51 protein-coding genes and 1 pseudogene (1 of these 52 only partly in view) are annotated in these 56,925 nt (G+C 60.8%); 31 read left to right on the forward strand and 21 right to left on the reverse strand.

Annotated elements, in window-relative coordinates:
• The 9 genes and pseudogenes from FSY59_RS21735 to cydX form a co-directional block, all read left to right on the forward strand.
• A pseudogene (locus tag FSY59_RS21735) lies at positions 1-160 on the forward strand (electron transfer flavoprotein subunit alpha/FixB family protein); the annotation flags it as partial.
• Between the two features lie 139 nt (positions 161-299).
• Positions 300-1,430, forward strand: coding sequence for an ABC transporter substrate-binding protein (locus tag FSY59_RS21740; protein WP_148729672.1), 1,131 nt, complete (start codon positions 300-302; stop codon positions 1,428-1,430).
• 79 nt (positions 1,431-1,509) lie between these two features.
• A complete protein-coding gene (locus FSY59_RS27765; protein WP_255439650.1) occupies positions 1,510-1,638 on the forward strand; it encodes a hypothetical protein in 129 nt (42 codons plus the stop codon).
• 73 nt (positions 1,639-1,711) lie between these two features.
• Positions 1,712-2,668: a nitronate monooxygenase family protein gene (locus FSY59_RS21745; RefSeq protein ID WP_019043877.1), complete on the forward strand. Its 957-nt coding sequence runs from the start codon at positions 1,712-1,714 to the stop codon at positions 2,666-2,668.
• 242 nt (positions 2,669-2,910) lie between these two features.
• Complete coding sequence (cydD, locus tag FSY59_RS21750) at positions 2,911-4,641, forward strand: thiol reductant ABC exporter subunit CydD (protein ID WP_187427959.1); 1,731 nt, start codon at positions 2,911-2,913, stop codon at positions 4,639-4,641.
• Positions 4,638-6,362 (forward strand): amino acid ABC transporter ATP-binding/permease protein, encoded by a 1,725-nt coding sequence (locus FSY59_RS21755; RefSeq protein ID WP_148729673.1) that lies wholly within the window; start codon positions 4,638-4,640, stop codon positions 6,360-6,362. The genes cydD and FSY59_RS21755 overlap by 4 nt, the downstream gene beginning before the upstream one ends.
• A 31-nt stretch (positions 6,363-6,393) precedes the next feature.
• Positions 6,394-7,983 carry a cytochrome ubiquinol oxidase subunit I gene (locus FSY59_RS21760; RefSeq protein ID WP_019043874.1) on the forward strand — a complete coding sequence of 530 codons (1,590 nt, stop codon included), beginning with the start codon at positions 6,394-6,396 and terminating at the stop codon, positions 7,981-7,983.
• A 13-nt stretch (positions 7,984-7,996) separates the two neighbouring features.
• Positions 7,997-9,151, forward strand: coding sequence for a cytochrome d ubiquinol oxidase subunit II (gene cydB, locus FSY59_RS21765; protein WP_019043873.1), 1,155 nt, complete (start codon positions 7,997-7,999; stop codon positions 9,149-9,151).
• 95 nt (positions 9,152-9,246) lie between these two features.
• Positions 9,247-9,387 carry a cytochrome bd-I oxidase subunit CydX gene (gene cydX, locus FSY59_RS21770; protein WP_019043872.1) on the forward strand — a complete coding sequence of 47 codons (141 nt, stop codon included), beginning with the start codon at positions 9,247-9,249 and terminating at the stop codon, positions 9,385-9,387.
• 72 nt (positions 9,388-9,459) lie between these two features.
• Here cydX and eda read toward each other — a convergent pair whose 3' ends face one another.
• The 6 genes from eda to FSY59_RS21800 form a co-directional block, all read right to left on the reverse strand.
• Positions 9,460-10,107, reverse strand: a complete 648-nt coding sequence (eda, locus tag FSY59_RS21775; RefSeq protein ID WP_019043871.1) for a bifunctional 4-hydroxy-2-oxoglutarate aldolase/2-dehydro-3-deoxy-phosphogluconate aldolase — start codon at positions 10,105-10,107, stop codon at positions 9,460-9,462.
• Positions 10,092-11,939, reverse strand: a complete 1,848-nt coding sequence (edd, locus tag FSY59_RS21780; protein ID WP_019043870.1) for a phosphogluconate dehydratase — start codon at positions 11,937-11,939, stop codon at positions 10,092-10,094. Before edd ends, eda begins: the two co-directional genes overlap by 16 nt.
• Positions 11,940-12,040: 101 nt before the next feature.
• Positions 12,041-13,048, reverse strand: coding sequence for a TRAP transporter substrate-binding protein (locus FSY59_RS21785; protein WP_148729674.1), 1,008 nt, complete (start codon positions 13,046-13,048; stop codon positions 12,041-12,043).
• Positions 13,049-13,172: 124 nt separating this feature from the next.
• Complete coding sequence (locus FSY59_RS21790; RefSeq protein WP_019043868.1) at positions 13,173-14,453, reverse strand: TRAP transporter large permease; 1,281 nt, start codon at positions 14,451-14,453, stop codon at positions 13,173-13,175.
• Positions 14,454-14,459: 6 nt separating this feature from the next.
• Complete coding sequence (locus FSY59_RS21795; protein ID WP_050873841.1) at positions 14,460-14,966, reverse strand: TRAP transporter small permease; 507 nt, start codon at positions 14,964-14,966, stop codon at positions 14,460-14,462.
• Positions 14,967-14,985: 19 nt separating this feature from the next.
• Positions 14,986-15,522, reverse strand: coding sequence for a gluconokinase (locus FSY59_RS21800; protein ID WP_003053074.1), 537 nt, complete (start codon positions 15,520-15,522; stop codon positions 14,986-14,988).
• Between the two features lie 182 nt (positions 15,523-15,704).
• Here FSY59_RS21800 and FSY59_RS21805 point away from each other — a divergent pair, with 182 nt between their 5' ends.
• Positions 15,705-16,778 (forward strand): LacI family DNA-binding transcriptional regulator, encoded by a 1,074-nt coding sequence (locus FSY59_RS21805; RefSeq protein WP_043374215.1) that lies wholly within the window; start codon positions 15,705-15,707, stop codon positions 16,776-16,778.
• A 10-nt stretch (positions 16,779-16,788) separates the two neighbouring features.
• Here FSY59_RS21805 and FSY59_RS21810 read toward each other — a convergent pair whose 3' ends face one another.
• On the reverse strand, positions 16,789-17,373 hold the full coding sequence (locus FSY59_RS21810) for a GbsR/MarR family transcriptional regulator (RefSeq protein ID WP_003053080.1): 585 nt from the start codon (positions 17,371-17,373) through the stop codon (positions 16,789-16,791).
• Positions 17,374-17,622: 249 nt separating this feature from the next.
• Between FSY59_RS21810 and FSY59_RS21815 the strand changes: the two genes are divergently transcribed.
• On the forward strand, positions 17,623-18,795 hold the full coding sequence (locus tag FSY59_RS21815) for an acyltransferase (protein ID WP_050873863.1): 1,173 nt from the start codon (positions 17,623-17,625) through the stop codon (positions 18,793-18,795).
• 61 nt (positions 18,796-18,856) lie between these two features.
• Here the strand turns inward: FSY59_RS21815 and rnk are convergent, their stop codons facing one another.
• The 5 genes from rnk to FSY59_RS21840 all read right to left on the reverse strand — a co-directional run bounded on the left by rnk (position 18,857) and on the right by FSY59_RS21840 (position 27,602).
• The gene (gene rnk, locus FSY59_RS21820) at positions 18,857-19,264 is read right to left on the reverse strand and encodes a nucleoside diphosphate kinase regulator (protein ID WP_003053084.1); all 408 of its coding nucleotides are present in this window, start codon (positions 19,262-19,264) and stop codon (positions 18,857-18,859) included.
• Between the two features lie 334 nt (positions 19,265-19,598).
• On the reverse strand, positions 19,599-20,261 hold the full coding sequence (locus FSY59_RS21825) for a response regulator transcription factor (RefSeq protein ID WP_003053086.1): 663 nt from the start codon (positions 20,259-20,261) through the stop codon (positions 19,599-19,601).
• A 32-nt stretch (positions 20,262-20,293) separates the two neighbouring features.
• A complete protein-coding gene (locus tag FSY59_RS21830) occupies positions 20,294-23,551 on the reverse strand; it encodes a response regulator (protein ID WP_148729675.1) in 3,258 nt (1,085 codons plus the stop codon).
• Positions 23,552-23,556: 5 nt separating this feature from the next.
• A complete protein-coding gene (locus FSY59_RS21835; RefSeq protein ID WP_003053090.1) occupies positions 23,557-24,786 on the reverse strand; it encodes an EAL domain-containing protein in 1,230 nt (409 codons plus the stop codon).
• Between the two features lie 5 nt (positions 24,787-24,791).
• The gene (locus tag FSY59_RS21840; protein WP_003053093.1) at positions 24,792-27,602 is read right to left on the reverse strand and encodes an ATP-binding protein; all 2,811 of its coding nucleotides are present in this window, start codon (positions 27,600-27,602) and stop codon (positions 24,792-24,794) included.
• A gap of 249 nt (positions 27,603-27,851) precedes the next feature.
• On the opposite strand from FSY59_RS21840, the gene FSY59_RS21845 reads away from it, so the two are divergent.
• Positions 27,852-28,151, forward strand: coding sequence for a hypothetical protein (locus FSY59_RS21845; RefSeq protein WP_003053095.1), 300 nt, complete (start codon positions 27,852-27,854; stop codon positions 28,149-28,151).
• Between the two features lie 996 nt (positions 28,152-29,147).
• Here the strand turns inward: FSY59_RS21845 and FSY59_RS21850 are convergent.
• Both FSY59_RS21850 and FSY59_RS21855 read right to left on the reverse strand, forming a co-directional pair.
• A complete protein-coding gene (locus tag FSY59_RS21850) occupies positions 29,148-29,414 on the reverse strand; it encodes a hypothetical protein (RefSeq protein ID WP_003053100.1) in 267 nt (88 codons plus the stop codon).
• Between the two features lies 1 nt (position 29,415).
• Positions 29,416-29,670 carry a hypothetical protein gene (locus FSY59_RS21855; RefSeq protein ID WP_141567888.1) on the reverse strand — a complete coding sequence of 85 codons (255 nt, stop codon included), beginning with the start codon at positions 29,668-29,670 and terminating at the stop codon, positions 29,416-29,418.
• A 1,383-nt stretch (positions 29,671-31,053) separates the two neighbouring features.
• Here FSY59_RS21855 and FSY59_RS21860 point away from each other — a divergent pair.
• From FSY59_RS21860 to FSY59_RS21905, 8 genes are all read left to right on the forward strand, one after another.
• Positions 31,054-31,587 (forward strand): fimbrial protein, encoded by a 534-nt coding sequence (locus FSY59_RS21860; RefSeq protein WP_003053102.1) that lies wholly within the window; start codon positions 31,054-31,056, stop codon positions 31,585-31,587.
• Between the two features lie 233 nt (positions 31,588-31,820).
• Entirely contained in the window at positions 31,821-34,319 is a 2,499-nt protein-coding gene (locus tag FSY59_RS21865) for a PapC/FimD family outer membrane usher protein (protein WP_019043864.1), read from the forward strand.
• Positions 34,320-34,362: 43 nt separating this feature from the next.
• Complete coding sequence (locus FSY59_RS21870) at positions 34,363-35,133, forward strand: fimbria/pilus periplasmic chaperone (protein ID WP_148729676.1); 771 nt, start codon at positions 34,363-34,365, stop codon at positions 35,131-35,133.
• Between the two features lie 141 nt (positions 35,134-35,274).
• Positions 35,275-35,856 carry a fimbrial protein gene (locus FSY59_RS21875; RefSeq protein WP_148729677.1) on the forward strand — a complete coding sequence of 194 codons (582 nt, stop codon included), beginning with the start codon at positions 35,275-35,277 and terminating at the stop codon, positions 35,854-35,856.
• Between the two features lie 10 nt (positions 35,857-35,866).
• Positions 35,867-36,376 (forward strand): fimbrial protein, encoded by a 510-nt coding sequence (locus FSY59_RS21880; RefSeq protein ID WP_003053112.1) that lies wholly within the window; start codon positions 35,867-35,869, stop codon positions 36,374-36,376.
• 10 nt (positions 36,377-36,386) lie between these two features.
• Entirely contained in the window at positions 36,387-36,935 is a 549-nt protein-coding gene (locus FSY59_RS21885; RefSeq protein ID WP_255439657.1) for a fimbrial protein, read from the forward strand.
• Positions 36,936-36,981: 46 nt separating this feature from the next.
• Complete coding sequence (locus FSY59_RS21895) at positions 36,982-37,857, forward strand: hypothetical protein (RefSeq protein WP_187427960.1); 876 nt, start codon at positions 36,982-36,984, stop codon at positions 37,855-37,857.
• A gap of 255 nt (positions 37,858-38,112) precedes the next feature.
• A complete protein-coding gene (locus FSY59_RS21905) occupies positions 38,113-39,000 on the forward strand; it encodes a hypothetical protein (protein WP_187427961.1) in 888 nt (295 codons plus the stop codon).
• Positions 39,001-39,330: 330 nt separating this feature from the next.
• On the opposite strand, the gene FSY59_RS21910 is transcribed toward FSY59_RS21905, so the two are convergent.
• The gene (locus FSY59_RS21910) at positions 39,331-40,326 is read right to left on the reverse strand and encodes a tripartite tricarboxylate transporter substrate binding protein (RefSeq protein ID WP_148729683.1); all 996 of its coding nucleotides are present in this window, start codon (positions 40,324-40,326) and stop codon (positions 39,331-39,333) included.
• A gap of 175 nt (positions 40,327-40,501) precedes the next feature.
• Positions 40,502-41,437: a LysR substrate-binding domain-containing protein gene (locus FSY59_RS21915; protein ID WP_003053125.1), complete on the reverse strand. Its 936-nt coding sequence runs from the start codon at positions 41,435-41,437 to the stop codon at positions 40,502-40,504.
• Positions 41,438-41,606: 169 nt separating this feature from the next.
• Between FSY59_RS21915 and phnD the strand changes: the two genes are divergently transcribed.
• From phnD to phnX, 5 genes are all read left to right on the forward strand, one after another.
• Complete coding sequence (phnD, locus tag FSY59_RS21920) at positions 41,607-42,482, forward strand: phosphonate ABC transporter substrate-binding protein (protein ID WP_148729684.1); 876 nt, start codon at positions 41,607-41,609, stop codon at positions 42,480-42,482.
• On the forward strand, positions 42,479-43,324 hold the full coding sequence (phnC, locus tag FSY59_RS21925) for a phosphonate ABC transporter ATP-binding protein (RefSeq protein ID WP_148729685.1): 846 nt from the start codon (positions 42,479-42,481) through the stop codon (positions 43,322-43,324). Before phnD ends, phnC begins: the two co-directional genes overlap by 4 nt.
• A complete protein-coding gene (gene phnE, locus FSY59_RS21930; protein ID WP_003053135.1) occupies positions 43,321-44,157 on the forward strand; it encodes a phosphonate ABC transporter, permease protein PhnE in 837 nt (278 codons plus the stop codon). The genes phnC and phnE overlap by 4 nt, the downstream gene beginning before the upstream one ends.
• 120 nt (positions 44,158-44,277) lie before the next feature.
• On the forward strand, positions 44,278-45,366 hold the full coding sequence (gene psrA, locus FSY59_RS21935; protein WP_148729686.1) for an iron-containing alcohol dehydrogenase PsrA: 1,089 nt from the start codon (positions 44,278-44,280) through the stop codon (positions 45,364-45,366).
• 60 nt (positions 45,367-45,426) lie between these two features.
• Positions 45,427-46,290 (forward strand): phosphonoacetaldehyde hydrolase, encoded by an 864-nt coding sequence (gene phnX / locus FSY59_RS21940; protein ID WP_148729687.1) that lies wholly within the window; start codon positions 45,427-45,429, stop codon positions 46,288-46,290.
• Positions 46,291-46,387: 97 nt separating this feature from the next.
• On the opposite strand, the gene FSY59_RS21945 is transcribed toward phnX, so the two are convergent.
• The gene (locus FSY59_RS21945) at positions 46,388-46,906 is read right to left on the reverse strand and encodes a MarR family winged helix-turn-helix transcriptional regulator (protein ID WP_003053140.1); all 519 of its coding nucleotides are present in this window, start codon (positions 46,904-46,906) and stop codon (positions 46,388-46,390) included.
• Between the two features lie 135 nt (positions 46,907-47,041).
• Between FSY59_RS21945 and FSY59_RS21950 the strand changes: the two genes are divergently transcribed.
• Together FSY59_RS21950 and FSY59_RS21955 are read left to right on the forward strand one after the other, a co-directional pair.
• On the forward strand, positions 47,042-48,961 hold the full coding sequence (locus FSY59_RS21950) for an FAD-binding monooxygenase (protein ID WP_148729688.1): 1,920 nt from the start codon (positions 47,042-47,044) through the stop codon (positions 48,959-48,961).
• A gap of 142 nt (positions 48,962-49,103) precedes the next feature.
• Entirely contained in the window at positions 49,104-49,403 is a 300-nt protein-coding gene (locus tag FSY59_RS21955; RefSeq protein WP_003053143.1) for a putative quinol monooxygenase, read from the forward strand.
• A gap of 53 nt (positions 49,404-49,456) precedes the next feature.
• Here the strand turns inward: FSY59_RS21955 and FSY59_RS21960 are convergent, their stop codons facing one another.
• Positions 49,457-49,813 carry a cupin domain-containing protein gene (locus FSY59_RS21960; RefSeq protein WP_043374168.1) on the reverse strand — a complete coding sequence of 119 codons (357 nt, stop codon included), beginning with the start codon at positions 49,811-49,813 and terminating at the stop codon, positions 49,457-49,459.
• 230 nt (positions 49,814-50,043) lie between these two features.
• Here FSY59_RS21960 and FSY59_RS21965 point away from each other — a divergent pair, with 230 nt between their 5' ends.
• Both FSY59_RS21965 and FSY59_RS21970 read left to right on the forward strand, forming a co-directional pair.
• On the forward strand, positions 50,044-50,319 hold the full coding sequence (locus FSY59_RS21965; protein WP_003053147.1) for a VF530 family DNA-binding protein: 276 nt from the start codon (positions 50,044-50,046) through the stop codon (positions 50,317-50,319).
• 144 nt (positions 50,320-50,463) lie between these two features.
• A complete protein-coding gene (locus tag FSY59_RS21970) occupies positions 50,464-51,411 on the forward strand; it encodes a GGDEF domain-containing protein (protein ID WP_235214182.1) in 948 nt (315 codons plus the stop codon).
• Between the two features lie 51 nt (positions 51,412-51,462).
• On the opposite strand, the gene fghA is transcribed toward FSY59_RS21970, so the two are convergent.
• From fghA to FSY59_RS21985, 3 genes are all read right to left on the reverse strand, one after another.
• A complete protein-coding gene (fghA, locus tag FSY59_RS21975) occupies positions 51,463-52,314 on the reverse strand; it encodes an S-formylglutathione hydrolase (RefSeq protein ID WP_003053151.1) in 852 nt (283 codons plus the stop codon).
• Positions 52,315-52,565: 251 nt separating this feature from the next.
• Positions 52,566-53,678 carry an S-(hydroxymethyl)glutathione dehydrogenase/class III alcohol dehydrogenase gene (locus FSY59_RS21980; RefSeq protein WP_003053153.1) on the reverse strand — a complete coding sequence of 371 codons (1,113 nt, stop codon included), beginning with the start codon at positions 53,676-53,678 and terminating at the stop codon, positions 52,566-52,568.
• Between the two features lie 272 nt (positions 53,679-53,950).
• Positions 53,951-54,874, reverse strand: coding sequence for a LysR family transcriptional regulator (locus FSY59_RS21985; protein ID WP_148729689.1), 924 nt, complete (start codon positions 54,872-54,874; stop codon positions 53,951-53,953).
• 311 nt (positions 54,875-55,185) lie between these two features.
• On the opposite strand from FSY59_RS21985, the gene FSY59_RS21990 reads away from it, so the two are divergent.
• Together FSY59_RS21990 and FSY59_RS21995 are read left to right on the forward strand one after the other, a co-directional pair.
• Positions 55,186-56,172 (forward strand): tripartite tricarboxylate transporter substrate binding protein, encoded by a 987-nt coding sequence (locus FSY59_RS21990; RefSeq protein ID WP_148729690.1) that lies wholly within the window; start codon positions 55,186-55,188, stop codon positions 56,170-56,172.
• Positions 56,169-56,925: the 5' portion of a CaiB/BaiF CoA-transferase family protein gene (locus FSY59_RS21995; protein ID WP_148729691.1), read on the forward strand. Its footprint extends 389 nt past the window's final position; 757 of the gene's 1,146 nt are visible here — the first part of the coding sequence; it begins with the start codon at positions 56,169-56,171; its stop codon lies beyond the right edge, outside the window. Before FSY59_RS21990 ends, FSY59_RS21995 begins: the two co-directional genes overlap by 4 nt.

A 56,925-nucleotide genomic window follows, 5' to 3' on the forward strand; every position in this document is an offset into this window, starting at 1 on the left:
CGGCATCTCGGGAGCGATCCAGCATCTGGCGGGCATGAAGGACTCCAAGGTGATCGTGGCGATCAACAAGGACCCCGAGGCACCGATCTTCTCGGTGGCCGATTACGGGCTGGAAGCCGATCTGTTCACCGCCGTGCCCGAATTGGTCAAGGCACTGTAATTTGGCGCACATCAAAAGAGGGGCTTCAAGCCCCTCTTTTTCCATGAGAGTCTGGCTCGCACAGATCAGGACATCAACAATAATTCGGCAGCTGCATGGGCGTTTCAGACCCACTGCATTGATGGAGAGGGAGACTCTGATGAATCGCAAGCATTGGGTGTTGGCGCGAGCCGGTTTGGTCGCGTTGTGTGCGGGTGCCGTTTTGGCGGCGCAGGCCTGGACGGTGGGGCAGGTGGCTCCGATGTCGGGGGCTGAAGCCAGTCAGGGGCGCGCCTATGCGCAGGGCATGCGTCTGTACTTTGACCAGGTCAACAAGGCTGGTGGTGTGCAGGGCCAGCCTGTGGAGCTGGCTTCGCTGGATGATCTGGGTCATCCCGAAGAGACCGTGGCAAAGACCCGCAAGCTGCTGAGCGAGTCCAAGCCCGTGGTGCTGGCCGGCTATTTCGGCAATCGCAATCTTTCGGCCTTGCTGGAGAGCAAGTCACTGGATGGCTCGCAGATTCCGCTGGTGGGCTATCAGAGCACGGACACCCGTGTGCTGGCGTCGTCGCATATGTTCTCCACGCGGGCAGGATTGGTAGAGCAGGTTGCAAAGATTTCCACCCATCTGGCCACTGTCGGCATCACGCGCCTGGCCCTGGTGTTTGAGGAGCGTCCCGACGCCCAGGAACTGACGGCCCTGGTCACCAAGGCCGTGAATCCCAGTGGAGCCAAGCTGGTGACCTCGGCCATGCTCAAGAGCCGAAGCGGCTCGGACAAAGCCGTGCAGGAACTGCAGGCTTCCAAGGCTTCGCCCCAGGCCATTTTGCTGGTGGCTTCCAGCCCCGCCACTGCGGCCTTTGTCGAGGCTTATCGCATGGAGGGCGGTACGGCCCAGATCTATGCCACGGCCGAGGCGGATATCGAGCAGTTGGCCAAGCGCCTGCCTGTGGAGTACATGAGCGGTCTGTCGATCGCCCAGGTAGTGCCCAGTCCTTACAAGGTCTCGGGCAAGCTCAACAAGGAGTTCCGCGATGCGACGATTGCAGCCGGCAAGTCGCTGGACGTGCCGGTGAGCTTTGCCATGATGGAAGGCTATGTGAATGCCAAGGTCATCGTGGAGGCCATGCGTCGCAGCCAGCCGGTAACGCCTGAAAAGATGAGCGCCGCCCTGCGCGGACTGGAGTCTTTTGACCTGGGCGGCTACTGGGTGAACTTCAAGTCTGGGCAAGTGGGTTCCAAATATGTGGACCTGTCCATCGTCAACGCCGCAGGACGTGTGACGCAGTAAGAAACCAAGGCCTGACACGCTTCGCGTTCAGGCCTTTTTTGCAGCCACTTCCATCACGATGATCCGCCGTGCAAAACAGATGCAGAAGCTGTTGCCCAGGGGACAGGAAGTGGCGCAATGGCAGGCGAAACTGGCCGTTGGCCAGTCGGACGAGGCCGCTGTCGGCACAGGGGTGCAAAAAGTGGATCGTTCATCGAACTGCTTCTGAAATAAGAGCTGTCAACGTATCTGGAACAGGCGCTACAGCCCTTTTACATACAAAACGAAGAAGGAGACAACATATGTCCAAGCTACCACCCGTTCTTAAAAAGCTGGCTTTGCCTGTCATCGGCTCGCCGCTTTTCATCATCAGCAATCCCAAGCTTGTCATCGAGCAGTGCAAGGCCGGCATCGTCGGCTCCATGCCTTCGCTCAACGCCCGTCCAGCCGAGCAGCTGGAGGACTGGCTGGCCGAGATCACCGAGACTTTGGCAGCCTGGGACAAGGCTCATCCCGATCGTCCTTCGGCACCATTCGCCATCAACCAGATCGTGCACAAGAGCAATGACCGTCTTGAGCACGACATGCAGGTCTGTGCCAAGTACAAAGTGCCCATCATCATCACCAGCCTGGGTGCACGTGAGGATGTGAACCAGGCCGTGCATAGCTGGGGTGGCGTGGTGCTGCACGACATCATCAACAACAAGTTTGCGCGCAAGGCCATTGAAAAAGGTGCCGATGGCCTGATTGCCGTGGCAGCCGGCGCAGGCGGCCATGCAGGTGTGAAGAGTCCGTTTGCCCTGGTGCAGGAAATTCGTCAATGGTTTGACGGCCCGCTGGCCTTGTCCGGCTCGATTGCCACGGGGGGAGCGGTTCTCGCGGCCCAGGCGATGGGTGCGGACTTTGCCTATATCGGCTCGGCCTTCATCGCCACCGACGAGGCGCGTGCCGTGGAAGCCTACAAGCAGGCGATTGTCGAGGGCAACTCCGATGATGTGGTCTACAGCAATCTCTTCACCGGCGTGCATGGAAACTATCTGGCACCCTCGATTCGTGCGGCCGGTCTGGATCCGGAGAACCTGCCCGAGTCCGACCCCAGCAAAATGAATTTTGGCGGAGGTGCGCAAAAAGCCTGGAAGGACATCTGGGGTTGTGGCCAGGGCATCGGCGCCGTCGACAAGGTTCAGCCCACGGCCGAGCTGGTGGCCCGCCTCAAGCATGAATATGCCGAAGCCAAGGCCAGCTTGCTGGCAGCCTGAAACAGGTTTGCGACTCTCCTGTGCCAACGGCGTCTTCGGACGCCGTTTTTCATGGGCGACTTGCTCGTTTGATGTTGCTCAAGCACGACTAAAACAAGGGTCAACCCTTAATAAATTGTCGCGAAGTTGATGGACATCAATGTAGGCCTGGTCCTGCAATTGGCTTTTGCATATCAAGTCATGATGATTGTCAAAAGAAGAGTAGTATTCCGTTAATTTCAGTAAATACTGAAAATTAAGAAATGCAGCAAACACCTTCTTCCTCAGCCGACAATCAGACCGATGCGACGCGTACCGCACTGGCGAGCGTCATCCGCCGCCCCAGTGCGGGCGCGGTATGGCAGGTGTTTGCCGGGCTGATCTGGCTGCCGCAGGCTGCCTTGCTGGCCTGGGCTGTGCAGCTCATGGCCAACGGGCAGGGCGTGGCGGCCGTCTGGCCCATGGCGGCGGGTGTGCTCATGCTGGGGCTGTTGCGTGCCTGGGCAGAAGGTCATGGCGGCTTGCTGGCCAACCGTGCCGCGCGCATGCAACTGAGCAGCCTGCGCGCTCTGGTGCTGCAGTCGCTGGCCCAGGCATCCCCGCTGGACAAGAGTCGCCCTGCCTCGGGTCAGGCTGCCAGCGCCATGGTCGAGCAGGCCGAAGCCATTGTTCCCTGGCTGGCGCGTTATCAGAGTGCGATGTGGCGTGTGCGTCTGCTGCCTTTGGTGATTCTGGCAACCGTGGCCTGGCAGTCTTGGGTGGTGGCCCTGATTCTGATGGTGGCCGCGCCGCTGATTCCGCTCTTCATGGCGATAGTGGGCTGGCGTGCCAAGGCGGCCAGCGAAGAGCAGATGCTGCAACTGGGCCATATGAACGCTTTCTTGCTGGACCGCCTGCGCGGTCTGAGCACGCTGCGCGCTCTGCATGCCGTGGATCTGACAGGCCAGCGACTGCGTGACCATGCCGAAGGTCTGCGCGCTCGCACCATGCGCGTGCTGCGAATTGCCTTTCTGTCTTCTGCGGTGCTGGAGCTTTTCTCTGCACTGGGCGTGGCCATGGTGGCCGTCTATATAGGCTTTCACCTGCTCGGCACGCTGAACTTTGGCGCCTGGGGCGACAAGCTCGGTCTGGGTCAGGCCATGTTCGTGTTGCTGCTGGCGCCGGCTTTCTTCGAGCCTTTGCGCGATCTCTCGGCCGTCTGGCATGACAGAGCGGCTGGCGAGGCAGCGCTGCAGACCTTGCAGAGCATGCAGACCCAGTCCGTGCGGATTGTTGGGGCGCAGCATGCCGCCGAAGCACCTTCGGCCAATGAACGGCTATCGCCTGGGCGGCCTGTGTCCGTAAGCGTTTGCGGGCTCGAGGTTCAGGCACCGGGCAGTGACTCCAGCCTCGCGCCGCTGTCCTTGCACATACAGGCTGGCGAACATGTGGCGCTGTGGAGTCCCAGTGGCAGTGGCAAGTCCGTGCTGCTTGCGCAGATTGCCGGCCTTTTGCCGGTACAGCAAGGCAGCATCGAACTCAATCGGCAAGCGCTCGATGCCAGCAGCGCAACGCAGCTGCGTCGGCGCATGGCCTGGCTGGGTCAGCTACCGCATGTCTTTGCCGGTTCGGTCGCACGCAATATCGCGCTGGGGCGCAGCTCGGTAGGGCCCGAGCAGATTGCCCAAGCCAAGCGGCAGGCGGCACTCGACGAGACCCTGGCGCATCGCCCCGGCGCTAGCCTGGGCGAGGGCGGTGCAGGGCTTTCCGGAGGCGAGGTGGTGAGGCTGGCCCTGGCGCGCATGGCTGCGCAGACGGAGGCCGGATTGCTGCTGGTCGATGAACCTACTGCCCATCTGGATCCCGAAACAGCGGCCCAGATCACGCAGTCCCTGCGCCATCTGGCCAAGGGGCGCACCATGTTGGTCGCCACCCACGACGCGCAACTGGCCGCGGCCATGGATCGCGTGATCGAACTGCCGCTGCTGCGGCGGGCGCAGGAGCCGCAGTCATGAAGACGCGAGCCATTTCAATGCGCGAGATGCTCAAGCTGCTGGGCCGGATGGCGCCGCGCAAGCTCTGGCTGGGCGGCGCCGCGCTGGCAGCGCTCACGGTGCTGATGGGCATGGCCTTGCTGGGCCTGTCCGGCTGGTTCATCACGGCCACGGCGGTGGCCGGTCTGGTGCCGGCCACCGCTTTGGTGTTCGATGTGTTCATGCCGTCGGCGGGCATTCGCCTGCTGGCCGTGGGCCGCACCGGCGCCCGCTATGCAGAGCGTCTGGTGACCCACGATGCCACGCTGGCCGTGCTGGCCGCTCTGCGCCAGAGACTGTTTCTGAGCTGGGCTCGCCCACAGGCCGCCCGTCTGCTGCTGCAGCGCCCGGTCAGGCTGTTGCAGCGCCTGACCTCCGACGTGGACGCCCTGGACAATCTCTATCTACGCCTGCTGGTGCCGGCCGTAGCGGCGCTGGGCGCGGCCTTGCTGGCAGCTCTGGCCTACGGATTCATGCGCTGGTGGCTGGGCCTGTTGACGCTGGCGTGGCTGCTGCTGACTGGCTGGGGCATTGCCCTGTGGCATGGTTTGCGTAGCCGCAAGGCCGCCGTACGCCGTGCCATGGCACTGGAGGCCATGCGTGCCCAGACCGTGGATCTGGTTGCCGGCCAGACCGAGCTGCTGATGGCTGGTCAGTTGCCTGCCCAGCTGCAACAGGTGCTGCACAGCGATGCGCGCTGTGCTGGGGCCGATGAGCGGCTTTATCAATCCGAGGCGGCTGCAGCCAAGGCTTATGGTGTGGTGTCTGCCATGACCTTGAGCGCATCCGTGATGCTGATGGCCTGGCTGATGGAGCAGGGCCGTATCAACGCTGCGGTTGCTGCGCTGGGTATTTTGCTGGCACTATCTGCCCTTGAGCCGTTTGCCGCCCTGCGCAGAGGGGCTGAGCAGGCCGGGCGTACCTGGCTGGCGCTGCGCAGGCTGGCTCCCGCGCTGATGGTGGAGGCCGAAGCGGCAGAGAGCCTGCCGCAGCCCATGCAGACGATGGCCGTCAGCCTGCAGTCTGTCCGGCTTCGTCAATTGGGCCCTGTCGATCTGAACGTACGCCAGGGCGAGCACGTGGCACTGATTGGCAGCAGTGGTGCAGGCAAGACCAGTTTGCTGCATTTGATGGCGGGTGAGCAGCAGCCGGACGAGGGCGTGGTTCAGGCCCGCAGTTGCAGCTGGATGACACAGAGAACCGAGCTTTTCCAGGACAGTCTGCGCAACAACCTGAGGCTTGCCGATGCCAAGGCCGGCGACGAGCAATTGTGGGCCGCCCTGCAGGCTGCGGGCCTCAGAAGCGACGTCATGGCCTTGCCGAAGGGGCTGGACACCATGCTGGGTGAGGGCGGCCTGGGCCTGTCCGGAGGCCAGTCGCGCCGGCTGGCACTGGCCAGGCTGCTGCTGAGCCCCGACCGTTGCTGGCTGCTCGACGAGGTGTGCGAGGGACTGGATGCCGTCACTGCTGCCGACGTTTTGCAGCGCCTGGCACAGGCTGCCGAGTGCGGCGCGCGAACGCTGATTTTGGCTACGCATTGGCAGCGCGAGGCGCGCCTTGCTGATCGCATCGTGTATCTGCAGGCCGGACAGGTGAGAGCGCAGGCCCTGCGCGGCACACCCGAGTTCGATCAGCTGATGGCGAGGCTGAGACCCGATGCCTTGGGGGCTGTTGCATCGCAGGACATATGTTTTTCCGATTGATTTTTGAAGTACCGAGAGAAAGGACCTGACCATGGACCTCGATATCGTCGATTTATCGCGACTGCAGTTTGCGATAACGGCGCTCTACCACTTTCTGTTTGTGCCGCTGACACTGGGCCTGTCCATACTCATCGCCATCATGGAGACGGTGTATGTGATGACCGGCCGTGCCATCTGGCGCGACATGACCAAGTTCTGGGGCGTGCTGTTCGGCATCAACTTCGCCATGGGTGTGGCCACCGGCGTGGTGATGGAGTTTCAGTTCGGCATGAACTGGAGCTACTACAGCCACTATGTGGGCGACATCTTTGGTGCGCCGCTGGCGATCGAGGGTTTGATGGCCTTCTTCCTGGAAGCGACCTTTGTCGGCCTGTTCTTCTTTGGCTGGGATCGTCTCTCCAAGGTCAAGCACCTGATCGTCACCTGCCTGATGGCCATAGGCACCAACTTCTCGGCGCTGTGGATTCTGGTGGCCAATGGTTGGATGCAGAACCCCGTGGGGGCGAGCTTCAACCCTCAGACCATGCGCATGGAAGTGAATGACTTCTTTGCCGTGCTCACCAATCCCGTGGCGCAGGCCAAGTTCGTGCACACGGTGTCGGCGGGCTACGTCATGGCCTCGCTGTTCGTGCTGGGCATTTCGGCCTGGTATTTGCTCAAGGGCCGTCACATCCATCTGGCCAAGCGCTCGATGACGGTGGCCGCATCCTTTGGTCTGGCCGCTTCGCTGTCGGTGGTGGTGCTGGGCGACGAGTCCGGCTATCTGTCCTCAGAACACCAGAAGATGAAGCTGGCGTCGATTGAAGCCATGTGGGAGACCGAGCCCGCACCGGCTTCCTTCACGGCCTTTGGCTTCCCAGACAGCGAGGCACGCGAGACCCACTTTGCCGTGCACATCCCATGGGTCATGGGCCTGATCGGCACGCGTTCGCTGGATACCCCGATTCCCGGCATCAACGAATTGGTCAAGAGCGCCGAGGGCAATATCCGCAACGGTATCGACGCCTACGACGCGTTGCAGACCATTCGCAAGGCCAAGACCGATGCCGAGATTCCTGCCGAGGCACGCCTGCGGTTTGAGAACAATGGTGCCAATCTGGGCTACGCCCTGCTGCTGATGCGCTACGTGGATGATCCCCGCAAGGCCACCGAAGCGCAGATCCACCAGGCGGCAATGGATACCGTGCCGCCGGTAGGGCCGCTGTTCTGGACCTTCCGCATCATGGTGGCCCTGGGCATGTTCTTCATCGTGCTGACCGGCACCTTCTTCTGGCTGGCTGCCCGCCACAAGCTTGATGCCTACCCCTGGCTGCTCAAGGTCGCCGTGTTCTCGATTCCGCTGCCCTGGATTGCCGCTGAATGCGGCTGGGTGGTTGCCGAGCTGGGTCGTCAGCCCTGGATCATCGAAGGTGTGCTGCCCACAGCCATGGCGGTTTCCAATCTGGGTGCGAAGACGCTGTTGCTGACCATTGCCGGCTTCGTGCTGATCTATACCGTACTGCTGGTGATCGAGCTCAAGCTGATGGTCAAGGCCATCAAGAAGGGCCCCGAGCATGAGAGCGAACCTCACCTTAGCCTCTACGAACCCATGATCAAGAAGCTGGCACGCGGCCAAAGCTGAGAGGAGCAACCAAATGATCTTGCATGAACTGATTTCATATGACGTGCTGCGCCTCATCTGGTGGCTGCTGCTCGGCGTGCTGCTGGTGGGCTTTGCCGTCACCGACGGCTTTGACCTCGGCGCCATGGGCCTGTTGCGGGCCACGGCCAAGACCGATGTCGAGCGCCGCACGGCCATCAACTCCGTCGGCCCTGTATGGGAAGGCAATCAGGTGTGGCTGATTCTGGGAGGTGGCGCCATCTTTGCGGCCTGGCCCCAGCTTTACGCCGTGTCCTTCTCGGGCTTTTACCTGGCCATGTTTGCCGTGCTGGTGCCGTTGATCCTGCGTCCCGTGGCATTCAAGTTTCGCAGCAAACATGAAGATGCTTCCTGGCGCAACCGCTGGGACTGGGTACTGTGCATTACGGGTCTGGTGCCTGCACTGCTGTTCGGCGTGGCCGTGGGCAATGTGATTCTCGGCGTGCCATTTCGTCTGGGCGACGATATGCGCATTTACTACGACGGCAGCTTCTTCGGCCTGCTGACGCCTTTTGCCCTGCTCTGCGGCCTGGTCTCGCTGTCCATGCTGCTCATGCATGGTGCGGCCTGGCTGATGTTCAAGACCGATGGCGAAGTCGCGAGCCGCGCGGCCCGCTATGGCAGCCTGTTTGCCGTGCTGACCACCTTGCTGTTTGCGGCCGCCGGCCTCTGGCTGGCTACGGGCATCAACGGCTATGTGATTACCAGCGAGATCAACCCCGTCGGTCCCTCCAACCCCTTGAACAAGACCGCAGCCGTGGCTGCCGGTGCATGGATGGCCAACTTCAAGTCCTATCCCTGGCTCTGGCTGGTGCCCGGTATCGGCTTGCTCATGCCGCTGATCGTGGCCATCGGCCTGCGCAGCCGTCGCGAATGGCTGGCGCTGCTGGCCAGCGGCCTGGCGATCGCGGGCATCATCCTGACCGTGGGCGCAGCCATGTTCCCCATGATCCTGCCCTCCAGCATCGATCCACGCTTCAGCCTGACGGTCTGGGACTCCTCCTCCAGCCATGTGGTGCTGTTCATCATGCTGGTCTGCGTGCTGATCTTCCTGCCCTTGATCCTGGCCTATACCAGTTGGGTGTACTCGGTGCTGCGCGGCAAGGTGGACGTGAAGGCCATCGTGACCGGCCAGGGCCATTCGTATTGAGACGGGGTGCCCCCCGGGACGCTGTGCTGCGACCTGCGTGGGCAGTCTAAAACTGGTGGGCTCATCCCATGGATGGGCTGAATGAAAGGAAATTTATGTGGTATTTCTCCTGGTTGCTGGGTCTGCCGCTTGCCGCAGCCTTTGCCGTGCTCAATGCGATCTGGTTTGAGTTGATGGATGACGAGGCAACTCGTCGCAAGCTTCTGGAGCGAACCAATTCGCTGCCGGACGCCTGAGTCGCGAAGACGTGGAAAAGCCCGGTCGGCTTGAGCTGACCGGGCTTTTTCATGGATCAGGCGTTGGCCTGCTCAGGCCGTGCGGGAGCTTCTCAATGCCTGCGTGGCCTGAGCCAGCTCGGTGATGAGCGACCAGTTACCACTCTCCACGGCACTGGCGGGGACCAGCCAGGAACCGCCCACGCAGACCACATTGGACAGCGCGAGAAACTCCGCCGCGTTCGCAGGCGAGATGCCACCCGTGGGGCAGAAACGCAGCTCCCCGAACGGACCTTGCCAGGCCTTCAGCATCTGGATGCCGCCCGACTGCACGGCGGGGAAAAACTTGAGCTCGGTAAAGCCATCTTCCTGAGCCATCATGATTTCGCTGCTGGTTGCGACGCCGGGCAGCAGCGGCAGGTCCAGATCGCGGCAGGCCTGGCCCAGCTTGCTGGTGTAGCCGGGGCTGACAGCAAACCTTGCGCCGGCCCGAGCTGCCGCCGCGGCATCGGCCGCATTGCGCACGGTGCCCGCACCGACGATGGCCTCGGGAAGCTGTTTGGCGATGGCCTCTATGCAGGCCAGGCCCTGAGGCGTGCGCAGTGTGACCTCCAGAACCCTGATGCCCCCGGCCAGCAATGCTTCGGCCATGGGTACTGCATGTTCCGTGCTGTGCAGCACGATGACCGGAATCACCGGGGCATCCTGCATGATGGACAGGGCGGTCATTTGAGCAGCCATGTGCAAGCTCCTTCTTCTGCGCTCAGCGCATTGCGCCGGAAACCGGCAAACAGTTCACGGCCCATGCCGCGGTGGTTGGAGTGCTCCAGCTCGATGGGCATGGTGGCCAGCGGCCTGGCCTGCCATTCGGCATCTGTCAGTTCGGCCTGCAGCAGACCTGCGGGGGCATCGAGCACGATGATGTCGCCGCTTTGCACCTTGGCCAGCGGGCCGCCTGCCAGTGCTTCGGGACTGACATGGATGGCGGCCGGAACCTTGCCCGATGCACCGCTCATGCGGCCGTCGGTGACCAGGGCCACGGCATAGCCCCTGCCCTGCAGAACGGCCAGCGGAGGGGTGAGCTTGTGCAGCTCGGGCATGCCATTGGCCTGCGGACCCTGCCAGCGCACTACGCAGACGACGCCATTGAAGCCATTGGTCTGGCAGGCTTGCTCCAGCGCACCGGATCTGAAGGCCGCCTGCAATTCATCCTGGGAATCAAAGACCCATGCCGGTGCCCGCAGTGCGTGGCGATCTTCGGGTACGGCGCTGATCTTGATGACACTGCGGCCCAGATTGCCTTTGAGCAGCTTCAAGCCGCCCGTAGGGCTGAAGGGGCGGCTGGCAGGGCGCAGAACAGTGTCATCGCCGGAGATGCCCGCATCCTGCCATTGCAGCTGATGGTTTTCGACATGGGGGATGCGCCCAAAGGCAGCCAGCCCCTCGGGTCTAACCGTAAGCACATCGCCATGCATGAGTCCGGCCTGCAGCAGCTGGGCGATCACGTAGCCGGGGCCGCCTGCGGCCTGGAACTGATTCACATCGGCGCTGCCATTGGGGTAGACGCGGGCCAGCAGGGGAACCACTGCGGACAGCTGCTCGAAATCATCCCAGTCGATGACGATGCCGGCGGCACGAGCCACGGCGACCCAGTGGATCAGGTGATTGGTGGAGCCGCCTGTGGCCAGCAGGGCCACCATGGCGTTGACGATGCAGCGCTCGTCCACGACATGCCCGATGGGGGCAAAGCGCCGGCCCCGGGTGATGGAAAGCACGGTACGCATGGCTTCGCGCGTGAGCAGTTCACGCTCCGCGTCGGCGGGGTTGATGAAGGCTGTGCCGGGAACATGCAGGCCCATGGCTTCGAGCAGCATCTGATTGCTGTTGGCCGTTCCGTAGAAGGTGCAGGTGCCCTGGTCATGGTAGGCCGCGTTTTCTGCCGCCAGCAGCTCCTGCCGGCCGACCAGGCCCTGCGCCGCCTGCTCGCGCACCTTGGCCTTGTCGCTGTTGGACAGGCCCGAAGTCATGGGGCCAGCAGGCACGAACACCATGGGCAGGTGGCCGAAGTGCAGGGCGCCGATGAGCAGGCCGGGAACGATCTTGTCGCAGACACCCAGCATCAGGGCCGCATCGAAAGTGTCATGCGTGAGAGCCACGGCGGTGGACATGGCAATCGTGTCGCGGCTGAACAGGCTCAGCTCCATGCCCGGCATGCCCTGGGTCACGCCGTCGCACATGGCGGGCACACCGCCGGCGACCTGGGCCGTGGCGCCGTTGCGTCTGGCCTCGTCTTTCAGAATATCGGGGTAGTGCGCAAACGGCGCATGGGCGGAGAGCACATCGTTATAGGCCGTGACAATGCCGACATTGGGGCCTTTTTCCTCGACTATGCGAATCTTGTCCGTGCCGGGCAGAGCCGCAAAGGCATGGGCCACATTGGCGCAGCCCATGGTGCGTACTTGTGGAGGGCGCGCGGCCATGGCATCGACCTGTGCCAGATAGTCGGAGCGGCTGGCGCGGCTGCGCTCCTGGATGCGCCGCGTCACCTGGTCCAGAACGGGGTGAAGTGCCATGATGAAAGTCCTTGGGCAGCAATGCCTGTGCTTCGGGCGCAGGCATTGTCTTGGAATGAGTGAGAGCCATGCCCCGGGGGCATGGCTCCATGGTTGTGCGCTTATTTGGCGCGAGCTTGCTTGACGGCGGTCTGCACAGAATCCCAGGTGCCTTGACCCACGGATTTGGCAATGCCGGCATTGACGGCGCCGAGCTTGTCGCGCATGCGGCTTGCTTCGGCGGCCGGCAGTTCGTTGACCTGCATGCCTTTGGTCTTGATCTCGGCCAAAGCCTTGGCGGCTTCTTCGCGCGTGTCCTTGCGCTCGAATTCTCGGCTCTTGATCGCCGCGTCCTGCAGCACCTTCTTCTCGGCAGGGCTCAGCGTGTCCCACCACTTCTTGCTGACCGTCACGATCCAGGGGCTGTAGACATGGTTGGAGACGGTCAGATACTTCTGCACTTCATAGAACTTGCTGGACAGCACCGTGTTGAAGGGGTTTTCCTGACCGTCCACGGCCTTGGTTTCCAGCGCCGTGAACAGCTCGGAGAAGGGCAGGGGAACGGCATTGGCGCCCAGTGTCTTGAAGCTGTCCAGGAAGACGTTGTTCTGCATCACGCGCAGCTTCACATCCTGCAGATCTTCCAGCTTGGTGATGGGGCGCTTGTTGTTGGTCAGATTGCGAAAGCCGTTTTCCCAATAGACCAGACCCACCATGCCCTTGGGCTCCAGAGTGGCCTTGACCTTCTCTCCCACGGGGCCGTCCAGCACGGCATCGGCCTCCTTGGTGTTGGCAAACAGAAAAGGGGTGTCCCAGATCGCCATTTCGGGCGACAGGCCCACCAGCGTGGCGGTGGAGCCGACCATCATTTCCTGGGCGCCGCCGATCAGGGCCTGCTGCATCTGGGTGTCCGAGCCCAGGGAAGCGTTGCCGATGGCGCGGACCTTCATCTTGCCGCCGCTGGCCTTTTCCACTTCCTTGGCGAACATGCGAACCGCACGACCCTGGTTGGAGTCTTCCACCAGGCCGTAGCCGAACCGCACCAGGCGGGGTTTGAAGTCCTGCGCCTGAACGGCGCCGACGGCCAGCAGCATTGCCGTGAGTCCTGCGACTGCAAATTTGATACGCATACCCGTCTCCTTGCTTGTTTGGGCCTGGGCCCTTTGGTTGAAGTGAAATTGGCCTTTAGCGCTTACGTGGTAAGCGTTGACAGCTATTGATCTGAGAGTTTTCGAGGTCGTCATGGCCTGGCCCTCAATGCAGCCATTTGAGCGGAGCGGTCACCAGCTGCGGGAAGAGCACGAACAGGGTGGCCAGCAGCACATAGACCATCAGGAAGGGATTGGTGCCCTTGATCACGGTCTCCATGCGCAGTCTGCCCACGCCGGCCACCACGTTCTGCACCGTTCCCACCGGAGGGGTGATCAGACCGATACAGCCCACATAGATGAACATGAAGCCGAAGTACACCGGATCGATGCCAGCCTTGACGGCCAGCGGTGCGCAGACCGGACCGAAGATCAGGATGGTGGGGGTCAGATCCATGGCGGTACCGACCACGAGCAGGAAGAGCATCATCACGGCCATGAAGAGCAGGGGCTGATCCAACAGGCCCGAGAAGCTGTCGGCCAGCATATTGGGCAGGTCGGCGAGCGTGATCATGTAGGCGGTCACGGTGGCTGCGCCGCAGAGGAACATCACCACGGCGGTGGTCTTGGAGGCGCCCAGGAAGACCTCGTAGAGCCGGGTCCAGCTCATCTCCCTGTAGACCACCATGGAGACAAACAGCGCGTAGACCGCGGCCACCACGGCGGCTTCGGTCGGCGTGAACACGCCACCCTTGAGGCCGCCCAGGATGATGACCGGCATCATCATGGCCCAGAAGCTCTTGGCCAGAGCCTTGAGGCGCTGGCCCCAGCTCACGCGCTCACCCGAGGTCAGCTGGTATTTGCGCGCGATGAACCACCAGGCGGCAATCAGAAAGCTGCCCATGAACAAGCCGGGCACGACGCCCGAGAGAAACAGCTTGCTGATGGAGGTGTTGGTGGTGACGCCGTAGATCACGAACGGCATCGAAGGCGGAATGATGGGGGCGATGATGCCGCCCGAAGCCAGCAGGCCGGCGCTGTAGCTGTCGGGATACTTCTGGTCGCGCATCATCGGCAGCAGGATGGTGGCCAGCGCGGCAGTGTCGGCAATGGCCGATCCGCTCATCGAGGCCAGCAGCACGGCTGCACCGATGGCCACATAACCCAGGCCGCCCGGAATATGGCCGACAAAGGCGCGGGCCAGATCGATGATGCGGCGCGACAGGCCGCCGGCATTCATCAGCTCACCCGCGAGGATGAAGAAGGGCACGGCCAGCAGCGGGAAATTGTCGAACCCGGCCTGCAGATTCTGGGCGAGCAGCTGGGTGTCGAAAAAGTCCAGGTGCCACATCAGGGCGACGCCGGTGAGTATCAGTGCATGGGCAATCGGCATGCCGATCACCATGCCGCCGATCAGCACGGCGAGAAAAATCAGGGTGACGATCATGGCGCCTTACTCCACGCTGGTTTCAGAAGACTCGGTCGGGGTGCCGCGCAACATGTCGCGCACCACCACCAGCAACATGCCTATGGCCAGCACCAGCGTCGCCGCTGCGCCCAGGGCCAGGGGATAGCCCAGCACCGTGCTGTAGCTGCTCCAGCCGGCAACGACCTGCTCCCAGGAGCCCCACAGCAGCAAGGCCATGCAGGTGCCGATCAGCAGCTGCGAGACCCAGAACAGGACTTTGCGGGTGGCCGGGCCGACCCGCGATGTCACCATGTCGAAGCCCAGGTGGGCGCCTTCAAAAGCAGCCACGATGGCGCCGATGGCCACCAGCCACACAAACAGCAGGCGCGAGATCTCCTCATAGGAGACGATGCTGGTGTGGAAAACGTAGCGCAGCACCACGTTGACGAAAACGGCAATCACCATGCCGGCCAGAGCCAGCACCATCAGGCCTTCGGCCAGGCGCTTGAGCCATGGCTTGCGGCCCTGTGCCTCTTTGCGATCTTCAGACATTGGCTGTCTCCTGCTGTTTTTATGCTTGGGATTCGCGCCTTGCCCATTGCCGGGCCGCGAGCGCGATATCGTTGAGGTCCATGGTGGCGCTGACGGTCAGGACATCGGGCTCCTGACGCGGGTCTTCCAGTGTCGTGAACTGATTGGCCACCAGGTCGGGCGAGAAGAAATGCCCGGGTCGGGTCTGGACGCGTTCCAGGGCCGTGGCGTAGTCGAGGTCGAGAAATACAAAGCCCAGCTGCTGGGCGCTGCGCAACTGGTCGCGGTACTTGCGCTTGAGCGCCGAGCAGGTCAGCACCAGGCCGTGTTCGGCATCTGCCTGAGCCAGTCGCTGCGCCAGGCGTTCGAGCCAGCCTTCGCGGTCGCCATCCGTCAGGGCAATGCCGGCCTGCATCTTGGCCACGCTCTGGGGGGAGTGGTAGCTGTCTCCTTCCACCAGGGTCCACCCCAGCTGCCGGGCGATGGCTTCTCCTGCGCTTGATTTGCCGCAGCCGGAAACTCCCATGACGACGAGTGCCGACATGGTGCCAGGAGGCTGGATCTTGCTTTGAATCATTTTTGGATAGCGCTATCCGATTTGGTTAAAAAATGAGCAGCCTGCTGCTTTCTGAGATGGGCTTCAGACCTCGGTCGAAGGCAAGTCAGTGCTTTCATCAAGCTGCTTGTACAGACTTCATTTCAAGTCCGGATAGCGCTATCATAATCAAAAAACCTCAGGCATCTGATTAGGAGATTCCCTTGCCTACTGAGACCCGTACCAAGAGCGAAACCCCGGCAGACAGTGCTTCTTCAAGGCGATCTCGCGCCAGCGGGCGTGTCACCCTCAGCGATGTGGCACAGGCTGCGGGCGTGAGCCCGATGACGGTCTCCAGAGCCTTGCGCGGAGAGCGCAGAGTAGCTCCGGCCCTGGTCGACAAAGTGCGCGAGGTTGCGGCTTCTCTGGGCTATGTGCCCGATCTGGCAGCCCGCGCGCTGGCCTCGCAAAAAAGCACCCAGGTGCTGGTGCTCGTGCCCATGCTCTCCAACACCTTGTTCGTGGAGGTCCTGGAGGCGGTGCACAAGGTATTGTTTGCCCAGGGCTATCACATGCTGATCGGCGTGACTCACTACGACCCGGCGGAAGAAGAGCAGTTGTTGCGGGCCTATCTGCCCATGCGGCCTGCCGGTCTGCTGCTGACCGGGTTCGACCATAGTGAAGAGTCGCGGAAACTGCTGGCCGCCAATCCCGTGCCGCGCGTGCATCTCATGGAGTTGCGCGCACCTGGTAGCGGCCCCGATTGCTACAGCGTGGGCTTCTCGCAGATTGCTGCGGGTGCCGAAATGACCCGCCATTTGCTGGACAAGGGATACCGGCGCATCGCATTTTGCGGAGCCCAGCTCGACGCACGTGTCATGCAGCGCCTGGAAGGTTATCGGCAGGTGCTCAAACAGGCCGGCCTGTATGACCAGAGCCTGGAGATTCTCAATCCCGAGCGCTCATCGCTGGCGCTGGGTGCAAGGCAGTTTGAGACGCTGCTCAAAGCCAAGACCACGGTTGATGCCATCTTTTTCTGCAATGACGACATTGCACAAGGTGCATTGCTGGAGGCCAACCGCATGGGAGTCAAAGTGCCGCAGCAGGTGGCGATCGCAGGGTTCAACGACCTTCCAGGCAGTGATCAGATGGTGCCGCCCTTGACCACCATCCATACACCGAGGGATGAAGTGGGCAGCAAAGCTGCCGGCATGCTGCTGCAATTGCTGGCTGGCGATAGCGTCAGGCAAGCCAGTGTCGATCTGGGCTTCAGGCTGGTGCCCAGGGCCAGCACCTGAGTCGTCGGCGTCAGGCCTCCGAGCCCGACTTGCCTCGCCCTGTAATCTTGTCCTTCAGGTCCAGCAGTCGCGTCACGGCCGAGCCCATGCCCATGAGCTGCATGGCGGTCTCGGGGGACAGACGCTGTACATCATCAAACCAGCTCATCAGCTTGTCGATGAGTTCGTGCATGTCGCGCATGCGCTGCTGGGCGTAGCGCTCTTCGTCGGTGCTGGCTTCCTCCATCATGGCTGCTCGCAGCATGGATTGCGTGGGCTCGATCTCGCGGCGGCGTCGCTCTTCGGCCAGTCGCTTGAAGATTTCCCAGACATCCTCGGGCGCCTGGAAGTATTCGCGCCGGTCGCCGGGCTGGTGGCGCAGCTGAACCAGCCGCCAGGCCTGCAGCTCCTTGAGTCCCATGCTCACATTGGAACGTGAGAACTCCAGCGTGTCGGCAATCTGGTCTGCGTTCAGCGGTTCGGGCGAAATGAACAGCAGGGCGTAGATCTGCCCCACGGTGCGATTGATGCCCCAGCGGCTGCCCATCTCGCCGAAATGCGAAACAAATTGTCGGCTCAGCTCCGACAGTGGTTTGGCTTGCGTCATGGCCTCCATTGTGCCTTTGCCCGGGGTTCTCAGTGGGGCAGAGGAATCAAGCCGGACTGCAATGGCCCCGGTTTTCAGGCATGGCTGCCAGAGGTTCGCGCAGATATGTTTCGTAAAACTTGCAATGCTGTCAGCAAATTGTTGGGAATGAGCGCAAAATCGCCATCCTGTTTTAAGTCGGTTTTTTTACGTTGCCTGTTGCCGGGCAAACTCACCCTGCCGCTGGGCAGCCCATGGGCTGCGAGCGGCCGTGATCAGATGGCTCAAAGTTCTATTTCCTCTCATTCCCGCAGCGCGCTGATCGACTGCACCAAAGGCCTGGCTTGCGCAGCCATCGTCTGGCATCACCTGGCGTTTTACGGTCCCATGTCCGATGTGGCTCATCCCGTCATGCCTGATCTGCTGGACTGGCTCTATGAGTACGCTCGCATGGCCGTGCAGATCTTCCTGGTGATCGGTGGTTTTCTGGCTGCTGCCAGTCTGGCCCCGCAAGGTCTGGCGCGTTTTGACTCGCCATGGTCCAAGATCGGCAAGCGCTTTGTACGCCTGGTCGTGCCTTATGCCGTGGCGCTGGTGGTGACGATTGTGGTGTCTGCCGCGATTCGCCCGTGGTTCGATCACGAGTCCGTGTCCGCCGACCCCGATCTATGGCAGCTCATGGCCCATGCCTTGCTGTTGCAAGGCATCGTGGGCGAAGAGTCGCTGTCGGCTGGCGTCTGGTATGTGTCCATAGACTTTCAGCTGTTTGCGGGCACCGTGCTGCTGTTGGCCGGTGTGCGCTGGCTGCAGCAATGGGCGGTAGCGCGCTGGGGCGACGCGGCCATGAAGCGCTGGTGGCCCTGGGCTGTGAGCGGCATGCAGGCACTGGTGGTTCTGGGGACAGCGGCCTCGCTGCTGAGCTTCAACCTTGATGCAGAGCTTGATGTCTGGGCGATTTATTTCATGGGTGCCTATGGCGTCGGCATGATGGCCTTCTGGGCAGTGGCGGCAGACAAGCGCCTGGCGGCCTGGAGCTGGGGCATGCTGATCGCTGCACTGATCATCGGCGCGCTGGTCTATGAGTGGCGCGACCGCATTTTTCTCGCCGGAGTGACCGCGATGCTGCTCATCGTCTGCATGCGTACCGAGGCCATTGGCCGCTGGCAGGGCCTGGCTCCACTGCGTCGCCTGGGAGAGATCTCCTACTCGGTGTTCCTGATTCACTTTTCGATCTGCCTGCTGGTCAATGCGGTGGTCAACCATTTCTGGCATGGCTCGGTCACTGCTGCTTTGGTGGGCATCCCCTTGGCCTTCGTGCTGTCGCTGACCGCTGGCTATGCCCTGTATCAACTGGTGGAGCGCCATGTCTCCTCCTGGAGTCAGGCTTTGCGCTGGCAGGCTGGCCTCATCGGGGCAGGTCTGCTGACCACCATGGTGGCAGGCTTGCGCTGAGTCGGTGCCCGGCAACAAAAAAGCAGCTCCGGTGAGCTGCTTTTTTATGAGGCGAACAGGTTCAGCGATGGAACTCGCCCGCGCTTTCGGGCTGGAACTCGATGGCATCCACGCGCACGGTTACCTGGCCGGTAGGGCTGGGCATCTTGAACTCGTCGCCCACGGACAGGCCCAGCAAGGCGATGCCCACTGGTGCGAAGATGGAAACCTTGTCGGCGCTGCCATCCATATCCTTGGGGTAGACCAGCGTCAGCGTGCTGCTCTTGCCGATCTCGAGCATGGTGAAACGCACGGTGGAGTTCATCGTCACCACGTTGGCCGGCATTTCTGCGGGATCGAGTACATCCGCACGGTCCAGCTCCGCCTCCAGGGCATCGCGGCCGGGAAACTGGCTATTGTTCTTCTCCAGCAGCGATTCAATGCGATCCAGGTCCAAGGAGGACAGAGTGATATTGGGCTTGCGCTCCATGTAGTAACTCCCTTGAGAGATGGTGTGGTTGGCGCTTTGGCGTTGCGCAAACGGACAAAAGCCCGGGCAACGGTGTTGTCCGGGCCAAGGCATTCGAGAAGAGGCACCAAGTTGGTGCGTTTCAGGTATTGTCAGTGCAGCGCCGCAAACTGCCAAGTCATCTCGCACTCCGTCAGTGCGGATTGACACCGCACTTGCCCTGGTCAGGAGGGCGTGTTACGAGCATTGGGCAAAGGTAAATCACTGTTGATCTGAGTCTCAAGTTACGCGCTCGCAGCCTATGAGCCCGAAGGCGCGCATGTGCTGGAACTGCCAGGGCGCCAACAGGCTGAGGCTATTCGAACAGACCGTTCTCGACACAGAAAGTGATGAGTTCCTGGTTGGATTGAACGTTCAGTTTTTCCATCGCCGATGTCTTTTGCGTGCTGACCGTCTTGACGCTGCGTTTGAGATTGGCCGCGATCTGCACCACGCTGTCGCCGCGCACGAAATGGCGAAGCACTTCGAACTCGCGCGGAGACAGCAGCTTGACGCGATCGGCGACCGAGGTGTTTCTCTGTTCACGGCTGACGTTCTGCTGGTAGTTGGTGGGGAAATATTTGTTTCCCAGCCGCAGGCAGTTGATGGCCGAGAGAATCTCCGTCAGCTTGTCATGCTTGAGGACCACCCCCCACACGCCAGCGTCGTACAGAGAGGAGATGATCATCGGATTCGAGATCATCGTCAGAACCAGCAGCTTGGGGGCGGGGTAGGTGCGGATCAGATAGTCGACGAATCGGATGCCATCGCCATACACGCTGTCGCCGGGCATGGTGTAGTCGGTGATGATGATGTCCGGCAATGACGAATTCAATTGCTCCACCAAAGCGGTAGAGGTGGAAACGGATGCGGTCACGACGATGTTCATATCGCGTTCAAGCAGATCCTGAATGCCGACGAGTGTCAAAGGGTGGTCGTCGGCCAGCACGATGCGGATTTTTTCCATGGCATTGATCATTAAGTGGTCGAGTCTGACAACGGCTCCAGGAACTACACTCCCGCCAGGAATATCTTCAGATCCTCAAGAATGGAATTCAGTGCGGCGTCAGTTTCGCCGTTCAAGCTATCGAAGTGCAAGTGATTCTCTAGTTGCTGCATTCTTTTCGCCAGGGGAAAATGATTGACGTCAACCAGGGCGCCGCTGATGCGGTGCAGGGTGAGGATGATGTCATCCACGCGCCTGTCCTGCCTCGACTGCTCCAGCTTGATGACGTCCTCGTGCATGGTGCGTAGGAACAGATCCCGATATTTGGCCGGTACTTGTGGAGGGCCTTCGGGGATATGCACGGGTGCAATCTCGGGCAGACTGGGGGCCGCCGTGTCATGGGCTCCAATTTCCGAGTGAGGCGCGTATTCGCGCAGCATCTGTATCAGCGTATTCAGGCCGATCGGCTTGACCATCCAGGCATTCATGCCCGCATTGATGCAACGTCGCTGCTCGTCGAGCATGGCGTTGGCGGTAATTCCGATGATGGGGCACATCACACCTTCCGAGCGGAGCGTGCGGGCCAGCTCATAGCCGTTCATGAGCGGCATGTTCACATCGGTCAGAACGAAGTCATGCGGCTGTACATCCCATAGCGCCAGAGCGTCCTCGCCGTCTTCCGCCAAGGTGACCTGACATCCAAGCCGCTCAAGCTGGTCGAGGATGGTGGTCTGGTTGATGGGGTTGTCCTCGGCGACCAGAATGCGTATCGAGAACCGGGGAATGACGGGTTCAGGCGGGGCTATCAGTTGCTGGTTGTGCAGGATGCGCTGGATTCCCCGGCCGATGCTCAGAACATCTTGTGCATCGATATCAGGATGGGTGGACTCTTGCAGCAGAGGGGAGATGCTGACGTAGTGCCCCTTCCATTCCGGAGGCGGGGTGGTGCTGCTTGACAGCACATCCAGCAGCAGTGCATGCGAGGTGTGAGCAGGGCTGGGCTGGGCCAGCAGCTCGGCCTGCGCGTTCCAGCGGGTCAGCCAGGCGCAGATGTTCTCCGTCAGCTCCGGGTGAGGTGTCCGCACGCAGATATGAGCGTCTGCAAGGTCGGGGTAATCGGTGACGGTCTGATGGTCCACATCCAGTGTCAGCGCGATGGAAAAGACGCTGCCCACCTGTTTTTCACTCTTGACCTGCATGGATGAGCCCATGAGTTCGGCCAGCCGCGCACAGATCGACAGACCCAGGCCGGCACCTCGCACGACATGCCGGCTGCCATCGACGATATAGAACGGCGTGAAAAGGCGATTCTGCTCCTCACGGTCAATACCCACCCCGCTGTCGGCCACTTCAATCTGAAGCGTCACGTGGCCGGGGGGCTGATCCACCACCAGGCACCGGACGATGACGCTGCCGACATTGGTGAACTTGATGGCGTTGCTGATCAAATTGCTGAGAATCTGGCGTACGCGCACGGGGTCGCCGAATACCGAATCGGGAATCCCGGTGTCGACAGCGGAGAAAAACAGCAGTCCTTTCTGTTGCGCCATGGCTGCATAGGAGCCTGTGCAATCTTGCACCAGTTCGCGTGGGCTGAATGCCAGGCGTTCCAGCTTGAGCTGTCCGGCCTCTATCTTGCTGACATCCAGAATGTCGCTGATCAGCTGCAGCAGGATTTGCGACGAGCCTTCAATCCGGTTGACGTATTGACGCTGCTGGCTGTCCAGCCGTGTGGCGGTCAAAAGTTCCAGCGTGCCCAGCACGCCATACAGAGGCGTACGGATCTCGTGGCTCATCGTGGACAGAAAGGTGGATTTCGCTTCGCTGGCCTCGTCCGCTGCGCTGCGTGCGCGCTCCAGCGCGCGCTCGATTTCTACGCGCGTGCTGATATCGGTAAAAGCGCACAAGACTGCGTCCCCGTCCATATAGCGTGCCGGAGTGTAGGACACCGACAGCGTGCGTTCGTTGTCGATGTGCAGGTTGTCCATGCTGCCGGGCCTGTCCACAGAGCGCAGCGAACGCAGGATCTGAATGGCGTTGGACTGCAACGGCTGTGGCGGGTCGGACTCACTGCCCAACCACTCCAGGGCAATGGAGTTGCTGAACAATATGTCTCCGCTGGCCTTGCTGATCACGCACAGCGCGACGGGGGCTGTCTGGATCAGCGTGCGATTGAAGGCGTCGCGTTCGTCGATCATGCGCTGGGCCTCCACGGCAGGCTCCATGACCCGGCGCCTGTACCAATGCGTATAGCTCAGGCCAGCGAGCATGCTCAGGACCACAAAGAAGGCGGCTCCAATGAGCAGGGCCATGTGGCCCTTGAAAAAGCTGGCGTAGCTGATCAGATAAGTGCCGCTCCAGGCGCCAGTTGGGTCCAGCGCCTTCCACACCAGTCCGGCGCTGGTATAGGATAGGCCCAGCTTGGTGACCGCCGGCGCCGAAGTGTCTCCCATCAGAGAGACGCCCTGATGCGTCAGCCAGAACTGGTAGGGCAGTCCGCTGGCGGTGTTTCTCTCGAGCACGTTGATGCGCTCGCGGCTGAGCAGCGTGGCTGCATAAATATTCTGGGAGGGACCGGACGGCCCCCACAGGCCGGATGGAAATCCGGCAGGAACCCAGCCGATCATCTTGTCAGGCAAGGCAGCAGCCTTGAACCAGTGCACTTCGTTGGGATTTTGCGTCGGCAGCCGTTTGCCGAGTGACTGCGCCTGCACGGCAGAGCCGGACTGCGTGGCCAGATTTTCCCGGATGGCAAAAACCGTGGTCCGGAACATGTCCGTGCTGATGGCTTCATAGCCGGCATAGGTATTGATCGCCGGGACGCTGATGCTGGTGCTGTCCGCTGGATTCACGAAAAAGACGGCAGCTGCAGGGAAGTAGGAAGATGCCCAGAACGTCGAGTAGAAATCGGACAGATAGCTGCCCAGCTGGAACAGGGTTCCGGGAGCCGCGGAGCACTGGGCGGGCAGGGCACAGGCCAGCGAAAACGGCATATCCACCACTGATTCCTGGCCGAGGAACAGGCGAGCCCTCCAATCGGCTGGCGTATCCACTTCATGGAAACTGGTGACCCGGGAATAAGGGATGGCTTCGAGATCCTGGCTTTGGGCACGTAGCTGGCGCAGGAATATTTCTTGCTCCTTGATGTAGCCTACCAAGGTGCTGAAGTCGACGAGCAGCCGGTCGCGCTCTCGGTCAACGATGCGCTGTCCACCCCAGAGCAGCGCGCTCACCAGGGCGACAGCGATGGGCAGTATGCCAAACAGCAGCCAGTTTTGCCGGCGCGATGTGCGCTTGATTTGTTGGATGGGCGTGTTCTGCATATCCGCTATAACTGCGCAGCCTCCGGAGGAAACAATTGCCTGCGTTGATCGTTATTTAGCAGCAGGGCAAAGTCGCTGGATTTCAGTGCGGACGATATCAGAAAACCTTGTGCGCAGTCGCAGCCGATGCGGCGCAAAAATTCCAGGTCCGCGAGGGTTTCTACGCCTTCTGCGGTGACGGTCAGGCCAAGCTGTTTGCCCAGCTGCACCGCTGAGGTCAGCGCCGTACCTCGGGCCGCATCAACGGTGGCTCCGGTCACGAAGGCGCGATCGATCTTGAGTTCCGTGAACGGCATCGAGATCAGGTTGTACATGGAGCTGTATCCTTTGCCGAAATCATCCTGAGAAAGGCCAAAGCCTTTCAGCCTCAATCGACTTGCGCCCATGTAGTAGTGCGCAGGCGCAGCGGTTGTCTCGTCTTCAAGCAGCTCAAAATTGATGTTGCCTGGGGGGACCTCCCATTGGCGAGCGGTTTGCTCCAGTTCGTCCGGCAGATCCGGGTTCTCCAGAAGGGGGACCGGCAGATTGACGGATACGGGAATCGTATAGCCGATGTCGCGCCACTGTCGATGCGCGGTCAGCGCATCCTCGAGCATGCGCTGGAGCAGCTGCCGCTCGAGTTTGCAATGGTGGATGGCGGCCAGAAACGAGCCGGGCAACATGAAGCCGTGTTCGGGATGATCCCAGCGGGCGAGCGCCTCAGCGCCCACGATCTCACCGGTGCGCAGTGCCATCTTGGGTTGAAACCACGCCTGTATCTTGCGGGCGCTCAGTGCGGTCTCTATGGCCGCTTTGTCGAACACCAGGGGCTGGCCAAAGCGAAGAGCAGGGCTTGAGGTCTGCGTCGCTACACGGTGCCGCAGCTTGCTGATGATGGTCTGGGCATAGCTGGGGTCGAACGGCTTGGAGAAGGCGTCCAGCACGAACAATCCGATTTCCTTGGCCATCAGGCTGACGCTGTTCATGATGCGGCGCGAGCAGGAACTGGAGATCGCAAGCATGGGTGTCAGGTTCTCCAGGGCGAGTCGGCGGATGAACTGCACGCCATCCATATCGGGCATCCTGATGTCCATGATGACGATGTCATAGTGCTCCGCATGCATCAGCTCCAATGCCTGCTCGGCAGTTTGTGCCGCCCTGACGTGAACGAATCCGGCATCTGCGAGGATGGCGCAGATTCGGGCGCAGGAAAACTCGTGGTCGTCCAGGACAAGGATTCTGTATTTGGAAAGCATGGTGATTAACTCCCCTCGGCTTTGATCGAGTTCAGGATTTTGCGCAACTGGGCTATCGAGAGCGGCTTGATCAGCAATATGCTGATGCCGGAGGTGAGGCCGCGCCGCTGTTCCTCTGGAAACGCGTTGGCGGTCAGCCCGAGAATCGGGCGCGCGTAGCCGCGTTCGCGCAGCGCAAACGCCAGCTCATACCCGTTCAGCACCGGCATGTGCAGATCGGTCAGAATGGCATCGAATTCCTGGATGTCAGGCCGGTTCAGGGCGGTCTGCCCATTCGTCGCAATCGCCACTTTGCAGCCCAGGTGCTGCAATTGTTCGCGCAGTATCAGCTGGCTGATCGGGTTGTCTTCCACCACCAGCAAATTCATGTTGATCAGGTCGCGATCGGCTTGTCCGATGGGGGCCGCTAGGCCTTGGCCTTCCCGCAACTGCTGTATGGCGCGGCCCAGACCCAGGATGCCGTGGGCGCTGATCAGCAGGGTGTTGCGGTCTGCGGTGATGCCGTGCCGGGCGCCGGGCGGATGCATGACGATGCGCTGGTGTTGCCAATGCGCAAGAGGCATCGCCCAGGGCCAGGCCTCGATCAGCAGTGCCTGCGTATCGATGGAGGAGTGATGTTCGCGGTATGGCATTGCCATTGCACCCCACAGGCGCAGCCAGCCGCACAGGTTTTTCACGACCTCGGGTACGGCCCCGCGGACGTAGATCTTTTTGGGCGACAGCATGGGCAGATTGCCGGGTATCGATTCCGCCGCAATGGGCAGCGTCACCTTGAATGAGATTCGCGTGCCGATGCCCAGTTCGCTGGTGGCGGCCAGCTCGCCGCCCATCATTTGCGACAGGCGCGAGCAGATGGACAAGCCCAGGCCTGTGCCCTGTATGAGCTGGTCAATGTCGGAGTCGGTACGAAAATAGGGGTCGAACAGCTGTGGCAAATGCTCGGCGGCAATGCCGATGCCAGTGTCGGCAACCTCGAATTCCAGCTGCACATGGGATTTTTCGACCGGTGTCGAGCGCAGGCGCAGCACGATGTGCCCGCTCACCGTGAACTTGATGGCGTTGCTGACCAGGTTGTCCAGGATCTGGCGCAGCCGCGTGACGTCACCCAGCACCAGCAGTGGCGTGTTGACGGAGGCCGTGCAATAGAGCCTCAGGTTTTTGCGTTCTGCGCGCACGCAGAAGGTGGAAACCACATTGTCCAGTACCTCGAGCAGAGCCAGGGGGCGCCGCTCCAGCGTCATATAGCCCGCTTCGATGCGCGACAGATCCAGGGTGTCGTTCAAGGTCGATAGCAGGACGGTGGACGAGTGACGCAAAGTGTCCAGATATTGCTGTTGCTGCTCGGTCGCGCCGGTCAGTGACAGCAGCTCCAGCGTGCCGAGAATCCCGTACAGCGGTGTGCGGATCTCATGGCTCATGGTCGTCAGGAACAGCGTCTTGGCCTGGTTCGCCGCTTCGGCAGCCTGCATGGCATTGAGCAGCGACAACTCCGTCTGCTTGAGTTTGGTAACGTCGTTGATAGTGCACAGAACAGCGGGTCCGCCGCAATATGTCATCGGGGTGAAGGTGCGCTGGACCACGCGGCCATCTTCAAGTTCGAGATCCCCGCCAATGCCGTTCAGATTGGTGGACGCGGCAATATGCCTCCAGTCCCGCTCGGTCTTCAGCCAGGCGTGCGCCAGATCGTTGGATAGCAATGGTTCGTTCTCGTTGTGCCGCAGCAGCGCCAGACCGACCGGCGCGGTTTTCAGCAGCTTTCGGTTCAGGGTCACGCTGTCCACCAAGGCCAGGAAGTTGGATCTCGCGGGAGTCAGCAGTTTGCGGTGGATGTAGCGGGAGACCAGAAGCAGGATGACCGCGAGTGCCATGCAAAGAGCCAGCGCGCCGTAGAGCTTTGCGGCGTTGTTCTTGAGCAGTTGCTTGACGGGCATGTAGTACTGCAGGCGCCAGCCGGCATGTCCTACGGACTTGCTCAGCGCCAGATATCTGGGGATGCTGCCCTGCCAGACAATGCCGAAGTTGTCGGTCAGGGAGTCGCCGTCAATGTCGGGAGCGTTGGCGCCCCGCAGCGTCGCGTGACCATGGGGGTCGTAGAGGACATAGCTGCCTCCAGCCATGCTGGTCAGGTCCAGGGCCGAGCCGATATCGTCGAACGTGATGCCCAGCCAACCGCTGGTGGCCTCGGTGCTGTCGATGGGCGTGTAAAGAAACAGCCTTTCAGCGTCGTCGTTGGGCGGATTCAACCATACCAGCGGGGGGCTGCCTGAGATGTCCACCTTCGGGTTTTCGCTCGATAGCGCGTTGGCGATCCACTTCTGGGTTTGCGCAGAGATATCAGGCGCTTTCGAGGCGCTGTCGCCCAATACCGGCAGTGTGGTGCCGCTGCGCATGGACGTGTAGACAAGCGTTGTCTTGATACGGCTGTTGTCATGCACGTCCCGCGGGGTCAGGACCAATGTCCACTCGTGGCGATTCTCGCCCTCCGGCAACGGGTAAGTCTCGAGCTGCCTGATGTGGCTCGACAGGCCGAGCATTTGGGAAGTCGCAAATGGCTTGAGGTTGCGGACCGCAGACGTTGCCGTGGCGCGCAGCAATTGCTCGCGCTGATCAAAGAAAAGCTGGGCGTTGTAGGCCGCAGCGTTCATCTGGCGCCGGTATCTCGACACACTGTCGTTGATCGACCAGAAGCAATAAAGCAATGCCATGGTGACGGCACATAGCAGCACAGACACTGCAAGCGCATACAGCAATGCCGCAGGCAGGCGCGTGGCGATCGTGGCATTTTTTGTAATGGGCCTGAGGGGCAGTCGGTGCATAGGCAAATGCTATTGAGCGAGCGCCTGCTTGCGGTTCAGATAAATCTGAATCTGACGAGTACCAAATCGACAAAGAATCTTTCAGCCCATGGCTTGTTCACATAATCGCGACATGTCAGCGATGCGGGCTAAGTTGGTCAACGCGGTGAGCAGGAGGTCAAGCTTCTCGAAAAGGAGAAGCTGCGGCGTTCGGTAGCCTCTGCATAAATCTCCCGCATATGCGTGCCGGGTGCGGCAGCATCCCGGCCCATGCCGCAATCTGATCTGGGTCTGAAGCTTTCCACCCAAAAGACACGCAAACGCGAATTCCTCAAGCAGGTGCAGCAAGTCGTGCCGTGGAAAGATTGGGGCGCCATTGATGGCGCCATGGTGCTGAACGGTCCAGGTCGCCTGCTGCTGCGCATTCACTACATGCAGGCTCACGCCCAGCGACCCAGCCATGAAAGACGCGCCGCGCAGCGCGCCACGCCACTGTCTCGGGACTTCGCCTGCCTGCCATGCGACAGTGCCACAACCGATGAGAGCCACAATCTGCGTTTGCGACATTGACGGGAAGCGCACCAACTGGCCGAGCAAATTCCGAAGACGGCCACCGACCTGCTGGTGAGTAAAAAGCGGCTGCTTGTGAGCACCATTGTGGATGCGCGACGTTGATCGGCGCGTCCAGCTCCGACAAGCACAGCGCCAAGTCGCATGATCCAGAAATGCACCAGATGCCGAGAAAGGCAATCAGCGGTACTTCGGCATGAAGGCGTACGTTGGTGGGAGGCCGGGTCGCGCCTGGTACACACCGTGCATGCACCTGCTGCCAATGATTCAGCTCAAGGTAGAGCGCCCATTCGGAGTGATCACGGGCCAGTCTGCTGCCGCCAAAATTTGCTGCCGAGGCTTGAGGAAAGATACCCTGTACTTCACACCTTGTTAGCCTTTGGGAATTGCTGGATGGCTCGTGCCTGTTGGTTGGCGAGCAGCCTATCCAAGTCACTGATGGCTACCTCAAAAGGCAGGATGCCCGCGAAACGCGGGCATCCTTGGTGTTGGGCAGCGGGTGACAGGCGTCCCATCCAGCCTTCACCAAGCTTGGACTCGACGCATGCCGCCCATTCCTGGTCGATCTGAGTGCCTTGGCCTGGTACGCGTTCCCATGGATGGCTGAGTGTCAGCGGCAACCCCGATCATTCGCAGCCTGCATGTTCACCACTCGCACCGAGTTCAGAGGCAGCCTCCATCTTCTGCCACTGCCGCGCGGCATTGTGCGGCTGCAAGAGGCATAGCCTTGCGGGATGCTTCTGACTTTGGCACACGGCCGACATGTGCCGCACCAAGGCTTGCCCGGCGAAATACTGAGCCATCTGCAGCGAGAGCTTCCAGGCAATGGGTGCATGCGGGCTCGGGGTCTGCACTCCGGCATTCTCAATGTCAGCCTGTCCATGAACGGCGAAGTTGGCGTGTCTGGCATGTCCATGAAAAAACTGCGAATGGCAGATTGATCACGACGCCGTGGCCTAGTTCGCCAACTGGTGCTCAAGATCGCCTATAGGAGGTCTATACCGTCTCCAACTGCTTCATCAGGTGTAGGCGCATCACTTCTGCCATTTGCGCGGCGAGTTCGCCATCCACGTGCCAGGAGCCGTAGTTGGTGATGACGTCAAAGCCACCCTGCATGGCTGGTACATGGCGACTCAGGCCATGGCCAATCAGCTGTGCTTCAAGGCTGGCGACCTGAGCCTTCGGCACCGAAGCGGGGCGGGCATCAGAATCAACTGCAGAAGCCTTGTCTGCGGCAAAGGGTTTGACATTGATTTTCTTCATGTCAGTACTTCAGTATGGGTGCGCTGTGCCAGCACACAAAATGGCAGTGGCAGCTACTTGCACGAGTCGACACTTGAACCAATGCGCCGGAGAGCAGGTCCCGTGGCCAGCCGGCAAGAAGGCGGGATGCGGGTGGCTGGTTGGTGCGCATTCTTTGGTAACGAGGGTCTTTGATGTCGGCCTCCATGACGATAGGTTTATGCCGCGGCGGTTCTTGATTGATGCGCAGTTGCTCGCGCACCAATGTGGTTGCCATGGGCGAATGCGTGTCATACAGGGCGGCAGTCTAGATAGCTGGATCGGGCGCCAGCTTCAGATAGTTCCTATTCGAAGACTCCGGGCGCTCAATGTTGTCAAGCAATGTCAATTTGGGCATGGGTCAGCGTTGACTTGGAGACATTGGCTTGCGGCTGCTGATTGAGCGTTGCGCGCTGCGTGAGGCAGCAAGTCCATATTTGCCCGGCACATTAGAGAGCATCAGGCGCTTGTCGCGACGGATTCCCAAAGCACACAGGTAGAGACAGCCTTGCCGTGGAGCATGCGTTGCAGAACGCTCCAGCTTTGATTCGGCAATTGCTCCTGCTCTGACCTGTTCTGACAGGCGCCAGATCGGGCGGGTGCAGCCGCCGCCATGGATTGGTAAAGCCGCATGGGTGCCGCATTGCCGACGCATTGGCGCGATCTATCCTGGTCCCGCATCTATTGGAGCAGCAGTTCAAGATCGGAGCACTCAATACCCTGGGGCACAGACATCAGCTTCATCACCACGCCCACGCATGAAGGCTGGCTGTATCTGCATGCGGCCCTTGACTTGTTCTCACATCAAGTGCCGGGCTGTGCAATGGGCAATCGCTTGGAGTCGCAATGTGAAGAGAATGCCGTGCACATACCTGTCTGCTTCAGAAGGCCGCGCAGGGCGATCATCGTGCATTGTGGTCAAGGCTGCCAATGTACAAGCCTACAAGCCACCAGTGGCCGCATTGCCTGGTGACAACGGGAGGCCCCGTATGAGAGGGCCTGCAACTGCCGTGATAGAGCTTTTGCCGAGAGTGTGAGCAGGGTGTGCAGGCAAACCGATGACACCCCGCAAGAGACGCGCAACGGCGCTCGTTGGTAAGGCGGTACTTGCCCGGGGCCGTGGGCAATCCGTCCTCAAACGGATTTATGCAACGACGGCGAGCGCTGCCACGAGCCTCAGCGCAGACTCGGCATTCCGCAGGTAATTGCGCACACCCCACCGGAACTTGCTGCGCTGGACGGCCGCGGCAGCTAATCGAAATTCATCTCGTTCATCTTTTGCGTGCACTCGCTGCGCATTTTCCCGTGCTGTGCTCGACAACGCCGCTCAAGGCCGCAGTGATAACGACGGTTGCGATGTTCCTGCACGTCCAGGATCCAAAAATCGAGTGGAGAAGGGCGACTCTCCGAGTGTCTGCCACCGATAAATTCGGTGAAATCAATGTGATTAACATTCATTGACTATTGCGATGCTTCTGTGATAGCCGATTAGGAATGTTCCTAAGCCTGGCAGGGGGCGGCGAAAGCATCATTCGTCCTGTTGCTTATCTCGCAACTGCAAGCCAAGCATTTTTTCTTAAAGCTGCTTATTGCATTTCGATATTCTTAACTTAGGACAAACATGAAAATCTCTACGCTCGCAATCGCTTCCATTCTGGCTTTCGGCGTGACAGCTGCCAACGCTGCCGACCAAGGTTCCGGCAAGGTCACTTTCAACGGCTCCATTATCGATGCACCTTGCTCGATCGCCGCTGATTCGCTGGACCAAGCCGTTAGCCTGGGTGCCATCGCTACAGCCGCTCTGGAAAATGGTGGCACCTCTGCTGAAGTCCCTTTCCACATCAACCTGCAGGGTTGCGTGATCACCGCCGGCACCAAGGACAAGCTGTCGGTGACCTTCACAGGCATGCAGTCGCCCTATGACCAGTACTCCCTGGGCCTGCTGGGTGGCGCTGCCGGTGCTTCCATCGAACTGCTGACCACCAACCTGCAGCAAGTGAAGCTGGGTGAAGCCACTGCTCCCATCACGCTGAGCCCCCTGGTCAGCAACCCCCAGCTGACATTCAATGCACGCCTGAAGGGCAGCACCACCCCCGGCGAACTGGTTCCTGGCGCATTCAGCGTGCCTGCCAACTTTGTGCTCGCTTACCAATAAGTTGCCAGCTGGTTACTTAGGCTAAGTCTCGGGAATTATCAATTCCCGGGACTGGTTTAGACGAAGGCCTGTGGAGCACCAATTCACAGGCCTATTATTTTTTTGAGCCGCTTGTTCCGAACTGTTGCCGATAGGTATCCACCTTGTAATGCCAGCAAGTTTAGAACCATCAGCGATACGCCATAAGACATAAAGCTCTCGCGCGTATTCAACCTCGATCAGCGAAATACTCCATGTCGTTCCGTTATTTTGGCCCTTCTCGCGCATTGTTGATGTCCACGTTTCTGGGCGCCACAGTGTTATGTGCTTCCCCTGGTTTCGCTTATGCGGATACGGTGGAGTTCAACGCCGATCTTCTGGATGTCAAGGACCGGGATAATATTGACTTGAGCGCATTTTCCACCAAGGGATATGTGCTGCCGGGTGTTTACGACTTGCTGGTGAATATTAATGGTCAGGCGCTGAAGACGGTTCCGGTGAGATTTATCTCCCCTGAAGGTGACAAGAAGGAAAGCCGCGTCTGTATCGATCAAAGCCTGGTCGAGAAGCTCGGCTTGACCGAAGACGCCATGGTGAAGGTCAAATGGTGGAATGACGGCGAGTGCCTTATCGTTGATAGCGTCAACGGCATGGAGGTGCGTCCCGATGTCAGCAAGAACCTGCTGTACCTCAATATTCCCCAGGTCAACCTCGAATACAACGCTCCATACTGGGATCCTCCAAGCCGATGGGAAGATGGCATCTCCGGCGCAGTCTTCGATTACTACCTGGCTGCTCAGCACATGGATCAAACATCGGGCGGCAGCTCGACCCGATTTACCGGCAACGGCGTCGTCGGGGCGAATCTGGGGGCTTGGCGTCTGCGCGCGGGCTGGCAGGCCAACTCACAATCAAACTCGAATTCGGGGGCAGCTTCGAACCCGTCGCAGTCGAAGTTCTCCTGGACGGATGTCACGCTGTATCGCCCGCTGCCCCAATACAAGGCGCGCCTGGCTATTGGTGAAAGCTATCTAGAGTCGAATCTGTTTGACACCTTCCGCTATACCGGTGTGGGCCTGAAGTCGGACGACGCGATGCTGCCCCCGAATTTGCGGGGATATGCGCCTGAAGTGTCTGGCGTGGCGCAGACCAACGCCAAGGTGACGATCAGCCAGCAAGGTCGTGTGATCAAGGAAATACTGGTTCCCGCCGGCCCGTTCCGCATCCAGGATCTGGATCGCTCCACTTCCGGGCAACTTGACGTGCGTGTCGAGGAGTCTGATGGTCGCGTGCAGACCTTCCAGGTCAACACGGCCTCGATTCCGTACCTGACCCGTCCTGGTCAGTTGCGCTACAAGGCCATGGCGGGCAAGCCCTCGGAGATGAACCATCGCATGAACGGTCCTGTCTTCGCCGGTGGCGAAGTCTCCTGGGGTGCCAGCAACAATGTATCCCTCTACGGAGGCTCGATTCTTAGCGGGAAGTATCAGGCATTCTCGGCCGGCATTGGCCGCGACCTGGCGCAATTTGGTGCGCTGTCATTCGACGTCACGCATTCCAGGGCGCAACTGAGGGATATGGAGAGCTGGAGAGGCGGGAATTCATACCGCCTGAGTTATTCCAAGGTGTTTGACGCGACGAGAAGTCAGGTCACGTTCGCCGGCTATCGCTTTTCCGATCAGAACTTCTTGTCGATGTCTGACTATCTGCGGTTGTCGCAAGACTACTCCGCGATGCGCCCCAAGCAGATGTACACGGTTGCGCTCAACCAGCAGTTCGACAAGGTGAGTGCCTACCTGAGCATTAACCGACTGACCTATTGGAACAATGCAGAGAGCCTGCGTTACAACCTCTCAGCATCGACCTACTTTAATTTCGGGAATTTCAGAAATGTATCGGTATCGATGAATGCGTACTCTAGCGAGTACAACGGGAAAAAAGACAACGGGGTTTTTCTGTCGATGTCCATACCATGGGGCAACTCGGGGACGCTGGGCTACAGCGGCGCCTATGGATCGTCAAAATCTCAGTCGGTGAGCTACTCGGATCGGACCTCGCCGAACGACTACTACACGCTGCGTGGGGGCGAGACCGGTGGCCGTGCCGAGGGCAGTGCCTACTACTCGCGAGACACTTCTCTGGCGAAGGTGGATGCCATGGCCAGCTACAGGGCGCAGGACTACTCGTCCCTGAACGTTTCGGTGCGAGGCGGGCTGACGGTCACGCCCGAGGGCGGCGCGCTGCATCCCGTTGGCGCCAGCGGTGGCACTCGGGTTCTGGTGGATACGAATGGCGTCGCAGGTGTGCCCGTGGGTCGATTCGGATCGAAGATCAAGAGCAATATGTTTGGCAAGGCGGTGGTCTCCAACGTGGGCAGTTACAACCGCAACTCCATCGATATCGATGTGAACGGCATGCCGGACAACGTGCAGGCGAATAACTCGATTTCCACGGGAACCTTTACCGAGGGCGCGATCGGCTATAGAAAATTCGACATGCTCGTCGGCGAAAAGGCAATGCTGTCCCTTCAGACAAAGGACGGCAGCTTCCCTCCCTTTGGTGCACGGGTTTTCAACGAGAAGCAGCAGGAGCTGGGTCTTGTCGGTGAGCAGGGCGTCACTTATGTCAATGGCATCGTTGCCGGAGAACAGCTGCAGGTGAAGTGGGGTGATACCGGTCAGTGCCAGGTTCAATTGTCGGATACGCTGCCTGGCGACCTGTCCGATAGCTTGACGGTGCAGTGCCAAGAATAAGGCCTCCTCAAGCATATCTTGTATACATAGAAAAGGATAATTCATGAACTCGAAGATTCTCTCTGCCGTGCGTGTCGCTCTCGGAATGATGATTGCGATTTCGTTTGCACCTGCCAACGCTGCCATCAGCCTGGATCGCACCCGACTGGTGTACCCTGCTAACGAGAAATCGGTCAGTCTTGTCGTGATGAACAAGAACGAAAAGCTGCCCTATCTGGCGCAGGGCTGGCTGGAAGATGAGAGCGGGACCAAGCTGGAAGGGGCCAAGGCAGCTTTCGCGGTATTGCCCCCTTTGCAACGTGTGGAGCCCTCCGCGCAGACTCAGGTGAAGGTCCAGGCATTGCCTGCGGCCCAGGAGTTGCCGAAGGATCGCGAGTCCGTGTTTTACTTCAATCTTCGCGAGATTCCCCCGAAGTCCGACAAGGAAAATGCACTCCAGATCGCCTTGCAGACCCGCATCAAGATGTTCTATCGCCCCGCGGATCTGGCAGCTGCCGCCGCTAAATTGCAGGCTACTCCATTCCAGGAGCAGATCACGCTGAAAAAGCAGGCCAAGGGATACACCATCCATAACCCGACGCCCTACCATGTGACCATTATTGGCGCCAGCAATAAAAAAGGTGGCGATACCGTTGAGGGTTTTGAATCGTTGATGGTGTCCCCCAAAAGCTCCGCAGACTTGAAGGCCAATATGCAGGCCTTGGGTGCCAACCCGGTACTGAGCTATGTGAACGATTTTGGCGGGCAGGTTGCGCTGGTTTTCGATTGTGATGGTGAGGATTGCAAGGTCAATACCGAAAAATCCAAGAATTGATTCGAGCAATGTGCAGGGCACTTTCGTATTGATCTGACCAACCAACATCCTGAGTGGCGATGACGGTGTATGTTGAAAATCATGGCTATCGTCCCTCGTTGCCACATTGAACAGCAATTCCCTTTCTAGGCGTATATATATATGACTCAGTTCCGAAAATCGACGAAACCCAAGCGGTGGTCCTGGTTAGGGATTTCCTGCCTCAATGCGTTGGTGGTGTCGCTACTTGTCTTTTCTGGTATCGAAAATGCTTCGGCCGGACCCAGTTTTCAAACCGTCACGGTGAGATTTAAAGTCAATGCAACGCCGTATTGCGGCGTGACCGACCTGACGGGGTCGGACGAAATCAAGGTGAACTTTGGTACCTCTTTGCCTATGTCGCAAATTGATGGGTCGCAGCATGAAAAGCCGATCCCCTATCAGATATATTGCGATAACCCCACTGGCTATACCCAATTGAAAATCCGGTTCATTGGTGCCAATGCCAGTTTCGGAGATAGATTGCTGGCGACTGACCAGGATAATCTGGCCATTGAGATTCGTCAGGGTGGCGTGGCGCTGCCGGTAGGCACGGGAATTGTGTTCGATCCTCAGTATAGCGGGGGCGCAGGGCAGTATGTGACTGGGCCGTCTTTTACGGCAGTTCCGGTCAGAAGAGCGGGATCTAACCTGACGGAAGGCCTGTTCAACGCCAATGCGACACTGGTTTTGGAATATGTCTAAGGGGCCAAAGATGAATTCAAGAAAGATATTTGCAAGTCTTTGTGCAGCCATCGTGATGTCTCCTTTGGCAAGTTTGCATGCTGCGCCCGGTGCTGCCTATGTCAAATTCTCAGGAAGCCTGTCGGCCGCGACACCTTGCGTTCTCAATCAAGGAAATCCGCTGGTCGTCGATTTTCAGGACCTGATTATTCGCAATATCAACGGGACGAGCTATGGCAGAAAGAGCGTCCAATTAGATATCCAATGCGATAACACTACCCACGTGACTTTCGAGGTCACGGGGACGCCGGCCATATTCTCCAATAGTGCGCTGAGGACCGGTGTTCCTGCACTGGGTATCGCGCTGGAGTTCGGGGGAGTTCCGCTGCCGTTGAACTCGGGCGTGGTGGCGAGCAGCAGCGCGGCCAGCGGGATGTTGGAATTTTTTGCGACCCCGGTGCTCGATCCGGCTGTCACTACGTCCTCCGTTCCGGCCCAGGCATTCAGTGCCTCGGCTCAGATTCTGGCCACCTATGATTAGTGAGATTCAAATGCAAAGATTGAAATACATCCATTCACTGGCGGCTTTTGCACTCGGGTTGCTGATGGCCGGCATGGCGCTGCCAGCGTCGGCTCTGGACGGCATAGGTGCGACCTTTAAAGGCAACTTGATCAATGCGCCCTGTACGCTTCGCCCCGCTGATGAGGATCTGAAAGTCGATTTGGGGCAGATATTCCAGAACGATTTTTATCAGACCGGTCGCAGCGATTCCAAGCCTTTTACGATTCATCTCGATGATTGCGATGCCGGGCTGGCTTCGTCCGTGAAAGTGAAATTCAGCGGCAGCGAAAATGTATCCCTGCCGGGCCTGCTTGCATTGGATACCGGGGGGGACACACGCGGAGTGGCCATCGCCATTGAAAATGCAGCCGGGGTGCTGCCCATCAATACGCAAACCTCGGCATTGCCGCTGAATGCTGGTAGCAACGATCTCCATTTCACTGCCTATGTCCAGGGGGAGAGCCTGGCGGTGTTGAACAAGACGATTGTTCCAGGCCCCTTTGTGGCGACGGCAACATTTACTTTCCAGTATCCATAGATTCGAATCATTATGTGAGGTCTTGCGCCTCTATGCAGGAATTAATATGAAGAATTCATCTATTTGGAGTTGGGTCATCAGTAGATTGGTTGTCGTGGGCTTGCTCTTTTGCGCTGCTGCGGCGCAAGCCGCGATGGCCAAGGTGCCAGCAGTGACCAGTGTGGTGAATCGCGGAGCCATGGGTGGTTCCTGGGCTTTTGATGTCACCTGGAACATTATTGAAGTACCTGATATGCAGCTGTCTCGAGGGATATGCTATTTAAGCATGGGGACGAAAGACAAACGCAATGGCGGTACTCTTTACAACTTCAGCGGTGGATTTCCTTATGCGTACCTTTGCAACGGAAGTGCCGAAGCAAATGCGTGCAATATTGGTGGTACTTATAATCTGGCATGTGTGGGAAACCTGTTTATCAGCCGCAATGGCTACTCCGGTACGGTAAGAACTACCATTACTACAGCGTCCCCGCTTGGCCAGGCGATAGAGAATATAGAGATGTGTGCGGTGGCACAGCGAACAGAGTCAGGGGAAGGGGTTGCTGCCGGACCCATTCCCGGGACCTGTTACTCCGGCTTTCCCACTGCGGTCAATGCAACCTGCAGCATAGACACGCCGGAACTCCTGCTCGATCATGGAAGTCTGAACCCTCTTGAGGTAAACGGCAATGTGAAAGAGATGGACGTGGATATTTCATGTACTCCCAACATCGTAGATGTGTCGTTGTTTACGGCAGGTGGAAATGTCGTCTACTTTGGCAATGGATCGATTTCTTCCACCATTACCATTGACGGGCAGAACCCGAGGCGAGCTTCAATCAACGGAACTCGTACCTTCAAGCTGAGGTCGACGCTGGGTGCGTCGGGCACCCCGATGCCTTCGAACTACGGCAATTCGACCACGTTGCTGATTAATATCCTGTAATCGCGCGGGCCCGGCGGGCATGAGAGATTTGGACTACCTGTTGCAGCTGCGCATAGTCTGTCTGACATGCTCTCAATGGTCCGGGCGTCCACACCACTGCTTTCCACGCATGGAGCGTGGCAGCAAACTGCATTTCCTATTGGCACAAGATTTCCCAATGCGGTCTGCAAACCGTGTTTTTGCCATCGTTTACTTTCGAATATCAATAGATTCGAAGCATTAAGTGAGGCCTTGCGCCTCTATATAGGAATTAATATGAAAAAGTCATCGATTTGGACTTGGGTCATCAGTAGATTGGTTGTGGTGGGCTTGCTCTTTGGCGCGGCTGCGGCGCAAGCCGCAACTGCATATATGCCAGCCGTAACCAGCGTACTATACCTCGGGGTGGCCCCCGACAATACGCATAGATTTCGAATAAATTGGGGGATGATACCAGTGGCGGATGGCCTGTCGAGTACAGGCACATTCAACCTCGGGATCGGCTTTCGCGATACTAATGATCCTCAGATGAAGGTTAACATGAGCAACAGCTATGTCGGAATACCGCTTCCCGTCGCAAGTATTACAAGCCAGAATGACTATCGCCAATGCTTGGAGGGTAGCCAATGGAGGCTTTCCTGTCTTGGGAATGTATGGATACAAAAAAAAGGTACTTCTGGAACGGCGGACTTTTATATAAATACTCTGTCTGCCCTTGGCCAAAATATAAGGCGTCTGCAGATGTGCACAGCAATTCAGCAGACTGAGACAGGACCTGCGACAGCTCTCGGGATTGTTCCTGGGACCTGCTACACGGGTTTTCCGACGACCGTGAATGCAACCTGCAGCATAGACACGCCGGAACTCCTGCTCGATCATGGAAGTCTGAATCCTCTTGAGGTGAACGGCAATGTGAAAGAGATGGACGTGGATATTTCATGCTCGCCAGATGTAACGGTCTCGGTGTATACCGGCGGTGGAAATGTCATCTTCTTTGGCGATGGATCGATTTCTTCCCTGATTACCATTGACGGGCAGAACCCGAGGCGAGCCACAATTAACGGCTCTCGTACCTTCAGGCTGAAGTCGGTGCTGAGTGCGTCAGGCACCCCGATGCCTTCGAATTATGGAAATTCGACCACGTTGTTGATTAATATCGAGTAATTGCGCGGGCCCGGCGGGCATGAGAGATTGGGACAGCCTGTTGCAGACTGCGCATAGTCTGTCTGACATGCTCTCAATGTTCCGCCTTGGTGGGGGGCGTACACACCACTGCTTTCCACGCATGGAGCGTGGCAGCAAACTGCATTTTCCTATTGGCACCAGACTCGCCGATGCGGCCCGCAAACCGTGGTTTTTTGCTCGAGACGAAGCGCAAGGCCGCAGGTCGTCCAGAGGTACGGCAAGGCGAAGCAAGCATGTATCAAAGGGGGTGTTGGCGGCTCTGAATGCCGCAGTCGGGGTTGACTGCGGCATTTTTATCGTCTGGACGGATTACTGGGGCTGGTAATCGATGGACCTGAGCAAGGCCTGCTGGCGCTGGAAGGCCTTTTGCAACTCGTCCATCAGTGCCTGCGAGCTGGCGTCGGTGCCCGGCTCCATGCCCATCTCCCTGAGCCTGCTCTCGACCTGCGGCTGCCTGAAATACTGCAGCGCAATCTCTCTGACCCTTGCCTGCACATCGGCAGGAATATCGGGGCGCGACCAGACGCCGAACCAGCTCACCTCGGCCAGTTGTGGATAGCCCAGTTCCTTGAAGGTGGGTACGTCGGGCAGCTGCACCATGCGCGTGGGGTAGTTCACGGCCAGCGGTTTGACCTTGCCGGCCTTGATCAGGGGCAGGGCGGTGGTGAGCCCGTCCATCATCAGCGGCACATGGCCGCCCATGAGGTCGCTGAGCGCCGGAGGAGAGCCCTTGTAGCCCAGGTGTTTCATCTTGATGTTGAGCAACTGTCCCAGCAGCATGCCCGAGGTATGGCCGCGCATGCCCGTGGCATAGGAGGCAAAGTCCAGCCCGTCGGCCTGTTTTTTGCCGTAGTCGGCTAGCTGCTGCAGATTGCTGGCCGGAAAGTCCTTGTTGGCAATCAGCACCAGGCCGTTGCGGCTGAGCTGGGCCAGCGGCTTCAGATCCTTGAAAGGCTGGTAGCTGACCTTGTAGGCCAGGGGCGTCTCGCTGACGATGCCGCCCTGGATCAGCAAGAACGTGTGGGCGTCCTTGCCGTTGGCGAGCAGGTCGTTGACGGCCAGCACCCCGGCGGCACCGGGCTTGGATTCGACAATCACCGGCTTGCCCAGCTGTTTTTGCATGCCGTCGGCCAGCAGGCGCGCCAGCGAGTCGGCATTGCCGCCGGCCGGGCCGCCCACCACCAGGCGTATGGTTTTGGCCGGCCAGGCCGTTGGCTGAGCATGGGCTGTCAGCGGCATGGCGGCTGCACTCAGGCTCAGGCTGGTTGCCAGGGCCACAGCCCTCCATTGCAGGGTTTGCTTCATCTTTGTCTCCTCTTTTTTTTTGACTGCCCGGCAGCCGATTTGCCGCGTCCATGCAGGCTCTGTGCAGAGCGCCTTGCCTGGGGCGAATCTGCAGCCCTGTCATCGGCCAGGGACTCAGTTTCTCCGCTGCACTGTCAAAAATTCTCGGCGCAAGGCGGGCAGAGGGTTTGACGAATTACGCCAGCTTCTTGGCTGTTGGGGCTATCAAGGGTTTTGGAGCGGTCTGCCGGACAGCGGGCAGATGGGGGCCCCCGCTATCTTCAATGGCCTTGAGGAAGGAGCGCACCAGCAGGCTTTCACTGCGTTCCTTCATGCAATACACGTAGGTGGTGGTGCTGGCCGGGTCTCCGGCAATGCGCACGGGCCGAAAGCGCGGGTCGGCAATGAACTCGGCCTCGGACACGGCGCCGATGCCCAGGCCGCGCGCAACGGCCTCGCGTATGGCCTCGCGGCTGCCGATCTCCAGCTGGGTGCGGGGCTTCACGCCGGCTGCCTGCAGCGCTTTTTCGATGGCGGTACGCGTGGTCGAGCCTTGCTCGCGCAGCAAGAGCGGCAGGCCGTGCAGCTCGCCCAACTCGACCTGTTCGCGCCTTGCCAGGGGGTGATCGACGTGGGCAAACAGGATGATGGCGTGGCGCGCATATTCGCGCGCCAGCAGCTCGGGCCTGTCATAGAGACCGGCCAGCACCGCCACATCGGTGGTGTAGTTCTCGAGATCGTGCAGCACCTGCTGCGAGTTGCCCATGCGAATCGACAGCTTCATGCCGGGATGGCGGGCGCTGTAGGCCGCCACCATCTCGATCACATGAAACGGCCCCACGGCGCCGATCTTGAGTTCGCCCTGGTTGAGCTGGCCCGAGTCGCGCAGAAAGAACTCGGTTTCGGCCTCCAGCGCGAGCAGTTTCTGTGCCAGCGTCATGAGCCTGTGGCCGGCACCGGTGAGCGTCATGCGATAGCCCTGGCGATGAAAGAGCTCGATCTGGCTTTGCCGCTCCAGCGTGGCGATCTGGCTGGAGATCGTGGGCTGGCTCAGGCCCAAAGCGCGGGCGGCGGCGCTCAGGCTGCCTTGCTGGGCCACGGCGATAAAAGCTCGGTAGCGGGCGGTGCTCATGCAAATGTCATCTCAAGGTTTGATCTATGGAAGCTGTCAAAACTGATTCTGAAACCTTCACATGACAGTCATATGTCGTCCCTAATATTTGCGTCAACGCACTGCAATGACGGTGCGATGGCGGAAGCCCAGCCGCACTCTACAGACGCACTTGCAAAGGATGAAATCCATGACGATGACCCGCAAAACCTGGCTGCAGGCCGCAGCCGCCAGCCTGACGCTTGCCGCCACCACCGGCGTCATGGCGCAGCAGCCCACCGAGCTGCGCGTGGGCCTGATCCCTTCCGAGGATGCCCAGGCCATGATGCGCGCCAGCCAGCAGGTGATGGAGCAGCTGGCCGCCAAGACCGGCCTGAAGATCAAGCCCTTTGTGGCCAATGACTACAACGGCGTGATCGAGGCCATGCGCTCGGGCAAGATCGACGTGGCCTATTTCGGCCCCTTCTCCTATGTGCTGGCCAGCCAGCTGGCCAATGCCGAGGCCTTCGCCATTCCCGTGGCCAGGAAGTCCGGCAAGAGCTCGTACAACAGCATCATCATCAGCAAAAAGGACAAGGGCCTGGGCACCGTGCCCCAGCTGCAGGGCAAGACCTTTGCCTTTGTCGATCCCAGCTCGGCATCGGGCCATCTGTTTCCCAAGGCCGGCCTCAAGGGCGAGGGCATCGATACCGACAAGTATTTCTCGCGCGTGATCTTCTCGGGCTCGCATGACGCCAGCATCATGGCCGTGGCCAACGGCAAGGTGGATGCGGCGGCCGTGGCCGATCCCATCTTCCAGACGGCTGTCGCCAAGGGCCATGTGAAGGCCGAGGATTTCCAGGTCATCTGGCGCTCCAAGGACATCCCCGAGTCGCCCATGGCCTGGCGCAGGAATCTGGACGAAGCCACCAAGAAGAAAGTGGCTGCGGCACTGGCCGAGATCAAGGGTCTGCCCTGGGGCGACCGTGGCGAGCTCAATGGTTTTGCGCCCACCAACGATCAGGCCTATGACGTGGTGCGCCAGACCGCCAAGGCGTTGAACCTGGACCTCGGGAAGATGAAATGATCAGCATCCGCAATCTGCGCAAAAGCTATGGCAGCAACCATGTGCTGCATGGCATAGACATGGATGTGAAGGCCGGCGAGTTCGTGGTCATGCTGGGCCTGTCGGGCGCGGGCAAGTCCACCTTGCTGCGCTGCATGAACGGGCTTAACCAGCCCGACAGCGGCCAGCTGCAGGTGGGCGGCATCGATCTGATGCGCAGGCACTCGCGCCGTGAGCTGGCCCGCCATGTGGCCATGGTCTTCCAGCACCACAACCTGGTGCAGCGCCTGTCGGTGCGCAAGAACGTGCTCACGGGGCGGCTGGGCCAGGTCGGCACGCTGGCCTCGGTGCTGCAGCTGTTCAGGCAAAGCGATATCGCGCTGGCCGACGCATGCCTGCAGCGCGTGGGTCTGGCCCACAAGGCCGATGAGCGCACCGAGGCGCTCTCGGGCGGGCAGATGCAGCGCGTGGGCATTGCCCGTGCCCTGGCGCAGCAGCCGCAGCTGATTCTGGCCGACGAGCCCGTGGCCAGCCTGGACCCCAAGACCGCGCGCAGCGTGCTGCAGTATCTGCGCGATGCCACACGCGAGCTGGGCATTGCCGTGGTCTGCAATCTGCACCAGGTCGACTATGCCCGGGAGTTTGGCGATCGCATCGTCGGCCTGTCGCAGGGACGCATGGTGTTCGACGGCGTGCCGGCCATGCTGGACGAGGCCGCGCTCAACGCCATCTACAGCGGCGAGCCGCAACCCACCGGACATGCGCCAGAGCAGGGCGGTGCGCTGCATGTCAGCAGCACCGCAGCCGGCAACTGGCTGCCCGGGGCGATGTCTCCCGCTGTGGTCGTAGGAGGTCTGCCATGAACAGTCAGAGCCTGAAACAGCCAGACCGCTGGCAATGGACGGGCGCAGGCCCGCAAGGCAAGGGCGGCTGGCTGGGCTATGCCGCGCTGGCCCTGGCCATCGGCTGGGTGCTGCACTGGAGCGCTGCGGGCGCGCAGATGAGCTGGAGCGAGCTGGCGGGCGGCATGCCGCAGATCGGCGACTTTCTCTCGCGCTCGGTGCCGCCGGACTGGAGCATGCTGCCGCGCCTGTGGGCACCGGCGCTGGAGACGATACAGATCGCCATCTGGGGTACTTTGCTCAGCGTGATCCTGGCGCTGCCGCTGTCCTTTGTTGCGGCCGGCAATCTGCACGGCTGGCATTGGCTGCGCCGCATCACGCGCCAGTTTCTCAATGTGATCCGCAGCATCAACGAGCTGATTCTGGCGCTGGTGTTTGTCTCGGCCGTGGGCCTGGGGCCCTTTCCCGGCGTGCTGGCCCTGGCCCTGCACGGCATGGGCATGCTGGCCAAGTTCTTTGCCGAGGCGATCGAGGAGATCGACGACGGCCCGCTGCAGGCGCTACGCAGCGCCGGTGCCAGCCAGCTGCAGATCATCGCCTTTGGCGTGGTGCCCCAGGTCATCACCGCCTGGATCGCCGTGGTGCTCTATCGCTTCGAAGTCAATCTGCGTTCGGCCACGGTGCTCGGCATGGTGGGGGCGGGCGGTCTGGGCTTCGAGCTGGTCAGCAGTCTCAAGCTGTTCCGCTACCAGGAGACCGCGACCTGCATCATCGTCATCACGGTGATGGTGATTGCCGCCGACATGGCATCGAACTGGCTGCGCAGCCGCATACAGCAGGGCGCTCGCCACTGATTGCGCCGCGGTGCCGGTGTGCGCCGCAGTCCTTATATCAATCAAAAATATGAGCTGTCAGCGCTTGTTGCATGAGCGCCAAGGGCTGATTTCGCTCAAAAAACGTCAAAAGGCTTTCTCGTGTGGACCTATCACAACCCCGTGCATATCAGCGTGGGTCGCAACAGTCTCGATCAACTGCCGGCCCTGCTGGCCGGGCGCAGCTGCCTGCTGGTCACTTTTCCCGAGGCCGAAAGCCTGGGCCTGGTGCGGCGCATGCGCCAACTGCTGGGAGCCCAACTGCGCGGCGTGATCGACAGCATTGCTCCCAATCCCGATGTGCAGTGGCTGGCGCCGCTGTACGGGCAGGTGCAGCGTGACCATGCCGAGGTGCCCGTGATCGTGGCCCTGGGGGGCGGCAGCGCCATCGACTCGGCCAAGGCCTTGATCTGCCACACGCCTTCAGGCCGGTTTGCCGACCTGCTGGCGCTGCTCAAGCACGGTGGCCAGCTGGAGGCGGGATGGCACAAGGCCTTGATCGCCATCCCCACCACGGCCGGAACCGGCAGCGAAGTCACGCCATGGGCCACGATCTGGGATCAGGCCGCCGGCCAGAAGTATTCGCTGCACCAGTCCTGTACCTGGCCTGAGGCCGCGGTGATCGATGCCGAGCTGATGACCAGCCTGCCGGCCGGCTCCACCCTGGCCTCGGGGCTGGATGCGCTGTCGCATGCACTGGAATCCATCTGGAACGTGAACCGCAACCCGGTCTCCATGGCACTGGCCGTGCAGTCGGCGCGCCGCACCCTGGCCACGCTGCCCGCGCTGATGCAGGATCTGGGCAGCGCGCAGCTGCGCAACGAGATGGCCGAGGCGGCGCTGATGGCCGGCCTGGCTTTTTCCAACACCAAGACTGCGCTCGCGCATTCGCTGTCCTACGACATCACGCTGCAGCATGGCGTGCCGCATGGCCTGGCCTGCTCGTTCAGCCTGCCCATGGTGCTGGAGATGGCGCTGGGCGCAGACGCGGTGGCCGATGCCGCCTTGCTCTCCATCTTCGATGCCGGCACGCCTGCAGCGGCCGTCGAGCGTCTGCGCAGCGTTCTGCAAGGGCTGGGCGTTGCCACCGATCCGGCCCACTATGGCGTGCCGCCCGAGGCCTGGAGCGCCATGGTGCAGAAAGCCGCCAGCGGTCCGCGCGGGCGCAACTTCATTCGCTCTCTGAGCTGAGTCCCGGAACCTGAACCGGTTTCCGCTTTCCATCCTCTTTAAGCCACCGCTGAAAAAATCATGAACTCCATCGCTCAAGCTGAAACTCTGGTGCTGTCCCAGCCCGCCGCCGATCTGTCACCGCTGCAAGCCGTCATCTTCGACTGGGCCGGCACGCTGGTGGACTTTGGTTCGCTCGCACCTACGCAGATTTTTGTCGAAGCCTTTGCCAGCTTCGGCATCACCATCACCCTGGCCCAGGCACGCGGCCCCATGGGCCTGTCCAAATGGGACCATATCCACCAGCTGCTGCAGGATGAAAGCATTGCCGCGCAGTGGCACAGCGCTTTTGGCCGGTCACCGACCAACGAGGATGTGGATGCCATCTACGCACGCTTCATGCCGCTGCAGATTGCCAAGGTGGGCGAGTTCTCGGCCCCCATAGCAGGCGCTGTGCAGACGCTGCAATGGCTGCGCGCCCAGGGCCTGAAGGTCGGCTCCTGCTCGGGTTACCCGCGCGAGGTGCTCAACCAGTTGCTGCCGCAGGCCGAAGGCGCAGGCCTCAAGCCCGACTATGTGGTGGCAGGCGACGAACTGGAGGCCGGTGGCCGCCCCGGCCCCTTCATGGCACTGGCCAATGTGCTGGCGCTGGGCGTTGGCGATGTGCGTGCCTGCGTGAAGGTGGACGACACCGTGCCGGGCATCGAGGAGGGGCTGCGCGCAGGCATGTGGACCGTGGGCCTGAGCCTGTCGGGCAACGAGGTCGGCTATAGCGTGCAGGAGTTTGCCAGGGCGCCCGAGCAAGAGGTCGAGGCCCGTGTCGCCGTGGCCGAAGCCAAGCTCAAAAAGGCCGGAGCCCATTACGTGGTGCGCAGCGTGGCCGATCTGCCAGCTGTGCTGGTGCAGATCGCGACCGAGATGCGCGCCGGAAAAATGCCGTTCTAGGACTCGCTTCTGGAGCTTGCAGACCCGGTCGCAAGCCCGGCCCGGAAAAGCCAAGCCCCAGGCCTGACGGCCCGGGGCTTTTTTCTGCGGGGGGGGCTTAGCCTGCGGGTGTCTGCGCCTCGGGATCGAGCTGCTCGTGATGCTCGATGACCTTGCGCATCAGCTGTGTGAAGAGCTCGCGTTCGGTCTCGCTCAGCGGGTCCAGCATCTGCTGCTGGGCTTGCAGCACGGACGGGCCTGCATCGGCCAGCAGGGCCTGGCCCTCGGGCGTCAGGGACAGCAGACGCACGCGTCTATCCTTGGCCGTGTGCTGGCGCAACAGCAGACCGCGTGCTTCCAGGCGGTCGATCACGCCGCCGATGGTGGATTTGTCAAAGCCCACTTCCATGCTCAGCGTGCGCTGGTCTATGCCCGGCAGATGCACCAGTTTTTGCAGCACGGCAAATTGCAGCGGCGTCACGCCCCAGGCTTCCGTGGCCTGGCTGAACACGGCCACGGCCACTTGCTGCAGGCGGCGTATGCCGTGGCCGGGAAAGGTTTCCACCTCCAGGCGTGGAAAGAAGGGGGGGCTGCTGGCGCTGTCTGAGGCAGCGTTTGGCAGTGCAGAGTTAGTCATGGTTTTCCCTAGGTGGGGTTGGCATTTCAAGGCTCGGATAATACGATGCATGCATTTGGTATGCATGCATACTATCTGTGTGCGGACTGATTGGCAGACACTGGCGTCTGCGCACTTGAAGAACTTGAGGCCTCCATGCAATTTCATTTGAACGGTTTTCGTCCCGGCAACCCCTTGATCGCTCCGGCTTCGCCGCTGGCCCCTGCCCATACCGAGGCCGTGCCCTCGCAGGTCGATGTGCTGATCGTGGGCTGCGGCCCCGCCGGCCTGACGCTGGCCGCGCAACTGGCGGCCTTCCCGGATATCCGTACCTGCATCGTGGAGCAAAAGGAAGGCCCCATGGAGCTGGGACAGGCCGACGGCATTGCCTGCCGCACCATGGAGATGTTCGAAGCCTTCGAGTTCGCGGATTCCATCCTCAAGGAGGCCTGCTGGATCAACGACGTCACCTTCTGGAAGCCTGATCCCGCCGAGCCTGGCCGGATCGCCCGCCATGGCCGCGTGCAGGATACGGAAGACGGTCTGTCCGAGTTCCCGCACGTCATCCTGAACCAGGCGCGCGTGCACGACCACTATCTGGAGCGCATGCGCAACTCGCCCAGCCGTCTGGAGCCGCACTACGCTCGCCGCGTGCTGGATGTGAAGGTCGAGCGCGGCGCAGCGGACTATCCGGTCACCGTGACGCTGGAGCGCTGCGATGCCGCCCATGCCGCTCAGATCGAAACCGTGCAGGCCCGCTATGTGGTGGGCTGCGACGGCGCGCGCAGCAATGTGCGCCGGGCCATCGGCCGCCAGCTGGTCGGCGATTCGGCCAATCAGGCCTGGGGCGTGATGGATGTGCTGGCCGTGACGGACTTCCCCGATGTGCGCTACAAGGTGGCCATTCAGTCCGAGCAGGGCAATGTGCTCATCATTCCGCGCGAAGGCGGTCACCTGGCGCGCTTTTATGTGGAGATGGACAAGCTCGATGCCGACGAGCGTGTGGCCAGCCGCAACATCACGGTGGAGCAGCTGATAGCAACCGCCCAGCGCGTGCTCCATCCCTACAAGCTTGACGTCAAGAATGTGCCTTGGTGGTCGGTGTACGAGATCGGCCAGCGCATCTGCGCCAAATATGACGATGTGGCCGATGGCGTGGCCACACCGGACTCGCCCCTGCCGCGCGTCTTCATCGCCGGCGATGCCTGCCACACCCATAGCCCCAAGGCTGGCCAGGGCATGAATTTTTCCATGCAGGACAGCTTCAACCTGGGCTGGAAGCTGGCCGCCGTGCTGCGCAAGCAATGTGCGCCCGAGTTGCTGCACACCTATTCGTCCGAGCGCCAGGTCGTGGCCCAGCAACTGATCGACTTCGACCGCGAATGGGCCAAGATGTTCAGCGACCCGGCCAAGGAAGGCGGCCAGGGCGGTGTGGACCCCAAGGAGTTCCAGAAGTACTTCGAGCAGCATGGCCGCTTCACGGCTGGCGTGGGCACGCACTATGCGCCCTCCGTGCTGACGGGACAGGCCACGCATCAGGCAATGGCCAGCGGCTTCACGGTGGGCATGCGTTTCCATTCCGCACCGGTGGTGCGCGTTTCCGACGCCAAGCCCTTGCAGCTGGGCCACTGCGGCAAGGCCGATGGCCGCTGGCGCCTGTATGCGTTTGCAGGGCAGAACGACCTGGCGCAGCCCGAGTCCGGCCTGCTGGCGCTGTGTCGTTTCCTGGAGAGCGATGCCGCATCGCCGCTGCGCCGCTTCACGCCGGCCGGCCAGGATATCGACAGCATCTTTGATCTGCGTGCCGTCTTCCCGCAGGCCTATACCGAGGTGGCGCTGGAGACGCTGCCTGCCTTGCTGCTGCCCCCCAAGGGCCAGCTGGGAATGATCGACTATGAAAAGGTGTTCAGCCCCGATCTGAAGAATGCCGGTCAGGACATCTTCGAGCTGCGCGGCATCGACCGCCAGCAGGGCGCTCTGGTGGTGGTGCGTCCCGACCAGTATGTGGCCCAGGTTCTGCCCCTGGGCGACCATGCTGCACTGAGCGCCTATTTCGAGTCCTTCATGCGGGCCTGAGAGTCCCTGGCCAAGGACTGCCGATCGGCATCAACGCCTGTAAGGTGTTTCAGGGAGGGCATTGCCCTCCCTTTTTTGCGCCCGGGTCGAGCGAGTGAGCGCTGCTTGCTACGATGTTTGCTTGTGCTCAAGAGGAGAAGACATGCTGTTGATCGTGGGGACGGTGCGTTTGCCATCCGAAAACCTGGCGCTTGCCCGACCTGCCATGCGTGCCATGGTGGAGGCCTCGCGCGCGGAGCCAGGCTGTCTCGAGTACGGCTATGCCGAAGATGTGCTGGTGCCGGGGCTGATCCATGTGAAGGAGCTGTGGTCGGATCAGGCGGCGCTGGATGCACATTTCGCATCTGCGCATATCCAGGCCTGGCGTGCCGCATGGCCGGAGCTGGGGATCGGGCAGCGGGATCTGCGGCTCTACGAGGTGCAGGCGCCACGCGCCACCTGAGCGGTCTGGCGCTCGGCTGTGGCCTTCGCTTGAAGGCACTTCGATTGACGGCACTAGCTTGGAGCCTGCTGCAGCTTGATGATGTCGACCGAAATCTCCACCGCCGTCACGGCGCAACGGTTTTCCAGCCAGTGCGTGGTGTTTCTGTCTTCGGGCCAGCCCACGCCCGGGCCATAGTCGGTGGCCACGCCATTTCTATGGTCGGTGATGCATCCTTCGAGGATGTAGACCATGCCGGGTCTGTCTTTGTGGTCGTGAACCGGGCCGAAGACGCCGCCTGGCGCCATGGTCACCAGGCGCATGCGAAGCTGGCGTCCCGCCATGCCTTCGATCTCGGGGCCCAGGTCGAGCGTGGCCAGCATTTGCACTGCCACCCCCCGGGTTTCGGGGACTTGCTGTTGGTTGGACATTCTTTGCTCCTTCGCGCCTCGTCACGGCCGTTGAAGCGAACCTGTCTTCGCTCGGACCGATTGGCAAAAGTGTGATCTCTTGTCGTTGCCCAGGAAAGCCAAACCCATGTCTTCGGCGTGGCGCCTTTCCCATGTCCCCGGTCGGGCGGGGGAAGGGCGCTGTGGCCTGTGCCGCCTGGCGCTTGTCCCCGGAGCAGACGCTTGGAGGGTGATTCCCCGACAATGCGCCCATGACTTCCCAAGAACAACCGCGCAACCCGCTGCATGGGCTGACGCTTGAGCGCATCGTTACCGATCTGGTGGATTATTACGGCTGGCGAGAGCTAGGGCGCCGCGTGCCTGTGCGCTGCTTCAATCTGGACCCCAGCATCTCCTCGAGCCTGAAGTTTCTGCGCAAGACGCCCTGGGCGCGCGAACAGGTGGAGCAGCTGTATGTGCAGACCCGGCGTGCCGATGAGCGCGAGCAGCAGCGGCGCGCGAAAAGAGCGGAGAGCTCCGAGGACTGAGTGAGCGCTTCCAACATGGTTTCAGCTAGATGAAAGAGTAAGCGCCAATAGGCGGTTATCTTTGCATGAGGCGCGCCCGTATCAATGCCGGCGGTCGAAAAAGCGATTTTTCCCGAATTTTCCGATCCTGCCCTGCTTGCGCCCATGCCCGACCATCCCACTCTCACAGCCCGCCAGTTCCAAAGCCTCTGCAACCGCCTGCCGGACCCTACCTTTGTTCTGACCGAGTCGGGGCGTTATGCGGCCGTTGTGGGCGGCAGGGATCCACGTTACCCGCATGACGCAAGCTCGCTGGTGGGCCGGTTCATTGCCGATGTGCTGGCTCCCGCCAAGGCGCTCTGGTTTCTGCAGCAGATCCGGGAGGCGCTGGGCAGCCAGCAGATGCAGGTGGTGGAGTACGAGCTCAGCGTAGCCGATATGCTGGGCCAGCCCGGGCGCGGGCCTGCCGAGACGACTTGGTTTGAAGCCCGCATCCTAGCCCTGGAGGAGCTGTTCCGGGGCGAGAAGGCCGTGCTCTGGGTGGCCCGCAATATCACGGATCACAAGCGCCTGCAGCATCAGCTGCAGGAGCAGACCCTGACCGACGAGTTGACGGGGCTGCGCAATCGCCGGGGCTTTATGCGCGAGCTGGCCCAGGCCTATACGGTCCACAGGCAGCAAGGCTTGCCGGCCTGTCTCCTGAGCTTTGATGTGGATTACTTCAGAGCCATCAATGAAGGGTTGGGCCATACCGCAGGGGATCAGGCGCTGCGCGATCTGGCGGCCGCCGTGAGTCTTCTGCTGGCTCCGGAGCATGTGTTCGGTCGCCTGGGCGCCAATGAATTCGCCGTGCTGTGCGGCGGCCGCAGCATTGCCGAGATCACCACCCTGGCGCGAGGGCTGCTGGATGTGGGGCGACAGGCGCTGCAACTGTATGCCACGACCGATCCCGTGCCCTCGCTCAGCGTCGGGATTGCGCATTTCATGCCGACCGACAGCAGCCTGGAGGACATCATGCGCCGTGCGGATCAGGCCTTGTACGCCGCCAAGCGGCAGGCCGGACACAGGGCGGTCGTGGCGGATGGAACCCAATCGAACTACGGCCTGGCCTGAGGCCTGGCAGAAGGGCCCAGCAGCGCCATTGGCCGGGCCACGCCCGCAGAATCAGGCGCCCAGCTGCTGCGCATGGTGGCGCAGATGGTCGTCGACAAAGCTCTGAATGAAATAGTAGCCATGGTCGTAGCCCGCATGCCGGCGCAGCGTGAGCGGCTGGCCAGCCTTGGCGCAGGCGGCTTCGAAGGCCTCGGGCAGCAATTGCTTTTCGATCAGGAACTTGTCGGCCAGGCCCTGGTCGACGAGGATGCCTGCGGGGTAGGGGGCTGCGGTCTGCGCGCTCATCAGCTCGCTGGCGTCATGCCTGGCCCATTCGGCCTTGTCTTCGCCCAGATAGCCGCTGAAAGCCTTGTGGCCCCAGGGGCAGTTGATGGGGTTGGCAATCGGCGCAAAGGCCGAGACCGACCTGAACCGGCCAGGGTGGCGCAATGCCAGGGTCAGCGCGCCGTGGCCGCCCATGCTGTGGCCGAAGATGCCCAGACGCTGCAGGTCCACGGGCAGCTTGCTGCCGACCAGGGGCAGCAGGTCATTGAGGATGTAGCTCTCCATGCGCCAGTGCAGCGCCCAGGGCCGGGTGGTCGCGTCCAGGTAGAAGCCGGCGCCCACGCCAAAGTCCCAGCTGTCGGCCTCGCCCGCCAGGCCAGCGCCGCGCGGGCTGGTATCGGGGCAGATCAGGGCGATATTGAGTTCGGAGGCCAGGCGCTGGGCTCCGGCCTTGATCATGAAGGTTTCTTCGGTACAGGTCAGGCCGGCCAGATAGAGCAGGGCCGGCACCTTCTCGCCCATCACGGCCTTGGGCGGCAGATAGACCGAGAACTTCATGGCGAGGCCGGTCTCGGAACCATGGTGTTCGTAGTAGCGCTGGGCGCCACCAAAGCAGGCGTGGGCGTTCTTGAGTTCCATGGCGCTTACTCCTAAAAGAAAAGCTGCTTGCGCTCGTCAATCAAGCGTTTTCAGCTGTTTTATATCTAAATATGAATCAAAGCATGCGCAAGCAGCTCTGAAATTGAAAGCGCAGGACGAGGCATCAAACACTGGCACAGCCTCGGTGAGAGATGCCGAGCAAGAGCCGCCTCGCAGCGAAGGCATCGTCCCCCTCCCATAGCGCGCAGCGCGTAGAGAGAGGGGGAAGGCGCAAAGCGCCTCAGGGGTTGTTACTTGTAGTTGACAACGCTACGAATCGACTTGCCCTCGTGCATCAGCTCGAAGGCTTCGTTGATGTGCTTCAGGCCCATGGTGTGGGTGACGAAGGGTTCGAGCTGAATCTTGCCGGCCATGGCGTCTTCCACCATGCCGGGCAGCTCGCTGCGGCCCTTGACGCCGCCAAAGGCCGTACCCAGCCACTTGCGGCCTGTCACCAGCTGGAAGGGGCGGGTCTTGATCTCCTGGCCGGCGCCGGCCACGCCGATGATGACCGACTGGCCCCAGCCGCGGTGGGCGCATTCCAGCGCTGCGCGCATGACTTCCACATTGCCGATGCATTCAAAGCTGTGATCCACGCCCCAGCCAGTCATCTCGACGATCACTTGCTGGATGGGCTTGTCGAAGTCCTTGGGGTTCACGCAGTCGGTGGCGCCGAAGGTCCTGGCCAGGTCGAACTTGCCGGGGTTGGTGTCGACGGCGATGATGCGGCCGGCCTTGGCCAGCTTGGCACCCTGGATAACGGCCAGGCCGATGCCGCCCAGGCCGAACACGGCCACGGTGTCACCTTCCTGCACCTTGGCGGTGTTCTTGACCGCGCCCAGACCGGTGGTCACGCCGCAGCCCAGCAGGCAGACCTGCTCGGGGTTGGCATCGGGGTTGACCTTGGCCAGCGAGACGGCGGCAACCACGGTGTATTCGCTGAAGGTCGAGCAGCCCATGTAGTGATAGATGGGCTCGCCCTGGTAGCTGAAGCGTGTCGTGCCGTCGGGCATCACGCCCTTGCCCTGGGTGGCGCGCACTGCCACGCACAGATTGGTCTTGCCGCTCTTGCAGAACAGGCATTCGCCGCATTCGGCGGTGTACAGCGGAATCACATGGTCGCCGGGCTGGACGCTGGTCACGCCTTCGCCCACTTCCACCACGATGCCCGCGCCTTCGTGGCCCAGCACGGCAGGGAAGATGCCTTCGGGGTCGTCACCGCTCAGGGTGAAAGCGTCGGTATGACAGACGCCGGTATGGGTGATCTTGACCAGCACCTCGCCAGCCTTGGGGGGCGCGACGTCGATTTCGACGATTTGCAGGGGTTCTCCGGCTTTGAAGGCTACGGCGGCGCGGGATTTCATGGGCAGGTCTTTCTTGGAAGGCTGAGGATGCGGTGGTTGCCCGAGGCGGCGTCTGAGCCGGGCCGGGCGCACCGGTTGTGAAGTGTGAATGTAGGCGATCCCGCTGCCCTCTGGAAATTCGTGGCCGCAGATGGCGGCTCTTTGGCCGAATGTCACATGGTCCGCTGGCTGGCGATGCGCAGCCGAGCGTCTTCGTCAGTCATGTGTGGATGAGATGGACACATCTGTCGATGTTGGCTTGTTTGTAGGCCCGAACCCGCAGGTACAAGGCCTCACGGGTGCTGCCTGCGCCTTGCTCGCCCTTGCAGATGCACTTGCAGCGCATCCATGAAGGCAGTGGCGGCGATCGAGGGTTTGAGGCCGCGGCGCGTCAGCAAGGACAGTTCATGGGGATAGGGCTTTTTGTCGTAGATCTCCATGACCTTCAGTCCCAGGTCCTGCGCAAACTCCCTGGCATAGCTGGGGATCAAGGTCACGCCCAGACTGGCCTTCACCAGTCTGAGCGAAGTTGCCAAGGTGCCTGCCTGTATCGTTGAGCGCAACTCAAGTCCCTGAGCCTTGAGAATTCTGTCGATGGTCTTTCTCGTGCTGTACACGCTGCGCAGCGTGATATGGGGGTAGTCCGAAGCTTCGCCCCAGGTGATCCTCTTCTTCGCCGCCAACGGATGGGAAGGTGTACAGGCCAGGCACAACAGCTCCGCGCAAACCACCTTGGGCTCCAGTTGCGGATCGTGCTCGGCAATGGATACCAGTCCGAAATCGCATCGTCCGGTTCGGACATAGTCCACGGATTCATCCGTGGTCAGTTCATGCAGGTCGATGCGGACTTTGGGGTGATCGCGTGCGAACGCCTCGATGACGGGCGCCAGAAGCCCGGACATCATCATGGGCGATGCAGCGATGCTGAGGTTGCCCTGGTCCAGCGTGCGGAGTGCCGACAGACGCCGGCCGGCCAGCCGCATGGTGTTGAGAACCTCCTGCGCGTACTCATAGAGCTCTGCGGCTCCATCACACGGGGTGACACGGCGCGTGGTGCGCTCGAAAAGCGGCAGCCCGATCTCGGACTCCAGCTCCGCACAGAGTTTGCTCACTGCCGATTGCGTCATGTGCATGTCGTCGGCAGCCGAGGTGAAGCTGCGGCGTTCATAGACTGCACAGAAAACGCGCAACTGGCGCAAAGTCACGTTCATTCTCATGGGGATCTCGCTGGAGAGGGTGGCTCCGGACAGAGCACTGGCCGATAGCGGAGGCGATGCTGCATACCCGATGCGTTGCCGAAGCGGCTGCGATCTGCCTGCATTATGACCAGCCTGCCCGAAGCGCAGCGTGCTGGTTTGCGGCCCTTTGCGCTGCTGCATGGGTGAACTTGCCGACGCTCGCGGGAGGGCTTCGCCACTCATTCTGAACAGGAATCTGTTGATGAAAATTAGTCGATTGTTGAATGAGTCTCTACGGCTGATCATTGCCTCAGCGCTTCCAGGACGGAGCGATTTTTGGAGGAATTACCTTGAGCATTCATGCAACCGGCCGCGCAAGCCGACGCCTGGGGGCCGTCGCAGCCTTCTGTCTGGCCGTATTGAGCCTGGCTGCAGCGGCGCAGGCCGATAGCTATCCGGGCAGGCAGATCAAGATCGTCGTCCCGTTCACCGCGGGCAGTGCCACGGACACGGCAGGTCGTGTGCTGGCCCATGGCCTGTCCGCCCGGCTGGGCGTGCCCGTGGTCATCGATAACAAGGCAGGAGCAGGCGGCACCATCGGTTCGGCAAGCGTGGCGGCAGCCGCACCCGATGGATACACGCTGGTGCTGACCAGCAGCTCGACCCATTCGGCCGCTGGCGCCTTGATTGCCAAGGTGCCTTATGACGGCACTGAAGACTTTGTTCATATCACCAGGATTGCCTCCATCCCGATGATGCTGGTGGCGCGGCCTGGCCTGAAGGTCGACAGCGTAGCCGCATTGCAGGAGCTGTCGAAGCAGCAGCCTCTGAGCTATGCCTACGGCTCTGCGGCCGCCCGAATCGCCGCAGCAACCTTCAATGCGCTGGCAGGCGTGAAGGCACTGGGCGTACCCTACAAAAGCCAGCCTCCGGCGGTGACCGATCTGCTTGGTGGACAGGTGGACTTTCTTTTCGCCGATCTCTCCGTGGTGAAGTCCTTTGTACACAGCGAGCGACTCAGAGGGCTTGCGGTGTCTGCGCCAGGGCGCCTCAAGGAGTTTCCGAATGTCCCGACGCTGCCCGAGTTGGGCTATCGAAACTTCGACCTGGTCGTTTGGGTCGGGCTTGCTGCGCCCAAGGGAACGCCAGCCAGCGTGATCGCGAAGCTGGCCGCCGAGGCCAAGGAGGTTTTGCATGATCCGCACACGGTGAGCAAGTTGTCGGCAGCGGGGATGAGCGTGTCCCCCAACTCCCTGGGCGAGCATCGCAAGTTCGCGGTCGAGCAAAAGCAGGTCTGGATGCAGCGCGCCGAAGCCGCAGGAGTCAAGCCTGAATGAGCGCCGTACCAATGAACGGCCCCCTCAGTGGTCTGCGGGTGCTTGACCTGACTTCGGTCATCATGGGGCCGGTCTGCACGCAGATCCTCGCGGGATATGGCGCGGAAGTGGTCAAGGTGGAGCCTCCGGAAGGCGACATCATGCGCCATGCGGGCGCCAAGCGGGAGCCGGGCATGGGTGCCATGTTCCTGCATGCGAACAGAAACAAGCGCTCGGTCGTGGTCGATCTGAAATCCGTCGAAGGACAACAGTGGATCCGCAGCGCCATTCCGAAATTTGACGTGTTTGTGCATAACATCCGCGCTGCAGCCATCGCCAGAATCGGGCTGGACTACGAAAGCGTGCGCTTGCTGCACCCCGATATCGTCTACGCGGAGCTGACCGGCTACGGCGCATCCGGGCCTTACGCAGATCGCCCGGCCTTCGATGACGTGATTCAAGCCGAGTCCGGACTGGCTTCTCTGTTTGCACGGCAGATGGGCACGGAGCCCGGCTATCTGCCCGGCCTGATTGCCGACCGGATGACGGGGATTACGGCAGCGCATCAGATCCTGGCGGCCCTGATGCGGCGCGAGCGAACCGGGCAGGGAGGCTACCTCAACGTGGCGATGTTCGAGACGATGGCGGAGTTCGTGCTGTCCGATCACATGGGGCAGCGCACCTTCGATCTTTCAACGGGGCAGACCGGCTACAGCCGCCTGCTGACTGCGCATCGCAAGCCTTACCGGACGGCCGACGGACATATCGCCGTGA

Origin of the sequence: Comamonas sp. Z3, assembly GCF_008121565.1 — a bacterium.
Lineage (GTDB): Bacteria > Pseudomonadota > Gammaproteobacteria > Burkholderiales > Burkholderiaceae_C > Comamonas > Comamonas brasiliensis.

Coding starts and splice junctions, on each gene's coding strand:
- FSY59_RS27765 (WP_255439650.1), top strand. CDS start 1,510: ATGCAGAAGCTGTTGCCCAGGGGACAGGAAGTGGCGCAATGGCAGGCG.
- FSY59_RS21980 (WP_003053153.1), bottom strand. CDS start 53,678: ATGAAATCCCGCGCCGCCGTAGCCTTCAAAGCCGGAGAACCCCTGCAA.
- FSY59_RS21960 (WP_043374168.1), bottom strand. CDS start 49,813: ATGTCCAACCAACAGCAAGTCCCCGAAACCCGGGGGGTGGCAGTGCAA.
- FSY59_RS21945 (WP_003053140.1), bottom strand. CDS start 46,906: ATGACTAACTCTGCACTGCCAAACGCTGCCTCAGACAGCGCCAGCAGC.
- phnD (WP_148729684.1), top strand. CDS start 41,607: ATGACGATGACCCGCAAAACCTGGCTGCAGGCCGCAGCCGCCAGCCTG.
- FSY59_RS21755 (WP_148729673.1), top strand. CDS start 4,638: ATGAAGACGCGAGCCATTTCAATGCGCGAGATGCTCAAGCTGCTGGGC.
- phnC (WP_148729685.1), top strand. CDS start 42,479: ATGATCAGCATCCGCAATCTGCGCAAAAGCTATGGCAGCAACCATGTG.
- cydD (WP_187427959.1), top strand. CDS start 2,911: ATGCAGCAAACACCTTCTTCCTCAGCCGACAATCAGACCGATGCGACG.
- FSY59_RS21875 (WP_148729677.1), top strand. CDS start 35,275: ATGACTCAGTTCCGAAAATCGACGAAACCCAAGCGGTGGTCCTGGTTA.
- FSY59_RS21745 (WP_019043877.1), top strand. CDS start 1,712: ATGTCCAAGCTACCACCCGTTCTTAAAAAGCTGGCTTTGCCTGTCATC.
- cydX (WP_019043872.1), top strand. CDS start 9,247: ATGTGGTATTTCTCCTGGTTGCTGGGTCTGCCGCTTGCCGCAGCCTTT.
- FSY59_RS21785 (WP_148729674.1), bottom strand. CDS start 13,048: ATGCGTATCAAATTTGCAGTCGCAGGACTCACGGCAATGCTGCTGGCC.
- FSY59_RS21870 (WP_148729676.1), top strand. CDS start 34,363: ATGAACTCGAAGATTCTCTCTGCCGTGCGTGTCGCTCTCGGAATGATG.
- eda (WP_019043871.1), bottom strand. CDS start 10,107: ATGGCTGCTCAAATGACCGCCCTGTCCATCATGCAGGATGCCCCGGTG.
- FSY59_RS21860 (WP_003053102.1), top strand. CDS start 31,054: ATGAAAATCTCTACGCTCGCAATCGCTTCCATTCTGGCTTTCGGCGTG.
- cydB (WP_019043873.1), top strand. CDS start 7,997: ATGATCTTGCATGAACTGATTTCATATGACGTGCTGCGCCTCATCTGG.
- FSY59_RS21985 (WP_148729689.1), bottom strand. CDS start 54,874: ATGAGAATGAACGTGACTTTGCGCCAGTTGCGCGTTTTCTGTGCAGTC.
- FSY59_RS21825 (WP_003053086.1), bottom strand. CDS start 20,261: ATGATCAATGCCATGGAAAAAATCCGCATCGTGCTGGCCGACGACCAC.
- edd (WP_019043870.1), bottom strand. CDS start 11,939: ATGGCACTTCACCCCGTTCTGGACCAGGTGACGCGGCGCATCCAGGAG.
- FSY59_RS21910 (WP_148729683.1), bottom strand. CDS start 40,326: ATGAAGCAAACCCTGCAATGGAGGGCTGTGGCCCTGGCAACCAGCCTG.
- FSY59_RS21845 (WP_003053095.1), top strand. CDS start 27,852: ATGCCGCAATCTGATCTGGGTCTGAAGCTTTCCACCCAAAAGACACGC.
- FSY59_RS21790 (WP_019043868.1), bottom strand. CDS start 14,453: ATGATCGTCACCCTGATTTTTCTCGCCGTGCTGATCGGCGGCATGGTG.
- FSY59_RS21855 (WP_141567888.1), bottom strand. CDS start 29,670: ATGGCAACCACATTGGTGCGCGAGCAACTGCGCATCAATCAAGAACCG.
- FSY59_RS21815 (WP_050873863.1), top strand. CDS start 17,623: ATGGCTCAAAGTTCTATTTCCTCTCATTCCCGCAGCGCGCTGATCGAC.
- fghA (WP_003053151.1), bottom strand. CDS start 52,314: ATGGAACTCAAGAACGCCCACGCCTGCTTTGGTGGCGCCCAGCGCTAC.
- FSY59_RS21905 (WP_187427961.1), top strand. CDS start 38,113: ATGAAAAAGTCATCGATTTGGACTTGGGTCATCAGTAGATTGGTTGTG.
- FSY59_RS21915 (WP_003053125.1), bottom strand. CDS start 41,437: ATGAGCACCGCCCGCTACCGAGCTTTTATCGCCGTGGCCCAGCAAGGC.
- FSY59_RS21800 (WP_003053074.1), bottom strand. CDS start 15,522: ATGATTCAAAGCAAGATCCAGCCTCCTGGCACCATGTCGGCACTCGTC.
- FSY59_RS21835 (WP_003053090.1), bottom strand. CDS start 24,786: ATGCTTTCCAAATACAGAATCCTTGTCCTGGACGACCACGAGTTTTCC.
- rnk (WP_003053084.1), bottom strand. CDS start 19,264: ATGGAGCGCAAGCCCAATATCACTCTGTCCTCCTTGGACCTGGATCGC.
- FSY59_RS21830 (WP_148729675.1), bottom strand. CDS start 23,551: ATGCAGAACACGCCCATCCAACAAATCAAGCGCACATCGCGCCGGCAA.
- FSY59_RS21810 (WP_003053080.1), bottom strand. CDS start 17,373: ATGGAGGCCATGACGCAAGCCAAACCACTGTCGGAGCTGAGCCGACAA.
- FSY59_RS21740 (WP_148729672.1), top strand. CDS start 300: ATGAATCGCAAGCATTGGGTGTTGGCGCGAGCCGGTTTGGTCGCGTTG.
- phnE (WP_003053135.1), top strand. CDS start 43,321: ATGAACAGTCAGAGCCTGAAACAGCCAGACCGCTGGCAATGGACGGGC.
- FSY59_RS21760 (WP_019043874.1), top strand. CDS start 6,394: ATGGACCTCGATATCGTCGATTTATCGCGACTGCAGTTTGCGATAACG.
- FSY59_RS21840 (WP_003053093.1), bottom strand. CDS start 27,602: ATGCACCGACTGCCCCTCAGGCCCATTACAAAAAATGCCACGATCGCC.
- FSY59_RS21865 (WP_019043864.1), top strand. CDS start 31,821: ATGTCGTTCCGTTATTTTGGCCCTTCTCGCGCATTGTTGATGTCCACG.
- FSY59_RS21895 (WP_187427960.1), top strand. CDS start 36,982: ATGAAGAATTCATCTATTTGGAGTTGGGTCATCAGTAGATTGGTTGTC.
- phnX (WP_148729687.1), top strand. CDS start 45,427: ATGAACTCCATCGCTCAAGCTGAAACTCTGGTGCTGTCCCAGCCCGCC.
- FSY59_RS21850 (WP_003053100.1), bottom strand. CDS start 29,414: ATGAAGAAAATCAATGTCAAACCCTTTGCCGCAGACAAGGCTTCTGCA.
- FSY59_RS21885 (WP_255439657.1), top strand. CDS start 36,387: ATGCAAAGATTGAAATACATCCATTCACTGGCGGCTTTTGCACTCGGG.
- FSY59_RS21950 (WP_148729688.1), top strand. CDS start 47,042: ATGCAATTTCATTTGAACGGTTTTCGTCCCGGCAACCCCTTGATCGCT.
- FSY59_RS21955 (WP_003053143.1), top strand. CDS start 49,104: ATGCTGTTGATCGTGGGGACGGTGCGTTTGCCATCCGAAAACCTGGCG.
- FSY59_RS21880 (WP_003053112.1), top strand. CDS start 35,867: ATGAATTCAAGAAAGATATTTGCAAGTCTTTGTGCAGCCATCGTGATG.
- FSY59_RS21795 (WP_050873841.1), bottom strand. CDS start 14,966: ATGTCTGAAGATCGCAAAGAGGCACAGGGCCGCAAGCCATGGCTCAAG.
- FSY59_RS21965 (WP_003053147.1), top strand. CDS start 50,044: ATGACTTCCCAAGAACAACCGCGCAACCCGCTGCATGGGCTGACGCTT.
- FSY59_RS21970 (WP_235214182.1), top strand. CDS start 50,464: ATGCCCGACCATCCCACTCTCACAGCCCGCCAGTTCCAAAGCCTCTGC.